The following is a 57,671-nucleotide window of genomic DNA, read 5'->3' as shown; positions in this document are numbered from 1 at the left end:
ACTTCGGCGCCGGACAACCGCTCGGCTTCCGCGACGACGCAACCGTGTTCGATCGTGCTCTGCGCACCGAGCGCACGCAGACCCGCCTGATGCATGTCGAGCGGACGAGAGCCGATGGCGTCACCGCCGGGCAGCGCGACGACGGCGCGATGGCGGCGAGCCATCAACGGGCCCAGGACGCACACCGATGCCCGGAACTGCTTCACCGCGTCGAAGTCTGCGTGGTAGTCGGGTTCGGCGGGAGTATCGATCGTCACGGTGTCACCCGAGATGTCGACCGTCGCGCCCAGCCCGCGCAGCACATCCGCCATCAACGGGACGTCGGCGATCTCCGGCGCATTCGTCAACACCGTGCGGCCCTGCGCCAACAGCGCCGCCGCCATCAACTTCAGAACGCTGTTCTTGGCTCCGCCGACGAACACGTCACCGACCAGACGTGCCCCACCTGAAACCACGTAACGATCACTCACCGGCACAGTGTATCGGCCAACAGGTAGGTTGCCTGGTATGGCAGTGCACCTCACACGCATCTACACACGGACCGGCGACGACGGGACCACCGGACTCTCCGACTTCTCCCGCGTCGCCAAGAACGACCTGCGCGTCATCGCGTACGCCGACTGCGACGAAGCGAACGCTGCGATCGGTCTGGCCCTGACCGTCGCAGGGGACGTCCCCGAGGACATCGGGGCCGTCTTGACCACAGTCCAGAACGATCTGTTCGACGCCGGAGCCGACCTGTCGACGCCCGTCGTCGACGATCCGCCCTATCCCCCGCTGCGAATCGAATCGTCGTACGTCGACGCGCTCGAAGCGTGGTGCGACCAGTTCGGCGAAGAACTCACGCCGCTCGACTCGTTCATCCTGCCGGGCGGCACACCGCTGTCGGCCTACCTGCATCAGGCACGCGTCGTCGTCCGCCGCGCCGAACGCGCCGCCTGGTCGGCGATCGACGCGCACCCCGACGACACGAGCATCCTCCCCGCGAAGTACCTGAATCGACTCTCGGATCTCTTGTTCATCCTCGGACGCATCGCCAACGTTCGTGCGGGCGATACCGACGTGAAGTGGGTTCCGGGCGGCGAACGCCAGCGCTGACCCGAGATCTATGCCGCGGGCCTGCGCCGAGCACGGCGCGGGGCGCGGGCCTCCAACCATGATTGGAATGCGGTCATCGCGGCGGGAGCCATCGCCAACTCGTAGGCGGGTTCCTGGCCGCGTCGTCCGACGGTGATCTCTGCGACGACCATGTCGGGATCCATGATCTCCGACTCCGTGCCGACCCGACTCCGACGCCCGGACACTTCGATACGCCGTCGGGACAGGGTCACCGACGGGCCGAGCCGCAACGACGACAGCCGAAAATACAGAATCGCGTCGTCTGTGTAGTGAATCGAACCGTGCCGCCACCCCTCGTCGGCGTCGGCGGGCAACGGACGCAACAGGACCGGCGTCCCGGCGAGGCGCACGAGCCGCAGTCGATAGACCAGCAATCCGGCAGCGATCAACCCGACGAGCAACAATCCACACACAATCCACGCCCACATCGGCATCGGGTCGACCTCCTCTCCGTTATCTACGAACGTACGCGAACAGCCGCCCTGCGGCGCAGGACGGCTGTTCGATCGTTCACTTTTGTACTTCTGGGGCCCGAGTCAGCTCACGGCTTCCACGGCGCGCACCCGGGACTTCGCGCGAAGGAACTCCTCGCTGCCCTCGGTCGCCGATTCGAGAACGGCTCGCTCGGCGGCGACGTCGATCTCGTCGGAGAACTGTGCGGACTCGGCGAGGACCGTGACCGTGTCAGCGGTGACGGACAGGAACCCGCCCTGCACCGCCATCGCCTTACGGGCGCCACCGGCCTCGGTCAGGACCACGCAGCCGCCAGCGGCGAGCTCGCCCAGCATCGGCTCGTGGTTGGCCATGATGCCGATCTGGCCGACGGTGGTCTGCGCGACCATGAGCGTCGCGTCCCCGGAGTAGAGCGCGGCGTCCGGTGCGACCACGTCGAGTCGGAAGGTCTTGTCAGCCATGTGCGACGACTACTTTCCGGCGATCTTCTTGGCAGCGGCCTCGACGTCGTCGAGTCCACCACAGCTGTTGAACGCCTGCTCCGGCAGGTGATCGAACTCGCCCTTGCACACGCGGTCGAACGCCTCGATGGTGTCGGCGAGCGACACCACCGAACCGACCTGCCCGGTGAACTTCTCGGCGACCAGGAAGTTCTGGCCGAGGAACTTCTGGATACGACGTGCACGCTGCACGGTGACCTTGTCCTCTTCGGAGAGCTCGTCCATACCGAGGATCGCGATGATGTCCTGCAGCTCCTTGTACTTCTGCAGGATGCGCTTGACCTCGTTGGCGACGCGGAAGTGCTCGTCGCCGACGATCGAGGCCTCGAGGATGCGCGAGGTCGAGGTCAGCGGGTCCACGGCCGGGTAGATACCCAGCTGCGAGATCGGACGCGAGAGCTCGGTCGTTGCATCCAGGTGCGCGAACGTCGTCGCGGGCGCCGGGTCGGTGTAGTCGTCGGCGGGAACGTAGATCGCCTGCAGCGAGGTGATCGAACGGCCCTTCGTCGACGTGATGCGCTCCTGCAGCTCGCCCATCTCGTCGGCCAGCGTCGGCTGGTAACCGACGGCGGACGGCATGCGGCCGAGCAGGGTCGAGACCTCGGAACCGGCCTGCGTGAAGCGGAAGATGTTGTCGATGAAGAGCAGCACGTCCTGGTGCTGCACGTCGCGGAAGTACTCGGCCATGGTGAGGGCCGAGAGAGCGACGCGCATACGCGTCCCGGGCGGCTCGTCCATCTGGCCGAACACCAGGGCGGTGTCCTGCAGAACGCCCATCTCCTCCATCTCGAGGTGGAGGTCGGTGCCTTCACGCGTACGCTCACCGACGCCTGCGAACACCGAGGTGCCGGAGAACTCGCGAGCGATACGGGTGATCATCTCCTGGATCAGAACGGTCTTGCCGACACCGGCACCACCGAACAGACCGATCTTGCCGCCCTTGACGTACGGGGTCAGCAGGTCGATGACCTTGATGCCGGTCTCGAGGATCTCCGTCTTGCCCTCGAGCTGGTCGAACGCAGGCGGCTTGCGGTGGATGCCCCACTGCTCGCCGTCACGGCCGGTGCCCGGCGCGTCCAGGCAGTCGCCCAACGCGTTGAAGACGTGGCCCTTGACGACGTCGCCGACGGGCACCGAGATCGGGCTCCCCGTGTCGACGACCTCCGCACCGCGGACCAGGCCGTCGGTCGGCTGCATCGAGACGGTACGCACCACGTTGTCGCCGAGGTGCTGTGCGACCTCGAGCGTCAACGTCTTGGCGACCGCCGCGAGGGTGACCTCCGCGTGGAGGGCGTTGTAGAGCTTGGGAATTGCGCCGCGGGGGAACTCAACGTCGACGACGGGGCCGATCACCCGGGCGACACGACCCGCGGTCGCCGAGGCGGCGCCCGTGGACGAGTCGGTGACTGCTGCAGTCATTGGTTACTTCACTTTCCTCGGTTGTCTTGTCGCGATCAGTTCGCCAGCGCCTCGACGCCGCCGACGATTTCGCTGATTTCCTGGGTGATCTGAGCCTGACGTGCGGCGTTAGCCTGTCGAGACAACGTCTTCTCGAGTTCGTTCGCGTTGTCGGTGGCCGCCTTCATAGCGGTTCGACGTGCTGCGCTCTCCGATGCCGCGGCATCGAGCAGAGCCGCGAAGATACGCGACGCGACGTACTTGGGAAGCAGTGCGTCGAGCAGTTCGTCGGCTTCCGGCTCGAACTCGACCTCGGGCCCGACCTGGTCGGCGCCGTCGGTGAGCATGTCCTCGCCCATGTCGAGGTGTTCCATCTCGAACTCGACGTCGATCGGCGCCATGCGGCGGACGACCGGCTTCTGCGTCAGCATCGACACGAAGCGCGTGTACACGATGTGCAACTCGTCGAAGCCCTCGACCTGTCCGTCACCGTCGCCGGGCAGCTGGCACTGCTCGCCCGAACCGGTCAGGAACGCATCCACCAGGTGGCGGACGGCCTCGGCGCTGTCGACGAACGCAGGCTGCTGCGAGAAGCCCGACCAGCTCGCCACGATCGGCCGCTCACGGAACGTGTAGTACCCGACGCCCTTACGGCCCATCACGTACACGACCGGCTCCTTGCCCTCGCTGCGCAGCAGCGAGAGGAGCTCTTCGGTCTCTTTGAGAACGTTCGAGTTGTAACCACCGCACTGACCGCTGTCGCTCGTGACGACGAGGACGGCGGCGCGCTTCGGGTTCTCGCGCTCGGTCAGCAACGGACTGTCGAGCGACGAGCTGGCGTTGGCCAGGGTGGTGACGACGCGCGTGATCTCCTCGGAGTAGGGACGGGCGGCTGCCACCCGTGCCTGCGCCTTGGTGATCCGCGACGTCGCGATCAGTTCCTGCGCCTTGGTGATCTTCTTGGTCGACTGGATCGATCGGATCCGCGAGCGCAGCTCCCGAATTGTGGCCATGGCTACTTCGTCTTCTTCGTCACTCGGATCGTCTCGGACTCGACGTCTTCGGCGGCCAGCGGATCAGCCGCGACCTCGACGACTCGCGAGCCGTCTGCGGCGATGAAGCCTGCCTTGAAGTTGTTCGTCGCGGTCGCGAGAGCGTCCTTGTCTTCCGCCGACAGCTTCTTGCCGCCTGCGATGTTGCTGTACACGCCCGAAGCCGTGTGGTGCAGATCGCCGAGCAGCTCCGACTCGAAGCGACGGATATCGGCCACCGGGACCGAGTCCATGAAGCCTTCGCCACAGAGGTAGAGCGACACGATCTGGTCTTCGACGGCGACCGGGCTGTACTGGTCCTGCTTGAGCAGCTCCACCCAGCGAGCGCCACGCTCCAGCTGCGCCTTCGACGCGGCGTCCAGGTCGGAGGCGAAGGCCGAGAAGGCCTCGAGCTCACGGAACTGGGCCAGCTCCAGACGCAGTGAACCGGAGACGTCCTTCAGCCCCTTCGTCTGGGCGGCGCCACCGACACGGGAGACGGAGATACCGACGTTGATGGCGGGACGGACACCCTTGTTGAAGAGGTCCGACTCCAGGAACACCTGGCCGTCGGTGATCGAGATGACGTTGGTCGGGATGAACGCCGAGACGTCGTTTGCCTTGGTCTCGATGATCGGCAGACCGGTCATCGAACCGGCTCCGAGCTCGTCGGACAGCTTGGCGCAACGCTCCAGCAGGCGCGAGTGCAAGTAGAAGACGTCACCCGGGTAGGCCTCACGCCCCGGCGGGCGACGCAGCAGCAGCGAGATCGCACGGTAGGCCTCGGCCTGCTTCGACAGGTCGTCGAACACGATCAGGACGTGCTTGCCCTGGTACATCCAGTGCTGGCCGAGAGCCGAGCCGGTGTACGGCGCCAGCCACTTGAAGCCTGCCGAGTCGGATGCGGGAGCCGCGACGATCGTCGTGAACTCCATCGCGCCGGCCTCTTCGAGCGCGGTCTTGACGCCTGCGATGGTCGAACCCTTCTGACCGACGGCGACGTAGATGCAGCGGACCTGCTTCTCCGGGTCGCCCGTCGCCCAGTTGTCCTTCTGGTTCAGGATGGCGTCGATGCAGACCGCGGTCTTGCCGGTCTTGCGGTCGCCGATGATCAGCTGACGCTGTCCCCGACCGATGGCGGTCATCGCGTCGATGGCCTTGATGCCGGTGGCGAGGGACTCCTCGACGGGCTGACGTTCGAGGACGGAGGCTGCCTGGAGCTCGAGGACGCGGTCGCCCTCGGCTTCGATGGCGCCGAGTCCGTCGATCGGTGCGCCGAGCGGATCGATGACGCGACCGAGGAACTTGTCGCCGACCGGAACCGACAGCACGTTGCCGGTGCGCTTGACTTCCTGGCCTTCTTCGATGTTCTCCGAGTCGCCGAGGATGACGGCGCCGACCTCGTCCAGGTCGAGGTTCAGTGCCACGCCGCGAATGCCGCCCTCGAACTCGAGGAGCTCGTTGGCCATCGCGCCGGGCAGACCGGACACGTGGGCGATGCCGTCACCGGTGTCGGCAACGGTGCCGACCTCTTCGCGGGTGGCCTGGCCGTCCACTTCCTGGGTGTAACTTGCGATCGCGCTCCGAATTTCATCGGAGGAGATGGTCAACTCCGCCATGTTCCTGCTCTTCCTGGCTATCTAAAAAGTGGTCTGTGGGAATCGGGTGTTACTTGGTCACCGCAAGCCGCGGCGCAGCGTTGCGATCTTGCCGGACAGGCTGCCGTCGATACGCTCGTCGCCCACGCGGACGACGACCCCACCGAGGAGTGCCGGATCGATGTCGATGTGCAGGGTGACCGGTGCGCCGTAGATGTCAGCCAACTTCGCCGACAGCGCGGTGCGCTGGTCAGCGGAGAGCTCGCCTGCGCTGGTCACGTACGCGACCTTACGTCCGTTGCTGGCCGCGGCGAGCTGCGAGAGCTCGTCGAGCGAGTCGCCGGGTGCCTGGTCGGTACGGCTGACCGCGAACTGGGCGAGCTTACTCGTGACGTCCGTGACCTTGCCGTCGATCAGCTTGCGCAGCAGACCGAAGTGATCGGCGGCGCTGCGGGTGCGGTCGGAGAGCGCCTGTTCGAGCGCTCCGTCTCCCTTGACGATGTGGGCGAGGCGGAAGAGTTCCTCCTCGACCGTGTCGATGCGGCCCGACTCCTTCGCCGCGAACAGCAGTGCCTCGCACCCGAGGGACTGCAGACCGTTCACGAGGTCGGCTTCGCTCGACCATTCGCGCGCCGCCGCCGAGGCGACCGCGCTCCGAGTGGTATCCGAGACCTTGCCCGAGAGCACCGACTCGGCGACCTTCGCACGCGAATCCGCAGCGGTGGCCGTGTCGGCCAGCGCGATGCGCAGCGAGCGATTGTCATTCACGGTGGCTGCCACCGAGAGCAGTTCATCGCCGACGGTCACCGCATCGGTGCCCGGCGCGGACGAACCGCGCAGGGCGGTCTCCAGCTCGATGCGAGCCCCCTCGAGGGCTTCACGGCTAGACGCTGCGTACATCTTTGTGCATTCCTTCTTCCGGCGGAGTCGTCAGTGCGTGGGTGCGAGGGGCAGGTCCTGCCCGCTCGCCCTCCACACCATCGTTCCAGCTGCCCTGGGATTACTTGGCGGTCTCGGCGTCGAGTTCAGCGAGGAACCGGTCGACGGTCCCGGCCTGCTTGACGTCGTCCGACAGCGACACACCGACCAGCTTCTCGGCCAGGTCGACCGACATCTTGCCGAGGTCGCCGCGCAGCTCGGAGACGACCTGCTGACGCTGGGCGTCGAGCTGGGTGTTTCCGTTGGCGATGATCCGGTCGCTCTCGGTCGTTGCCTGAGCCTTCATGTCCGCGATGATCTGGGTGCCCTGAGTGCGAGCCTCCTCGCGGATGCCTGCAGCCTCTTCACGAGCACCGGCGAGCTGCTCGCGGTAAGCCTTGAGCGATGCAGCGGCTTCGGCCTGTGCGGCCTCCGCACGCTCGATGCCACCCTCGATGGTCTCGCGACGCTCAGCGAGGACCTGCTTGTACTTCGGAATGACGTACTTCCAGAAGACGAACAGAACGACGGCGAAGGCGACCAGCGACCAGGTGATGTCGTACCACTGCGGCAGCAGCGGAATCGGCGGCTGATTGTCGCCGCCTTCCGCCGGCGATGCCTCAGCCAGAATCAGTTCGTTGATCATTGGTGTCGTCTCGCGATCAGAAGATGAAGCCGGCGACGATACCGATCAGCGCCAGAGCCTCGGAGAGGGCGATACCCAGGAACATGGTGGTACGGATCTGGCCGGCCAGCTCGGGCTGACGGGCGATGCCCTCGATGGCCTTACCGGCCACGATGCCAACGCCGATGCCGGGGCCGATGGCGGCGAGACCGTAGCCGATCGCGCCGAAGCCGCTGCCTTCGAGCGTGTTGTCTGCGGCGAGAGTCTGGGCGATGATGCTCATCTTGCGATTCCCTTTCTTGGTGGCTCCCCGCCCGGTCGGGCGAGTGAGTCAGTTCGTTGTCGGTTCCGGCTAACTGTTGCCGGTCCCGAAGTCGTATTCAGTTGGTCCCAGCGACTGCGCGTCAGTGCGAGTCGGCGTGGATCGACTGGTCGATGTAGACGGCGGTCAGCAGCGCGAAGATGTACGCCTGCAGGCCGATGACCAGGAGTTCGAAGAAGGTGAAGCCGATACCGGCGATGATGCCGCCGACACCCGCGAGGGTCCAGATCCCGCTCTTCTCGACGACGAAGAACTGCGTCGCGGAGAAGAACAGGACCAACATGATGTGGCCGGAGAGCATGTTGGCCATGAGACGCACTGTCAGCGTGAACGGCCGAAGGATGAACGTCGAGACGAACTCGATCGGGACCAGCAGGAAGTGCACCGGCAGCGGCACGCCCGGAAGGACGATGGACGATTTGATGAAGCCGAAGAAGCCGTATTTGGCGATGCCCACCCAGCAGTAGGTGATGTACGCGACCGCGGCCATCACCAGCGGCATGCCGATGCGCGCGTTACTGGAGATGTTGAGGAAGGGAATGATCGACGTCAGGTTCAAGAAGATCGTCGCGAAGAACATCGACGCGATGATCGCCAGGAATCGGCGACCGTTCTCCTTGCCGAGGATCTCCTCGGCGATGTTGATGCGGACCCAGTCGAGCATGCTCTCGGCGACGTTCTGTACGCCGGTCGGAACGATCTTCGGGCTGCGCATGGCGAAGAAGAAGCCCGCGGAGACCAGGACAGCTACGACGACTCGGATCAGCATGATGCGATCCATGCCCCACCACTCCGGGTTGGGCTGTTCTCCACCGAACAGCATCACGGGATAGAAGTCCCACAATGTCGGCGCGTGGAATTCGGCTGCGAGGGTGGCGCTCAGCGTTCTCTCCCGTTCTCGGGCCCACTGATCTCACGATCTGCGGGGTCCTACTGTCATTTGGCATCCGGTGACATCACCCATGGGCGCAGGTCACCCGAATCAGCCTGCGTGCAGCAGAGTAGCAAGATTCTGGTCCTACCAGCGAATCAGGGTTGCCGCGATCCGTCCGGCCGCGGAGCTACTATCGTCCGTAGTAGCTGGTCAGGGCAGCCTGGGTGATCATCGTCACAGATACTAGTCGGTTGTCTTCTCGGGATCGACGTAGACCTGACGCGTCTTCATGACGCCGAGCAGCTCGCCGCCCAGCACGAGGACGATCGCACCCAGCAGCATCGTGACCAACGCGGCTTTGTTGTAGAAGTCCATGTCTTTGATCAGAGCGGTCACCGCGATGAGGGCGACGACCTTCACGAGGTACGAACCCATCAGTGCGCCCATCACGACCGACGGCGACGCTTTCGAGGTGAACAGGATGGCGACGACGGTGATCAGGACGAACCCGCCGCCCATCCCCGCCCCCACCAGGACACCCCACAGTCCGGGAAGGCCTTGGTACGGCCACCAGACGAGCAGTCCGACGACCAGGAGGACGCCGAGACCACGGACCCCGTACTTCAGTCCGTTCCACAGCGGCGCGGCGGGATCCTCCCACTCGGCTTTGCGTTCGGACGCGTCCGACTCGTCGGGGACGCCGGCGTTCTCATCGTTCGTAGACACGCGATAAGGCTATCGAGGAGAGTGCGTTCAGAGCGAACTCGACCGAACCGCCTACCGGGAGATGTACCACCGGCGCAGTCGCGGGGCGAACGTGGCGACGAGGGCGAGCACGACGCCCACGGCGAAGATCGGCAGCACCACCGCAGGCGATACGAGCGTCGACGCCGCGACGGCGAACGCGAGGAGCCCGACCCAGAGGTAGATGACGAGTGCGACTCGTCGTTGCGTGTGACCGATCTCCAGCAACCGATGGTGCAGGTGCATCTTGTCCGGTGTGTAGAAACCGACGCCCGCGCGGGTGCGGCGGACGACAGCCATGATCATGTCGAGCATCGGAATGAACATCACGGCGGCCACCAGGATCAACGGCGACAACAACGTGAAGATGTCCGCGGGCCCGTACGCGCTGCGGGCGACGCGGCCCGACGCGCTCGTCGACGCGGCGGCCAGCAGCAGGCCGATGAGCATGGCGCCGGAGTCGCCCATGAAGATGCGGGCGGGCGAGAAGTTGTGGGGCAGGAACCCCAGGCACGCCCCGGCGAGCGCCGCGGTGATCAGCGCGGGCGGGTAGTAGCTGACGTCGCCGCCCTGATCCGCGAGCAGGCCGAGCGAGAACAGGCAGATGGCTGCGGCCGCGATGAGTCCGAGGCCCGCGGCGAGGCCGTCGAGGCCGTCGACGAAGTTCATCGCGTTGATCGTGGTCACGGTGATCGCGACGGTCAGCAGCCCGGCCTGCAGCGGGTCGAGTACGACGGTCCCGATGTCGCCGATCGGTACGTACAGCAGATACCAGGAGACGCCCATGATGACGAGAACGCCTGCGGCCGTCAGTTGGCCGACGAACTTGGTGAGGGCGTCGAGCCCCCACCGGTCGTCGATGATGCCGACCAGGACGATCACGAGTCCAGCGGTCAACACGGCGAGCATGTCGTGCGTGTACGCGAACCCCCTGTTCAATGCGGGCAGCTGCGCGGCCAGGCCGATCGCGCAGACGACCCCGATGAACATTCCGACACCGCCGAGCCGTGGCGTCGGGATCACGTGGACGTCGCGTTCGCGGGGAATGGCAACCGCGCCGGCCTTGACCGCGAATACGCGGACGAGCGAGGTGATGAAGTAGGTGACCCCGGCAGCGGTCAGGCCGACGAGAGCGAGTTCGCGCAGTGGAACACCCGCTCCCCCACTGCTGACGTCGAGAGCGAGTGGGATCACTCGGCTTCTCCCAGGTGCGCGACCGACGCGGCGACAGCGGCGTGCCGTCGTTCGTCGGCGGTCGACATCGCGTCCATCATGAGGTCGACGATCCGCGGCGCATCCGACGGCCTGATTCCGCCCGTCGTCACGGCGGCCGTGCCGAAACGGATCGCGGAGCCCTCGGACACCGGTGCGGGATCGAACGGAGTGATCGCCTTGTCGACGACGATTCCGGCCGCCGCGAGTCGGCGAGCGGCTTCGCGTCCGCTCACACCGAGCGAGCTGACGTCGACGACCCCGACATGAGTGTCGGTGCCGCCGCCGACCGGGTGCAGTCCGCGGTCGGCGAACCCGGCCGCCAAAGCTGCCGCGGTGTCGGCGACCGTGCGTGCGTACCGCCGGTAGTCGTCGGTCGACGATTCGGCGAACGCGACAGCCTTGCCTGCGATCGAGTTCATGGCCGGGGCGCCCTGCAGGAACGGGTACACCGCGCGCGAGAGGACTTCGGCGTGTTCGGCGCGCGCCAACAGGAGCCCGCCCCGGGGACCGCGCATCACCTTGTTCGTGGCGACGGAGACCACATCGGCATACGGGACCGGTGATTCGAGGATGCCGCCCGCGGCCAGACCGACCAGGTGGGCGCCGTCGACCCACAGGATGCATCCGGCCTCGTCGGCGATCGTCCGCATCGTGGCGAAGTCCCACGTCCGCGTGTAGGCGGTGCCGCCCGCGACCAGGATCCGCGGCCGATGGATGAGGGCGAGGTCGCGGACCTGGTCGTAATCGACCTGTTCGGTGTCTTCGCGCACCTCGTAGTTGAGGATGTTGAACCACCGGCCCGACCAGTTGGCGCGCGATCCGTGCGATTGGTGGCCGCCGTGCCGCAGACTCAACGAGAGCACCTGGTCACCGGGTTGCGCGAACGCGACGTACACAGCGAAGTTGGCGAGCGGCCACGACAACGGCTGCACGTTCACGTAGTCGGCGCCGAACAAAGCGTGCGCGCGCTCCACCGCGAGCCGCTCCACATCGTCGACCACTTCGGCTCCGCCGTGGTAGCGGTGGCCCGGATACCCCTCGGCGTATTTGTCGGCCAGCGTCGAACCGACGGCGGCGCGGACCGCGGGCGACGCGATCGTCTCCGCGGCCAACAATTGCAGACTCTGCTCGCGGCGTCGTTCCTCCCGCTCGATCAGCGCGCTGATCTGCGGGTCGACCGCGGCGAGCGGGCCGGTCACCGCGCCACCAGATCCGCCGGATCCATGTCGAGGACCTCACCGATCTCGGCGGCGGAGATCGCGCCTTCACGCAGGATACGTGGTACGTCGCCCGACAGGTCGACGATGGTCGACGGTACGGCCTTCGCCGCAGGACCGCCGTCGAGGTAGACCGACACACTGTCGCCGAGCTGCTCCTGAGCCTCGGCGACGGTCGTCGCAGGCGGGCGACCGGAGATGTTCGCGCTCGACAGCGCCATCGGCCCGACGTCACGGAGCACTTCGATGGCCACCGGGTGCAGTGGCATGCGCAGCATCACGGTGCCTTCCACGTCACCGAGGTCCCACGCCAACGACGGAGCCTGCTCGACGACGATGCTCAGCCCGCCCGGCCAGAACGCCTGGGTCAATTCGCGCGCCTGGACCGAGACCGACCGGACGAGACCGTCGATCGTGTTCCAGGAGCCGACGACGACGGGCACCGGCATGTCGCGGCCGCGGCCCTTCGCCTCCAACAGGGAGGCGACCGCCTCACTGTCGAAGGCGTCGCAGCCGATGCCGTACACGGTGTCCGTGGGGAGTACCACGAGCCGCCCGCCTCGAGCCGCACCGACGGCGGCGTTGCGGCCTGCCGACCGGCTGGCGGGATCACTGCAATCGAAGACGACGCTCACTGTTCCATCCTTGCACGGTCGAGGTCTGCTCCGGCTCCGGCGTCGCCGCTGGATCGGACTGCGGTCACGAATCTGGGGCGCCCGGCGAGATCGGCGTGCGCGACGATGTCCCGGAACCGCCCGTCGATGGTCAGCGCGTCGACGACCGCGGACGCGGTCTCGTCGTCGTGCTCGACGGCGAAGAGGCCGCCGGGCGTCAACGCGTCGGCGACGATCGGGGTCATCGCGTCGATGACGTCCATCCCGGTCGCACCGGAGAACACCGCTTCGGCCGGGTCGTGACGCACCTCGGCCGACACCGGCGACGCGACGGGCACGTACGGAGGGTTCGCGACGATCACATCGCATGTGCCGAGCACCTCGGCCATCGCTGTGGGATCGGTGACGTCGCCGGGCACCACGAGGACGTCACTGCCCGCGGCGTTACGCCGCAAGTACGCCAACGCCGCGACCGACTTCTCGACGGCGATCACCTCGGCGTTCGGGAGACGTCCGACGAGAGCCAGAGCGAGCGCCCCGCTCCCCGAGCACAGATCGACCACCCGAAGAGTCGCTCCTCCGCGCCGGCCGAGCTCTCCCCCACGCTGGCCGAGCCGGGTCGAGACCCACTCCACGATCAGCTCGGTCTCCGGCCGCGGCACAAAGACGCCGGGTCCGACGGCGAGTTCTCGCCCGTCGAACCATGCGCGGCCAGTGATGTGCTGCAACGGTTCTCGCGCTGCCCGCCGCGCCAGCGCCGCTTCGAAGCGCACGATGTCGTCGTCGCTCACCTCATCGACGAGGAGTAGTCGCCCCGGCTCGACGTCGAGTACGTAGGCCAGGAGTGCCGCCGCGTCATGGCTCGCCGAGAAGACTCCGGCGTCGTGCAGAGTCCGTGCGCCGTCTCGCCGCAGCGTGTCGGCAGTGGTCACTGTTGTAGTCGTGCCTGCTTGTCGGCGTCGACGAGTGCGCCGACGAGGGCGTCCATCTCACCGTTGAGGACGGCATCTAGGTTGTTGGCCTTGTAGCCGATGCGATGGTCGGTGATCCGGTTCTCCGGCCAGTTGTACGTGCGGATCCGCTCGGACCGGTCGACCGTGCGAATCTGCGCGGCCCGTCCTGCGGCGGCTTCGGCTGCGGCCTCCTCCTCGGCAGCGGCTTGCAGCCGAGCCGCGAGGACCTGCATGGCCCGCGCCTTGTTCTGCAGTTGGGATCGCTCGTTCTGGCAGGTCACGACGATACCGGTCGGGAGGTGGGTCAGTCGGACGGCGGAGTCGGTCGTGTTCACGCCCTGCCCGCCCTTGCCGGAGCTTCGGTAGACGTCGACACGAAGATCGGACTCGTCGATGTGAATCTGCTCCACCTCGTCCGGCTCCGGATACACCAGGACTCCGGCCGCCGAGGTGTGGATGCGGCCTTGCGACTCGGTGACCGGCACCCGCTGCACGCGGTGGACGCCGCCTTCGAACTTGAGCTTGGACCACACGCCGTCACGCACCGAGTCGCGCGCCTTGATGGCGAGCGTGGCCTCCTTGTAGCCCCCGAGATCGGATTCGGTGACACCGAGGACAGTCGTCTTCCAGCCTTGCCGCTCACAGTATTTGAGGTACATCCGGACCAGGTCGGAGGCGAAGAGCGCCGACTCCTCGCCGCCCGCACCCGACTTCACCTCCAGCACCACGTCGTCGGAGTCGTGCGGATCCCGCGGGGCCAGCAGATCGGTGAGGAGCGCGTCGAGCTCGGCCTCGCTCGCTTCCAGCGCCGGGATCTCCTCGGCGAACTCCGGTTCGACTTCGGCGAGTTCCCGGGCCGCGGCCAGGTCGTCGCGGACCGCGGCGAGCTTGGTGTGGGCGGCCATCACGGGTGCCAGCTCAGCGAACCGCTTACCGACGCGGCGGGCCTCGGCCGGATCGTCGTGCAACGCGGGATCGGACAACTGCTGCTCGAGTCCTGCGTGCTCGGCGAGGATGTCGTCGATCGCGGACGGTCCGTGCGTGCTCACCTGTAGGTCACTCCCCATCTTGATTCTGGCGCCTGGCTGCGGGAACTCTGCTGCGGGAACTCTGCTGCGGCGAATCCTGCTGCGGCGAATTCTGCTGCGGCGAATTCTGCTGCGGGAAAACGAACGACGCCCGACCTGAGATCACGGACGATCTCGAGCCGGGCGTCGTAGGCGAGCTACTTGGCGCGCTTGCCGTAACGCTTCTCGAAGCGAGCCACACGACCACCGGTGTCGAGGATCTTCTGCTTGCCGGTGTAGAACGGGTGGCACTGCGAGCAGACTTCCACGGAGATGTGGCCGCCCTTGGCGGTGCTGCGCGTGGTGAACTCGTTGCCGCAACCGCAGTTGACGACGGTCACCTCGTAATCGGGGTGGATACCCTGCTTCATTCTCGTCCCTTTCGAATGTGGTCGCCGGGTCACCGGGCGAAATGCTTCGGTGTGAACCGGAACCGGACTGACCGATCGATTATTCCATAGCCGCTCCGCTCGCGGCGAATCCGTGTACTCGACGCCGGGTTTCCCCGCCTGAGTTTGGCGGGCCTAACCTAGAGATCATGACCGAAGCCACCTCCACCAATCAGAAGTCTCGTGCGGCCAAGCGCCCCCGCTGGTCACGCCGCAACCCGTTCCCGGCGACGGTCGTCGAGAACGCGTTGCTGACCGCGCCGGGCAGCACCAAGGAGGTCCGGCACCTCGTCCTCGACATCGAGGGATCGGGGCTGGAGTATCTGCCGGGCGACGCGGTGAACGTGACCCCGGCCAACGAGCCCGCGCTCGTCGCGGCCCTCATCGAGCGGCTCGGGGTGCCCGCTGACACCGTCATCGCCGACCGCAAGGGCGAGCGCTCTCTCGCGCAGGCGTTGACGCACGGTTTCGAGATCACGTCGGTGTCACCGTATCTGCTCGACCATCTCGCCAACGCTCGCGGACACGCCGAGGTCGCCGCCCTGCTCGCGGGCGAGCGCGCCGAACTCGAGGCGTGGGCGCGTGGCCGTGACGTCCTCGACCTGTTGAATCTCGACGACGGATGGCACCCGACGCCGGAGGCGTTCCTCGCCGAGTTGAAGCCGCTGACCGCGCGCACCTATTCGATCTCGTCGTCCCCCTCCGTGCACGGAGGAACTCTGCACCTGACTCCGGCCACCGTTCGCCACTACGCGACCGCTGAGTGGGGCGACGGCCGCGACCGACACGGCGCCGCGTCGGCGTTCCTCGCAGACCGCGTGGAGCCCGGCGATACCGTCGGCATCTATGTGACGCCCAACAAGTCGTTCCGTCTCCCGGAACCCGACACCGACATCATCATGATCGGGCCGGGCACCGGTGTCGCACCGTTCCGCGCCTTCGTGCACGAGCGTGCGGGCAGCGACGGGTCGGGCCGCAACTGGCTGTTCCACGGCGCCCGCCACCGTGATCAGGACTTTCTCTACCGCGACGAACTTCTCGGCCTGCACGCCGACGGCAGCCTCGACCGGCTCGACGTCGCGTTCTCGCGCGAACAGGAGACCAAGCAGTACGTGAGCCATCTGATGGGCGGCCACGGCCAAGAGTTGTACACGTGGCTGCGCGACGGCGCCGTCGTCTACGTGTGCGGTGACGCCGACCGCATGGCTGGCGACGTGGAAGACGCGCTTGCCGCCATCATCGCCGAATACGGCGACCACGACGAGGAGTCCGCGCGCGCATTCCTCGAACGTCTCCGCGCCGAAGGCCGCTACCTCCGCGACGTCTACTAGCAGAAGTTTCGCGCCCAGGGCAGGAATGCTCGCGCCCAGGGCAGAAGTATGTGCTCAGGTGTGGGGCCTGAGCGTAATCGTGCTGCCCTGGGCGTGAACTACGTTCCTAGTCCCCGTTCACGACGCCGGGAGCGTTCTTACTCACCTGCATCAGGAACTCGACGTTGCTGCGCGACTTCTTGAGCTGCGAGACGAGCAGGTCGATCGCGGCCTGCGAATCGAGGCCAGACAGCAGGCGACGCAGCTTGTGCACGATCGCGAACTCGTCGGGCGACAGCAGGAGCTCGTCTTTGCGCGTGCTCGACAAGTTGACGTCGACGGCCGGGAACACACGACGCTCGGAGATCTTGCGATCGAGTTTGAGCTCGGCGTTGCCGGTGCCCTTGAACTCTTCGAAGATCACGGTGTCACCGGTCGAGCCGGTCTCCACCAGGGCCGAAGCGATGATGGTCAGCGAGCCGCCGTTCTCGATGTTGCGGGCCGCGCCGAGGAAGCGCTTCGGCGGGTACAGCGCCGTCGAGTCGACACCACCGGACAGGATGCGGCCGGAGGCCGGCGACGCGTTGTTGTACGCGCGGCCCAGGCGGGTGATCGAGTCGAGGAGCACGACCACGTCCTGGCCGCCTTCCACGAGGCGCTTCGCGCGCTCGATGGCGAGTTCGGCGACGCTGGTGTGATCTGACGGCGGACGGTCGAAGGTCGACGCGATGACCTCGCCCTTCACCGACCGCTGCATGTCGGTGACCTCTTCCGGACGCTCGTCGACGAGCACCACCATGAGGTGGCATTCCGGGTTGTTGGTCGAGATCGCGTTCGCGATGTCCTGCAGGATGGTCGTCTTGCCCGCCTTCGGCGGGGAGACGATCAAGGCGCGCTGGCCTTTGCCGATCGGCATGATCAGGTCGATCACGCGCGTCGACAGCCGGTCCGGCGTCGTCTCCAGACGCAGCCGCTGGTTCGGGTAGAGCGGAGTCAGTTTGTTGAAGTCAGGACGGTTCCGCGCGGATTCGACGTCGGCACCGTTCACGGTGTCCAAACGAACGAGCGGGTTGAACTTCTGGCGCTGGTTTCCCTGGCCCTGGCTCTCGCCCTCGCGCGGCACCTTGACAGCACCGGTGATGGCGTCGCCGCGACGCAAGCCGTTGCGGCGCACCAGATTCATCGAGACATAGACATCGTTCGAGCCCGCGAGATAGCCCGACGTGCGGACGAACGCGTAGTTGTCGAGGACGTCGAGAATGCCTGCGACCGGGACGACGGTGTCGCCCTCGTTGACCTGCGGCTCACCCCCGCCGTCGCCGCCGCGGTCACGTCCACGACGGCGCTCTCGGAATCGACGCCCGCGGCGACGACCGTCGCCGTCACCGTCGTCGTCGTTGTTGTTCTGGTTGTTGCGGCCACCCTGGTTGTTGTTGCCACCCTGGTTCTGATTACCGCGCTGGTTGCGGTCGCCCTGCGACTTGTCGCCGGCATTCTTCTCGCCCGACTGCTTGTCGCCGGACTGCTTCTCGCCCTGCTCGCCCTGCTTCGACTCGCCCTGGCGCTGGCCGCCCTGGTTGTTCTGGCCACCCTGGTTGTTCTGTCCGCCCTGGTTACCGCCGCGATCGCGGTCGCCGCGGTTGCGGTTGCGGTTACGGTCGCGGTTGCCGCGCGGCTGGTCGCCCGCGTTGTCGCTCTCCGACTTCCCGCCGCCCTGAGCCTCGTCGGCCCTCGTACCCTGATCAGCCCTCGTACCCTGATCAGTGTTCGAACCCTGATCGGTTTTCTGAGCACTGTCTGTCGTCGGGGCCGCGTTGTCCGCCTCGCGCTTCGGGGCCTCGCGCTTCGGTGCGTCGCGCTTCGGGACATCGCGCTTCGGGGCCTCGAGGTCGGCGGTCTTCGCGGCCACCGCTGCCTCGGTCGGAGCAGCCTTGGCCTTGGCCGCCGGAGCGTTGCGGGGTCCCCCACCCTGTTGGTGGGTCCTGATCACGTCGATCAGATCGCCCTTACGCATGCCCGACGTGCCCTTGATGCCCAACTCACCAGCGAGCGAGCGGAGTTCGGGCAGCAGCATCGCCGACAACCCGGTCCGAGCGCGCTTGGGAGTCTGCAGGTCCGTTTCGGTCACGGAATTCCTTTCGTTCCCCGACACCAGAGGCCGGGGCGTCCGCTCATCAGCGAGCGGGGAGCATGTCATCTCATCACTTCGCCGGTGGCGACCGATGTTGGAAGAAGTCCTTAGCGGCCGGAAGAATAAAGGCACTAGATCGTGACCTTCACGGCGGAGCGACTATAGCGTACCACCGGGTAACCCGACTGGCACGGAACCCTGCTACCGAATCACTTCCACGCCGCCCGCGATCGGCAGCGCCACCATCTCGAATCCGAACTCGGTGGCCAGTCGAGCCTCGTCGTCACCGAGGTCGACGGTGCCGATGACCAGCACCGATGGCCCTGCACCGGAGACAGTCGCTGCGTGTCCGCGCTCCCGCAGAGCCTGCATCAGGCCGTTCGTGGCAGGCATCGCTTCGGCGCGGTACGGCTGGTGCAGACGATCGAGCGTCGCGTCCACCAGACACGTCGGGTCGCTCGTCAACGCGACGACCCCGAGCGCCGAACGGCTGACGTTGAACACGGCGTCCGTGCGCGGGACGGCATCGGGCAGCAGACCGCGCGTATGCGCCGTCGACGACTGCGTCTGCGGGATGAACGACGTCGCACGGATGTCCGCGTGCAGATCGAGTCGACGCGCGAAGTATTCGCTGCCCCCGCGCGTCCACGTGACGACTCCGGCCCCGAGGACCGATGCCGCCGCGTTGTCGGGGTGTCCTTCGAACTCGCTGGAGAGCTGTACCAGTTCGCTCTCGGTGAGCGCGGGACGCCTGCCGTCTGCGGCGACCAACGCTGACGCCGCCGCGAGACCGCCGACCACCGCGGCCGCCGACGATCCGAGACCGCGCGAATGCGGGATGGCGTTGACGCACGCCAACGCGATGCCGGGTGCTGCGACGCCTGCGAACTCGAGACCGCGGACCACAGCGCGCGCGACGAGGTGACGCTCGTCGGTCGGCACCTCACCCGCCGACTCACCGTCGACGGCCACGACGACGCCCGCCGCCGCGACCGTCACCTGGATCTCGTCGTACAGGCCGAGAGCCAGTCCGAGGCAGTCGAAGCCGGGTCCGAGGTTGGCGCTCGACCCCGGCACCCGCACACGCACGGTGGTGCCCTCGGCGAGAACGATCTCGGCGTCCGGCGCTCCGAGCGATGACGCAGTACTCACAGCGTTACTCATGCCCGTCAGCTGACGCCCAGTGCGCGTGCGACCGCGACCGGATCGACGGGGATCGCATCGACCGCAGGTAGATCGAGCAGCGCGGTGTCGGGGTCCTTCAGCCCGTTGCCCGTCACCGTGCACACGACGGTCGAACCGGCTTCGACCCAGCCCTCCTCGTGAGCAGCGAGCAGACCGGCGACGCTGGCCGCCGACGCGGGCTCGACGAAGACGCCTTCCCTGCCCGCGACCAGTCGGTACGCCTCGAGGATCTTCTCGTCCGTCGCGGCTCGGAACTGTCCGTTCGACTCGTCCTTGGCGGTGACGGCCTGATTCCAACTCGCGGGCGAGCCGATGCGGATCGCCGTCGCGATGGTCTCCGGGTCGGAGACCGGCGCGCCGGTGACCAGAGGCGCCGCGCCTGCGGCCTGCACGCCGAGCATGCGCGGAAGTGCGTCGATGATGCCGTCCGCGTAGTACTCGCTGTAGCCCTTCCAGTACGCGGTGATGTTGCCTGCGTTACCGACGGGGAGCGCGTGGACGTCAGGGGCTTTGCCGAGGACGTCGACGATCTCGAACGACGCGGTCTTCTGACCTTCGATGCGGGCCGGGTTCACCGAATTCACGAGTTCGATCTCGGTGAACTCCGCGGTCACCTTGCGAGCCAGTTCGAGACAGTCGTCGAAGTTGCCCTGCACCTGGATGACCTGCGCTCCGTGCATGACCGCCTGAGCGAGCTTGCCCATCGCGATCTTGCCTTCGGGGATCAGGACCGCACAGGTCATGCCTGCGCGTGTGGCATAGGCGGCCGCCGACGCCGACGTGTTGCCCGTCGACGCGCACAGCACGGCCTTCTTGCCGTTGTTCACGGCGGTCGTCACGGCCATCGTCATGCCGCGATCCTTGAACGACCCCGTCGGGTTGAGGCCTTCGACCTTCAGGTACACGTCGCAGCCGGTGAGCTCGGACAGCACAGGCGCGGCCACCAGCGGCGTCGCGCCTTCGTGAAGCGTGACGACCTTCCAGCCGTCCTCCACGGGCAGGCGGTCGCGGTAGGCCTCGATGAGGCCGGGCCAACCGTGGTGAACGGGTCGGTAGGCGGAGTCAGTCATTGGTTCCCTCCAGTCGGAGCACACTGGACACCTTGATGACGGAGTCCATCTTCTCGATAGCGGCGACGGTCTCCGACTGGTCGCGGTCGGAGGCACGATGGGTCACGACGATCAGCCGCGCGGACTCGCCCGCGCCCTCCTGCCGGACGGCGGCGATCGATACCGAGCGCTTGGCGAACTCGGCGGCGACCTGTTCGAGGACGCCCGCCTTGTCGGCGACGTTCATCGAGACGTAGTAGCGGGTCTGGACGTCGTCGATCGGCGCGATCGGCAGCGACGCGTACGTCGACTCCAACGGTCCGCGGCCGCCGTTGACCCGGTTTCGGGCGGCCATGACGAGGTCGCCGAGGACAGCGGACGCGGTCGGCGCACCACCTGCACCCTGCCCGTAGAACATCAGGCGTCCCGCATCCTCGGCTTCCACGACGACGGCGTTGAACGCGCCGTTGACGGTGGCGAGCGGATGCTCGAACGGGATGAGAGCCGGGTAGACGCGCGCCGAGATCTTCTCGACGCCGTCGGCCTCGATACGCTCGCAGATCGACAGCAGTTTCACCGTGCAGTCGAACTTCTTGGCAGCGGCGAGGTCGTCTGCGGTGATCGCGCTGATCCCCTCGCAGTAGACGTCGTTCGCGGTGACTCGCGAGTGGAACGCAATCGACGCCAGGATCGCGGCCTTCGCTGCCGCGTCATGGCCTTCGACGTCTGCCGTCGGGTCGGCTTCGGCATAGCCCAGACGCACGGCTTCGGCGAGGACGTCCTCGTAAGCGGCGCCGGTCTCATCCATCTCCGAGAGGATGTAGTTGGTCGTACCGTTGACGATGCCCGCCACGCGGTTCACCGAATCGCCTGCCAACGACTGAGTGAGCGGCCGGATCACCGGGATCGCGCCCGCGACGGCGGCTTCGAAGTAGAGGTCGACGTTGCTGGCGGCAGCGGCCTCGGAGAGCTCACCCGAATGCACAGCCATCAACGCCTTGTTGGCGGTGATCACCGACTTTCCGGACTGCAATGCAGTACGGATCAGCGTGCGCGGCGGTTCGATGCCGCCGATCAGTTCCACGACCACATCAATGTCGTCGCGGGTCACGAGCGACTCGGCGTCGTCGGTGAGGACCGCCGAGTCGACGGCTCCGCGCGGACGTGCCAGATCGCGGACGGCGACCCCGCGCAACTCGACGGGCGCGCCGACCCGCGCCTGCAGGTCAGCGGCCTTGTCGTTGAGGTTGCGAACGACCTCGGTTCCGACGTTGCCCATCCCGAGGACGGCGACACCGATCGGGCGACGTGACGTAGCGGCCATCAGGGCTGGACCTCCAAGCTCAAGAAATCTTCCACGGTCTCGCGACGCAGCATGAGCCGCGACGCGCCGTCGTGCACGGCGGCGACCGCAGCACGCGGCGCCATGTTGTACCGGCTCGACATTGAATAGCAGTATGCACCGGTCGCGCCGACCACGAGCAGGTCGCCCGGCATCAGATCGACGGGGAGCCAGCAGTCACGGACGACGATGTCACCAGACTCGCAGTGTTTGCCTACCACACGACACACGACGGCTTGCGCGTTGGACACCCGGTTGGCGAGCCGGACGTCGTATTCGGCGTCGTACAGGACGGTGCGGATGTTGTCGCTCATGCCACCGTCGACCGAGACGTAGCGGCGCGTGGCCGCACCGTCGAGCTGGACGTCCTTAATGGTGCCCACACGATAGACGGTGACCCCTGCGGGACCGGCGATGGCGCGGCCCGGCTCGACGGCGATCGACGGCATCGGGAGCCCCAGTCGTTCCGATTCGCGGCGCACGATCTCCACGAGCGACGCGGCGAGGTCGGCGACCGGCGGCGGATCCTCCGACGGGATGTACGAGATGCCGAGGCCGCCACCGAGGTCGAGGACCTCGATCTGCTTGGTCTTCTCGACGCCGAACTCGGCGACGACGTCTGCGAGCAGCCCAAGGACGCGATGCGCGGCGAGTTCGAAGCCGTCGATCTCGAAGATCTGCGAGCCGATATGGCTGTGCAGACCGACCAGACGCAGATTGTCGGACGCGAACACCTCCCGGATCGCGTTCATAGCGATGCCGCCGGCCAACGCGAACCCGAACTTCTGGTCCTCGTGCGCGGTCGAGATGAACTCGTGGGTGTGCGCTTCGACACCCGGCGTCACACGGATCAAAACGTCGGCGACCATTCCACGGGCACCGGCCAGGCGGTCGAGCCGTTCGATCTCGAACATCGAGTCGACGACGATGTGTCCGATCCGCGATTCGAGCGCGTAATCGAGTTCGGCCTCGCTCTTGTTGTTGCCGTGCATCGCGATCCGCTCGGCCGGGAAGTCCGCGCGCAGCGCGATCGCGAGTTCACCCCCGGTGCACACGTCCAGCGACAGCCCTTCGGACTGCACCCACCGTGCGACTTCGAGCGAGAGGAATGCCTTCGACGCGTAGTGCACGCGACCGTGCGGTCCGAACGCCGCCTGCATGTCGGCGCAGCGGGACCGGAAGTCGTTCTCGTCGTACACGAACAACGGGGTGCCGTAGGTGTCGGCGAGTTCGTCGACGGCGATGCCGCCGATCGTGACCGCCCCGTCGTCGGTGCGCCCGGCGCCGCGCGGGTACACCTTGGTCGGAATCTCCGCTAGCTCGGCGGGTGAGTTGGGGCGTTCGGCCAGGTGCGGCGCGGCGAGGATGTCGGCGTGGCGGGGGCCTGCGGGATGTGCCATCACATACGCTCCGGGGCGCTCACGCCCACCAGGTCGAGGCCGTTGGCGAGTACTTGACGGGTCGCCGCGCACAGCGCCAGACGCGCCCGGTGGACGTCGGTCGCCTCCTCGTCGCCCTGCGGGAGGACGCGACACCGCGAGTAGAAGCGGTGGTAGGCGCCCGCGAGGGACTCCAGATATCTCGACACGCGGTGGGGCTCGCGGAGGGTGGCCGCGGTCGCGACCACGTCCGAGAAGTCGCCGATGGTGCGGATCAGGTCGCCTTCGGACTCGTCGTCGAGCAGTTCGAGGTGGTCGGTGGACGGTGCAAGTCCCAATTCGACGGCGCTGCGCGCGAGCGCCGACAGTCGGGCGTGCGCGTACTGGACGTAGTACACCGGGTTGTCGGACGACTGCTTGCGCAACAGGTCGAGGTCGATGTCGATGTTGACGTCGATCGACGACCGGATCAGCGCGTACCGCGCCGCATCGACGCCGACGGCCTCGACGAGGTCGTCGAGTGTGATGACTGTGCCGGCCCGCTTGCTCATGCGCACCGGCTTGCCGTCCTTGACGAGGTTCACCATCTGGCCGATGAGGACCTCGACCGAGTCGGGATCGTAGCCGAGTGCGGCGGCCGCGGCCTTGAGCCGGACGACGTATCCGTGGTGGTCGGCGCCCAACATGTAGATCAGGTGATTGGCGCCGCGATCGTGTTTGTCCTTGAGGTAGGCGATGTCACCCGCGATGTAGGCGGCGTTGCCGTCGCTCTTGAGGACCACCCGGTCCTTGTCGTCGCCGTAGTTGGTGGACCGCAGCCACCACGCACCGTCGGCCTCGTACAGGTTGTCGCTGTCCTTGAGCTGGGCGATCGCCTCGTCGACGAGGCCGCGGTCGAACATCGAGTTCTCGTGCGTGTAGACGTCGAACACGGTTCCGAAGTCGGCGAGCGTCCGCTTGATGTGTCCGAACATCGACTCGACGCCGTCGGCGCGGAACGTTTCGAGCCTGTCGTCTTCGGCGAGGTCGAGAACACCGGGATTGTCGGCGACGACGGTGGCCGCGATCTCCTTGATGTACTCGCCCGCGTATCCGTCTTCGGGCGCCTGCTGCTCGAGGGCCGCTGCCAGCAGGGACCGTGCGAACCGGTTGATCTGTTCGCCGTGATCGTTGAAGTAGTACTCGCGGGTGACCGTCGCACCACGCGCAGAGAGGACACGACCGAGCGCGTCTCCGACTGCGGCCCACCGGGTTCCACCGAGGTGAATGGGGCCAGTCGGGTTGGCCGACACGAATTCGAGGTTGACGTTCAGCGCGCTCAGTTCGTCGCCGCGCCCGTACGCGTCACGCTCGGCGAGGACCGTGGCGACGGTCTGGTTCTGTGCGGCCGCGGCCAGACGCAGGTTGACGAACCCTGGTCCTGCGATCTCGGCCGATTCGATGCCTGCGTCCGCGGCGAACTCCTCGGCGAGCCACGTCGCCAGTTCGCGCGGATTGACCCCGGCCTTCTTGCCGAGTTGGAGTGCGATGTTCGTGGCGTAGTCACCGTGTTCGGGACTGCGCGGACGCTCGACGACCACCGTGTCGGGAATCAGGTCGACGTCCAGGTCATGGGCTTGGAAGACCTTCTGGGTCGCAGCGCGAAGCAGAGCGGCGAGTTCGGTGGGAGTCACGGTGGTTTAGTCTATCCGGCCGCCACCGCTGCTGGTCGAGCGGAGTCGAGACCCCTTACGGTTGCTCTATGACCTCCGTCGTCGTTGTCGGCAGCATCAACCTCGATGTGGTCGTCTCATGTGAGCGCTTCCCTCGCCCCGGCGACACTGTGCCCGGATCGGCGGTCTCCTATGGTCAAGGCGGTAAGGGTGCCAATCAGGCCCGCGCGGCAGCGCGGGCGGGTGCCTCGGCGACGTTCATCGGGGCGGTCGGCGACGACGATGCGGCGGATCGGGTGATGTCCGCACTGTCGAACGACGTGCACGTCCGAGCGTCTCGGGCCCCGGGGCAGACGGGTGTCGCGCTCGTCACCGTCGATACCCACGGCGAGAACACGATCGTTGTCGTTCCGGGCGCGAACTCGCTCCTCACGCTGTCGGACGAGGACCGCCGTGTGATCTCCGCCTCCGACGTCCTGCTGGTGCAGTTGGAAGTCCCGGTCCCGGTGGTGCTCGACGCGGCCCGCGCCGCACAGCAGGCCGGTACGACGGCGATGTTGAATCCGTCGCCGGTGATCGATCTCCCGGCCGATCTGTGGCCGCTGATCGACGTCGCGGTGGTGAACCGGGCCGAGGCACACGCCCTCCGCTCGCCGCTGGACGGTGTCGGGACCGTCGTCACCACCGTGGGAGCCGACGGCGCGGAACTGCGCGGTCCCGACGGACTCGTCCGAGCCGACGGGATCGCCGTCGCCGTCGCCGACACCACCGGTGCGGGCGACGCGTTCGCCGGGATGCTCGCCGCCTCATGGCATCTCCCGCCCGCCGAGCGACTGGCTCGCGCCAACGCCGCGGGTGCGCTGGCGACGACGATCAGCGGTGCCGCGTCGGCGCCGACCGCCGCCGACGTCGACGCTTTCCTGCGAACGACGCACCGCTGAACTGACCTGCCGGGATCGTCCCTGACCTGCCGGGATTCGTCACCGTCCGGACGGACTCAGCAGCCGAGAGCGGTCGCCAATTCGCCGATCCCGCGCACGTTGAACACGTCGGACCCACTCGGCTCGGCAGCCTTCGCCTCCGGCCCCCACTCGCGGGGCCGTTCCACGTAGGCGGTCTGCAACCCGAAGCCACGAGCAGCGGCGAGATCGGTGGCATGGGTGGCGACCATCATCACTTCGTGCGGCTGCACCTGCAGGAGTTCGACCAGGCCGAGGTAAGTCTCGCGCGCCGGTTTGTAGTGTCTCCACAGATCGGAGCCGCCGATCACGTCCCACGGCAGGTCGGACGTCTTCGCCATCTCGTTGAGGAGCGCCACGTTCCCGTTGCTCAACGCGCAGATCGTGTACTTCTGCTTCAGTCGCCGCAACCCTTCCGAGGCGTCTGGCCACGCCGGGATCACGTGCCACGCGTGCACCGCCTCGTCGAGCTGCCGGTCGGTCGCGACGACGTCGTACTCCCGCGCCAGGAGGTCGGTCAGCGTCTCGCGTTGCAGGTCGTCGAGCAACGTCCACGGGCGACTGCCTGCCTCTACCTCGGCCATCGCAGGCGGGTACCGGCGTCGCCACGCGCGCGCCAGTGCGGACGGGTCCAGGTCGGGGAAGACGTTCGCCAGCACTCTCGTGACGCCGGTATGCCAGTCAGTGACCGTCCCGAACGTGTCGAAGGCGAGAACCTTGACCGGTCCCGCGCTCACAGCACTCCGAGCACGACGAGGATCACGCCGATCGCAGGCGGTACGAGTTGGGTGAGCGCTGCCTGGGTCTTCGACCGGTCCGACAGCATCAGGACGAGCCCAGCCGCAGCCATGCTGCCCGCACCGGCGAGAACGAGCGTCGCACCGACTCCGTCCTGCCCGACAGCCACGAGCACGATTCCGACAGCGATCGAGATCGCAAGGAACAGGTTGTAGAAGCCCTGGTTGAACGCGAGGGGTTTGGTCACCTCCGCCTCCGCCTCGGTGGTATCGAATACGGACCGCGCCTTCGGCGTGGTCCAGACGATCGACTCCAGATAGAAGATGAACACATGGATGGCGGCCGCCACTGCCGCGAAGACCAGGCCTGCGATGAGCATGCGAAGAGTGTAAGCGCACTCGGCTCACCCAAAGTGACACCGCTCAGCGCGGACAACCTCCTGTACGGACATGCCCGGCCATACCGGTGTCACTTTCGCGAGTACTCCGATGCCTCCCGAATCTGTTCGGCGGTCGGCGTGACGCCGGTGTACAACTCGAACTGGGCTGCGGCCTGTCCGGCGATCACCGCGTCGCCGCTGATCACCTCGGCGCCACGCGCCCGCATCGCTTGCACGAGCGGAGTGGTCGGCGGCATCGCGACCACGTCCAGCGCGCCTACTGCGGCGTCGACGACCTCCCGAGCGAACGGCAGCTCGGACTCCGCCGCGCCGACCGCCATGCCGATCGGCGTCGCGTTCACGAGAATGGCAGGCCGGACGCCGCCGAGCTCGGCGACATGGGCGAACCCGTACTTGTCGGCGAGTGCGCGGCCGGTCTCGGCATTGCGCGCCACGACGGTGACGTCGGTGAACGCAGTGTCGCGCAGTGCCGCGACGACGGCCTTCGCCATTCCTCCGCTGCCCGCGACGGCGACGGCCGCGTCACGGTCGAACGACGACGCCGCGAGCAAGTCGGCGACCGCCTGGTAGTCGGTGTTGTACGCACGGAGGACGCCGTCGTCGTTGACGATCGTGTTGACCGATTCGATCGCCGCCGCCGACTGTTCCATGACGTCGACGAGGTCGATCACCGTCTCCTTGTACGGCATCGACACCGCCGCACCACGGATCGGCAGGCCGCGGAGGCCCTGCACCGCGGCCGCGATGTCGGCGGGCGCGAACGCCTTATAGACGTAGTTCAGCCCGAGAAGGTTGTAGAGGTAGTTGTGAAACCGGGTCCCGATGTTCGAGGGTCGCGCCGCCAGAGAGATGCAGAGGACGGTGTCGCGGTCGAGGGTTCGAGCGTGCGGTGCGGTCATGGTGTCGAGGGTAAAGGTGCTGGCGCGAATCACACGTTCAGTCGCCCCAACTTCTCCGGATTCCGGATCGTGTATACGGCGGTGACCTGCTCGCCGACGACTTCGACGCACGTGACGTTGTCGACGACGCCGTCGATGGACACGATGACGGCGGGCATCGAGTTGACGACAGTCGCCCGGAACCCGAGTTCGCCGAGCTGTGTCCCCTTGGCGAAGAGGCCGGCGATCATGCGTGCGACGTGATCGGCGCCCTCCACCGGTCGACGTGCCGCCGAGACGACGCCGCCGCCGTCGCCGAGGTAGACCACGCCCGGGGCGAGGACATCCATCAGCCCCTGGATGTCGCCGGTCACCGCGCTCATCAAGAAGCGTTCGGCAACGGACTGTGCTTGCGGCGGATCAGCGACCGCCGCGGATCGTCTAGCCCGCACGTGGTTTCGAGCCCGATGCGCCACCTGGCGGACCGCACTCTCGGACTTGTCGACGGCCGTCGCAATCTCGCGGTAGTCGAAGTCGAACACCTCGCGAAGCACGAAGACGGCCCGCTCCGTCGGCGTGAGCGATTCCAACACGAGGAGCATCGCAGTGGTGACGGCTTCGCCCGTGAGTACATGGTCGAGTCCGTCATTGACGGGCTCTTCCAACGGCTCGGGCAACCAGGGGCCCACATAGTCTTCACGGCGTCGCCCCGCCGAGCGTGCCGCGTTCAACGCCTGGCGGGTGACGATCCGAGCGAGGTAGGCGCGCGGATTCTCGATCGTCTCGTGGTCGACGTCGCGCCACCGGATCCAGCTCTCGGACACCGCGTCCTCAGCGTCGGCGATCGATCCGAGGATCTCATAGGCGATCGAGAACAACAGCGCCCGGTGGGTCACGAAGTCGTCAGGCGCGTCGTGCTGCCCGGTCACTTCGGCCCGGGGAACGACGCCGCTCGTCCGGTGCGCGCAGACCAGAGTGCGCCTCGGCAGACTCGTTCCTTGAAGTACGCGGCGGGTCGGCCGCCGAACCAGATTCGGGTCGGGACGTCGTTACGGTGTGCGCCTTGGATGACGCCGTTCGAGCGGCCCAGCGACACATTCTGTCCGACGAACGACATCGAGAACGGCTTGCCTGTCCTGCCCGTCAGATCCCGTACGAGGTTGTCGGCGGCGGCCGCGCCCTGCGGGAGGGCCGCCTGGCAGCTCAACCGCGCGCCGGGGACGGCTGCGCTGTCGCCGACCGCGTACACGTTCGGGTTGCTGGTGCTGCGCAAGCAGGCGTCGACGGCGACCCGGCCTGCCGCGTCGGTCGCGAGTCCGCTGCGCGCGGCGAGACCATCGGCCTGGCCCGCGACAGCCCACAGGGTCAGGGCGGCTGGCTCTTCGGGCGTCCACTCGCCGGTGACGACGTCGACTCCGAGATCGCGCAGCACGTCGAGGACGCGCCTGCGGGCGCGGCTGCTGAGCGATGCGCCGAACTCGTCGCTGACGATACGAACAGTCAGGTCGGGCCGTTCGGTGACGACCTCGGACGCGGCCTCCAGTCCGGTGAGTCCTCCGCCGACGACGGTCACCGTCGCCCCAGCGTCGAGCTCGACCAATTTCGCGTGGGCCGCGCGCGCCGCGTCGAGACCACCGACCGCGTACGTGCCCTCGGGCGCGTGATTAGAGCTACCGACCGCGTAGACGAGCTTGTCGTACTCGAGCGATTGGGCGTCCGCCATGGTGAGGACACCATCGCCGACCTTCTCGATCGCTGCGATGCGCAGTTCGATCCGGTCGTCGAGGACCTCCCGCAGCGACCGCGTCGCGGTGCCGCTGCCCGCGATCAACTCGTGCAGGCGGACACGTTCGACGAACTCCGAGCTCGGGTTCACGACGGTGATCTGCGCATCGGTTAGCTTGCGCGCCAAACGGTTCGCCGCAACGGTTCCCGCGTATCCGGCTCCTGCAACCACGATCTTCACTGTGTCCTCCTGACCTTTGTCCATCCTTGCATTCATAGGACACCGGCCGGGGGCGGCTTGTGACAGACGGATTCGAGCGCCCGCCGTGGCGATTCGTCGCCGGGCTTCGCGGAGCGACGTCCACGCGCGGGGGGATCGCCGCACCAGTTCGGGGCATTCGACCGCGGCGGCGTCGCCGCCGAGTTCGACGTTCCAGCCCAGTTCGAGGTCACGTCGATGACTTATCCGAACACAGATGCGACGCGTGGCCTCGGCCGCTGATGGATCACGTCGACTGAAGTCCACGTCCGCCAGCGTCATGGGGACGACCACCGGACAGTCGGCCTCCCGGCAGACCTGGAACGCGCGCAAACCGACACCGCTCAGTGGCGGCATCTCCGTGGCGAGGTCGCAGGCGCTCAGCGGTGTTGGTTTGCGAGAAGCCGACGGACGGTGAGCGACGATATGGCGACACCTGTTTACGCATAGGGTCTACCCACTTCGTTCGCTCAACCAGCGGAAAGGAAGTTCGCTCGACTAGCACGATCGAGCGGAACGCAATGGGCACATCGTCCCGAGTACCGGAGTAAAACCGCTCTGACCTGTGATTTCGTTGTGCCCCCCGTAGGATTCGAACCTACGGTCAACTGTCTGGTCGATTCGGTTTCTACCTGCGTGTTCTGTCCATCGTTGCAGGTAGTTGAATGATAGCCGATGTGCCATAATTGGCCTAGAACGGACACGTTGTGCCAGTCCACTGGCACACAACTGGCACGGGGAGCGGCATGGCAAAGCGACGATTCGGCAACGTCCGGCAACTCAAACACGGCTCCGGCCGGTGGCAGGCCCGTTACCTTGGCCCCGATATGCGCGAGCACCGAGGGCCGCGTACGTGGAAATCAGAGGATGACGCGATCGGTTGGCTGCGCTCCGAGGAACGTCTCATCGAACTGGACATGTGGCGGGCACCCGAGGAACGTGAGGGGGCCGAGCAGGCTCGCGCAATGTCGGTCGCTGAGTACTCGGCACGGTGGATCGAACAACGAAGCCTTAAGCCGTCCACCCGGTCGCAGTACAGCAGCTATCACCGGAACCACATAGCCGACAGTCGTCTCGGCGCTATGCTCGTCGGCACGGTCGAACTCGCCGACGTGCGCGGCTGGTACGCCGAGTTGCAAGCGAATCTGCCGAGCATGTCAGACGGCACTACACGTAATGCGCGCGTGTACGCGTACCTGCGGACAGTTCTCGCGTCGGCGGTCGATGACAAGCTGCTAGTCGAGAATCCGTGCCGTATCCGTGGCGCAGGCGCTACTAAACGTCAGCGGGCTATCGACGTGCCGACCCCAGCCGAGGTCACCCGCCTGTCGGCAGCCATGCCCGAACGTCTCGCGCTGCTCCCCCTCATCGCTGCGTGGTGTGCGCTTCGTCGTGGTGAGCTACTTGGCTTGCGCCGCTGCGATATTGCCAGTGACGGCAGCACGATCACTGTTCGCCAGGCGGTCACGTTCGTGGACCGTGAAGCCGTGGTCGGATCGCCCAAGAACGACAGGCAGCGCACGGTCACTGTGCCCCCGCATATCCGCGAGTTGATTACCGAGCATGTGCGTGTTCACGCGTCACCTGGTCGACAGGGCCTGTTGTTCGCTCGGCGGCCGGGAGGCAGTGACGTGCTCACCGATGGTCAGCTACGGCATTACTGGGAGTCGGCCCGTAAGGCTGTCGGAGTCGAGCACCTACGGATTCATGGGCTGCGCCATGCTGGGAGCGTGTGGGCTGCGTCGGCGGGCGCTACGGTGCCTGAGTTGCAGCAGCGTCTAGGGCACGAGTCGTCGGCCGCTGCGCTGCGGTACATGCACGCGGCTAACGGCGCTGATGCTGCTATCGCGGACAGACTGAGCGCGATCGCCGAAGGCCTGTAACCGGCCCCGGCAGACGGCCACGAACGTTTCATTCACTGCACCGTCCACCCCGGTCCCAAATCGGCTATTATTGGTCCCAGCGGGAGAGTTGTCACCGCATCCACTATGCCGCCGACCGTGGTCGCCTCATCGCGCACTGTCTGAGCACGCTAATCGCTGAGTCCGATGACGCTGACTTATGAATGAATGTCTTTCGCCGCGAGTATGGGTACAGTTATCCCCATCGGGATGATTGTGTCCACCACAGGAAGATTCGGCGTAACGACGTCGCCGGTGAGTGAGCGTGACAGCGCCGCCACTCTAAAGCCACCGCTATTAGTTCTGCCATAACCCATATCCGAGGCTAAGCCTCACACCACCCAAGAAAGGCCGATGACGCACCCGCGTCGTCGGCCTTTTTCGTGTCCCCAGAAAGGCCACCAAACATGTCACTTCCCCGCGTCTATTCGATCGCCGAGCTAGCCGAGGCAGCCGGTTGTAGCACTAAAACCGTGCGCCGCCGAATCTCGGACGGCACCCTGCCCGCATTCAAGATCGGCGGGCGCTCTATCCGAATCCGCGAGGCCGACGCGCTATCGCTACTCGACCCGAACGCCTGACCAAACCCACGACCCCGGCTAGCCGGGAGGACGGCACTACCTATGCCTAATTCAATCAGACGGCGCATTGCTGCTGCGCAGCGTCTCACACCCATCGCGTGTCCACGCTGCGACGCCTGGTTGCGTGATCCACTCGGGCATATCTGCCCTGACCGAATCCTGTACCCAACCGTCACAGACTGCGGATGCGCAGAAGCGGACCAGGGCATCCACCGTAACGAGACCTGCCAGCTACTCGGCACGATGACGCCGAGGTTCGGGTGGCTGTGATGAACGCAGACTATTCCGAACTGTTCAACGGCATCGAATCGTGGTTCGCGCGATTCATCTCCGTTCCAGACGAGGCAGATCTATCGCTACTCACACTGTGGACCGTGCACACGCACCTAGCGGAAGAGTGCTACACGTCGCCACGGCTGCTCATTGATTCGACTATGCCGGGTAGCGGGAAAACAACGGTACTCGACCACCTCTCGAGGCTCGCCCACCACCCAGTTCAGGCCGCATCCCTGTCATCGCCTGCCTTACTGACGCGTCTACTCGACAAAGGCGTACGCACCATTCTGATCGACGAGGCCGACAGAAGCTTAGCTCCCGACAAACAAGGTGTCGGTGACCTCATCGCGGTCCTGAATAGCGGATACAGGCGGGGCGCGAGCCGACCCGTACTCGTCCCCGGCGAAGGCGGCACGTGGATCGATAAGGAAATGTCTACGTTTGCGCCCGTGGCAATGGCGGGCAACTCACCGAAGATTCCAGAGGACACCCGATCTAGGTGCATTCGCGTACTGCTAATGCCCGACTTGGAAGGTGTCGCGGAAGACTCAGACTGGGAGCTGCTCGAAGACGAGGCCGGTCTACTACGTGATCAGATCGTCGACTTCGCCGACTCTGTGCGCGACGACATTCGCGGTATGGCTGTCGACCTCCCAGACGGGTGCATGGGGCGCAGCAAGGAAAGGTGGAGACCGTTGAAGCGGGTAGCTGTAGCAGCAGGCGGCCACTGGCCGAACATTGCTGACGAACTGATCCAGCGGAACATGGCCGAGGACGAGGCGTACCGCGACGCTGGCCTAGTCGCCGACCCGCCCGGCATGGTGCTGCTACGTGACCTGAGCGCCGTGTGGCCCGACGGTGAACCGTTCGTGACGACTGACTCCCTCGTCTCCCAGTTGATCGCACACAACCCGCAATATTGGGGGGCTGCCTCCGCCTATGGTCGATCGCTCACCGCTAAGCGGCTCGCTTCGCTCGTCGCACAGGCATCGAAGGTGACCAGCATTCGCCCAGGTGGGAGGGGAAAACGAGGGTATAGCGCGGCCCATCTGACCCCGATCTGGCTGCGTCTCGGGATACCTCTCTACGGAAGTGGTGCACCCGGTTAACGCTGAGCATCCGGTGCATTTGTGCGCCAGGTGCACAGGGTTAACCGGGTGCACCACATACGTAGAGAGGTACCAGCCCACCCGGTACCCGACCACCAATTAGGAGCAAAACAATGTCAATCACGCTCGGCCGCACACGCTTTCGCACCCCGGCCACAGCCACCAAAACAAACGATCGCAGACACCCGATCTGCGTCCGACTCGGCGGCGGAATGAGTTGGTATCTGAGCACGACCGACGCTATCGACCTCGCAAACCAAATCGCCGACGCAGTCGAGGCACAACCGACACACGCAGAACAGAACGGGACCACCGAATGACCTACAGCAGCAAAGACGTTCACCGCGTCACGCAAACCGCAGACCTGAACTCACGCGACTTCGTGCCGCTTGGCTTCGTCGCCAATGACGGCACCTACCGCTTCCCAGACGGCACACGCCTGCCCGCGTCGGGAGGTATCACCTACCCCGACGGCCGACACGTCAACGGGACGGCACAAGTCATCGTCGGCCGCGACGGGCGGCTCAACATCGGCGGTTACCTCCGCGACGCATCCGACCCGGCAGCGGACGAGGCGAACGGCCGTCACCACGTAGACGGCGCGCTGCAGGACGAATACGACTCAACCCAGAACAGGACCAAAGCATGAGCAAGCTGACCGACCACACCCGACAGACGCTCGACGTTATCGCGGCCCACAGCGACGCACTGCGTGCGATCGATACCGACGACAACGTGAGTGAGTCGTGGCGTGAAAAGCTACGCGTCGACGCGCTCGACGCGCACCGTCGAGAACTCGACGACGCCCGAACACGCGCCCGATCGATCCACTCAGACCAGACGTGGGCAGCGCACGGCCTGCGCCCGCAACTCGACGCCGACAGTCCGGCCGCGCTGATCCGCAGCGAGCAAGCGTGGAACAACGTCGTGCGCCCACTTCTCGACACAGGCGTGTCCCTCTCCGAAGCGCTCGCGGGGGCCGGTGTCGACGCCGCGCTAGGTGCCGAACGATTCGCTGCGGTCCACGTTGCGATCACACTGCCAGACCGCAGTATCGACACTGCACGCTCGATCGTCGCTGAGTCAGTCGGTGCCGCGTTCGTCGCTGCAGAGGCCGACCCCGCTAAGGCAGCGGTCCTACAGGATGCGCTCGACGCCGACGCCCAACTCGCCACGTTCGACTACGCGGTCGATCGCGCCGAGGCAGGCGACACACTGGCCGCCGCGCTGGCCGCTCACGCGCCCACAGACGGCACGGACGCACCCGAATAGCTAGACGGGCCGCGCAGTGCGTGTGGGACGTCCCAGACGGCTCCGCGCGTGCGCGCAAGACGAGCAGGCCCGTACCAATCTGGTGCGGGGCCTGCTTCCGCGTCTGGCTCGTCCGCTCCCCCAACGCCCTTTGCCCTGCCCGTCACGCTCCTGACTCCACCTATTCAGTGGGAGCGGCGCATAAAGTTCAGGTCATGACCGAATTGACGCCGACAGACCTGGCCGCTGGCGCGAACACCCCGTTGGCGCGCGCCGCAGTGTCCGTGACCCTAGCCCCCGTCGGTACCGCCTCATCGCCCGACGTTCAGGCACTGCTGATCGGTTCCTCCGGCCGAGTCCGGGGTGATTTCGACTTCGTGTTCTACAACGCCCCCCGCCACCGGTCCGGGACCGTGCAGATCAGCACCTCGGAGCGAATCGCAACCGTAGCGGTTGACCTCCCACGAATCGAAGATGACGTTGAACGCATCGTCATTTGCCAGTCGTTCGACCACCCCGTGGAGTCAGCGGGGACCCGATTCCTAGCGACCGGTATCCAGAACGACCGAGAGGTTCTACGATTCGGCGGTGAGTTCGCCATCGGACTTTCTGCCCTTATGGTCGGCGAGTTCTATCGTCGCGCTGGCGGCTGGAAGTTCCGCGCCATTGGACAGGGCTGGTCCTCTGGTCTAGCAGGGTTGGCAGGTGAGTTCGGCGTCGCTGTTGACGCGGACGACTCTCCCGCTCTGGAACTGGCGAACGGTGCCCCGACCGCGAGCACCGTGCCCTCGACTGTGTCTCAACCTGCCCCTGCGTCATACCGCAGTGACGTGAAGGCCGATTGGTACCGCGATCCTCGCGACCCCACTCTGATTCGGTGGTGGGACTCCCGAGCCTGGACGGAACACGCTCGCCCCGTCCATACCGTTCCCGGGACGTGCCCGCGGTGTGGACAGCGCTTACGAAAGCGCCTCTTCGCCCGCGATCTGCCCTCGTGTCGACACTGTGAGCCTCAGATCAGACACTTCATGAATGAGTGGACTCATAGCCTCGCTCGGGTCTTGGCCGACCACGGCGCGAACAGCGATCAGTGGCACCAGATGTGGGATCGGCTCCGCTTCGAGCAAGTGCCCGAAAGGCTCGGACAAGAGGCGGCGTCGGCGGTCGGCCTTTCATTTCTCGAACGGTATGTCACGTTCGCGTTCGCGGACGGCGAGATCGAGGAGAACGAACTCGCCGACTTCTACCAGCATCGACGCGAGTTGAGCCTGCCGCCCAGTAGCCAACTAACGGCCCTGCAGCACCGCATCGAACGAGGCCGCGAGATCACCAAGGTAATGGAAGGCGACTTGCCGCACGTCAATCCGGCTGACATTCATCTTGATTCGAGTGAAATCTTGTACCTCGACCTGCATGCCACTCAGATCCGAATACTCGCTCGCGGACCCAAGATGTCGCCGGGTCGACTCCTCGTTTCGAACAAGAACATTCGGTTCATCGGCGCGGCTGGCGAGCAACTCAACTGGAACAAGGTCGTCAGGGTTCATGTCGAGCACTCGCAGGTCGTAATCTCCAGCACGACTACACGCGGCAGCAGCATGTACCAAGTTCATGATGCGCCCTACGTGGGCGCAGTCGTCGAGGGCGCGCTACGTGTGGCAAAACGAAGGGTACTTATCCCCGGCAAGCGTGATTCCCGGTCGATCAGTCCCCATGTCAGGTCCGCCGTGTACCAGCGGTGTGGGGGGAAGTGCGTCGAGTGCGGCAGCGCGGAATACCTCGAATTCGACCACATCCTCCCACTCAGCCTTGGCGGCGCAACCAGCGAGGCGAATCTACAATTGCTTTGTCGCGCATGCAATCTCCGCAAGGGAAATCGCATCTAGTTGCCGTTACTAGGAACCAGGTCTTGGAGATTCGTTCGGGACGCGGCACTCAGCAGCTGACAGTGAAGGGGTCATGCCACACCGGAGCGGCCGCAATCTTTGACCGTGATATCTGGCACACAACTGGCACAGCACATGGGGTGCATTTTAGAAAACACACTCTGACCTGCTGTTATAACTGTGCCCCCCGTAGGATTCGAACCTACGACCTTCTGCTCCGGAGGCAGACGCTCTATCCCCTGAGCTAGGGGGGCGGATCAAGCGAAAGCAACATTAGCGCACCGTGGTTCGTGTACCCAACACCGGGGCGCGGCGCACGTGTCAGACAGCGACCAGCGTGGCGTCGTCGACGCCGCGATATCGATCGGGGGTGCAGGTCAGGACGATGATCTGTGAGCTGGGCCCAGCCGTGCCGATCACCGTCGACATCGACGCGAGGCGCTTCGGATCGGTGTAGCCGAGCGCATCGTCGAGGATCACCGGGACACCGTCGGCCTCGTCGACGAGCGACGCGCACGCCAGCCTCGCGAGGAGCCCGAGCTGTTCGCGAGCACCGCCGGACAGCGCCGCGACATCGACGGTGACGCCGTCGAGGGTCCGCGACGCGATCTGGAAATCGTCGCCGACGGAGAACCGCACGCCGTCGCCGAACACCGGTGCGGCGAGCTCTTCGAGGCGACGCGCGAACGGGTCGATGTAGCGGGACCGCGACTCAGACCGCTTGCGCTGCAACGTCTCATGAAGCACGCGCGCGCCCTCGGCGCGCTCGCTGACGCGCTGGACGGTGGTCTGGGCCGCCTCGTTCTCGGCGACGGCGTCCGACAGCTCGTCGAGACGGCCGTCGTTGCGGCACACCTCGATTCGCGTGGACAGTTCCGCCTGCAGCTTCCGCTGCTGTGCCAGGCGTGCACGGGTGCGGTCGAGCGCGGCCTCCGCCTCGTCGTATTTCGCTCGGACCCCGGCCGCGTCGACGCGGGCCGCCTCGCCCGCTGTCTTCGCCTCGGCCTCCATCGCCTGAGTCAATTCCGCTTCGGCTGCGATGACGGCTGCCGCCAATGCGTCGTCGGACGCATCGGCTTCGGCTGCCGCGATCTGCTGCCGAAGCGAGGCAGCCGCGACCCGGGCGTTCTCACCGGACGTCTCCCACGCTTGCGCGCGACTGCGCTCCTCCCGCTCACGATGGACCTCGGCGTCCCACCCGCGCTGAGCCTGCGCCGCAGCCGCTGCGAGCTCCCGCTCCTTGGCGCGCAGCGCCGCGACATCCTCGGCGCCCTCCACGGGCGCGGGATCGCTGTCGGGGATTCGCGCCGCGATCTCGGCGCGGATCGTCGTGAGACCGTCGGCGTCGCGCCCCGACAGTTCACGCTGCAGCCGCCGCTCGGCTTCGGCTGCCGCCCGCACCAGCTCGGTCCGGCGGGCCGCGGCGGCCGCCACGTCCGCGAGCCCGTCCACGCCGCACCGCGCGACGAGCTCGTCTCCGAGCGCGGTGAGCCGGGCCAGATCGTCGGCGAGCACTTGGGCGTTCGCGCCCGGAACCACTCGGACACGCACCGACGACGACTCGATCGTCGTCGACGCGGTGATCCGCAACGTCTGTTCACCGTCGACAGCGGCGCCGTCGACGTCGACGTCGCCGGCGAGCGGGGTCACGACGACTGTCGCCGCCCCCGACTCGAGCCGCGCGGTGGCGGCAGCGATGTCTCGATCGATCTCGGTTGCGCGCGCGGCGTCGTCCGCGGTCGCGTGCACCTCTGCGGCGGCACGACGCGCCTCGTCGATTTCGCTGCGCATCCGCGCCACCTCGGCGATCGTGGCGTCGAGCTCCGTCAGACGACGCCGGTCCACCGCGACGCGCTCCGCCGTCTCGGCGTATTCGATCCACGCGCGCACATCGTCGAGATCGCGCTGGGCGGCGACGATTCGTTCGGCCACCGACGCGGCCTTCTCGCCGGCAGCGGCAGCCGCACCGCGCGCGGCCTGCACCGCCGTGCTCGTCGACGCGATCTCCGACTCGAAATGGCCGAGCCGCGAGCGCACGTCTGCCCGCTCGCGCACCGCCGACCGCGCGGCCTGCACACTCAGCTCGTGGCGAGCGACGACGGCCTTCGCCGCGGTGAGCCGGTCGCTCACCGCGTCGGCTTCGGCGACCTGTGCGGCGAGCGTCGACACCTCCACCCGCTGGCGCGACTCCTCGCTCATCGCGTCGTCGATCGCTTGCACCACGCCGGGAAGACCGTCGGCGGCCTCCTGCACCGATGCGAGGAGGCGCTCACGTTCGGCGACCGCGGCCGCCGCGGTCGCCGCCGCCTTCTGCGCCTGCAACAACTCACCACTGGCGCGCCCCTGCGCCTGGGTGAAGTACCGCAGATACTCCTTGGTCACCGCGGCCACGAGGTCTTGCGACTGCGCGCTGTCGGCGCCTGCGTCGTCGACCTCGCCCGCCGCACGATCCAGCGCCCGCGACAACGCGGAACTGTCCGTGAGGTCACCCAGCTCCGGGTCGGACGACTGCAGCAGCCGAAGCGCCCGGTACAGCGTGCTGTCGAGGGACGCACCGAGAATCTGCTCGACCCGTTCGTGTGCGGGACGGCCGGTGAGTTGCTCGGGCGCGGGTTCGACGATCGTCAACGCCGTCTCCGGCGATCTGTTGAATCGCTTGAAGTACTCGAAACGATAAGGGCCGCAACTGATCTCGGCGAACACCTCACTGCCGACGTCGCGACCGGACGGCTGGACCGCGCGCACCTGCGACTTCGAGCTGTTCGCTCGCGTCGTCAACAGGAGGTCGAGTGCTTCGACCATCGACGATTTACCTGCCTCGTTCTCGCCTTCGATGACCGTGACGCCACTGTCGGCGAACACGATCTCACGCTCAGCGATCCCGCGGAAGTCCGCAACGCGCAGCCGGTGGAGCCTCACCGGGTGCTCCCGGCGAGACGGTAGAGCAGTGACAGCGCCGACCGAGCCGCCGCCGCATCGTCGTCTCCGGTACCCGCACGCTCCTGGAGTTCTTCCGCGGCCTGCGCCGCGTACCCCTGCAGGTCGAGCCCGTCGAGATCAGCAGCGTCCGAGACAACCGTCAGATCATGTCTGCGGTCCCAGGTCTTGACCGCCGCGAAACGGTCGGACGCCTCCTCGAGCAGACGGTCGAGGGCGACGTTCTCCGACACGGTCAACGTCCCGACCAACGCGAGCTGCACCACGGTACGCGGTTTGTCGGTCAGCGCGGCCAAGCGCGCGCGCAGCCGTTCCACGTCGGCAGCACCGTCCATGTCCTGGGTGAGCGTGTGGAACGACCACTGCCCCACCTTGTGCCTGCGGACGTCCACCGACGACGCCGCGCCACGCCGCAGCGTCACCTCCAGCACATGCCCGGGCTCGGTCTCGACGTTGTCGAACGCCGTCACCTCGGGCGCACCTGAATACCAGACACGCCCCGACTCGCCGACCGACGTCACCGAGTGCCGGTCGCCGAGCGCGACGTAGTCGACGAGTTGATCGGCCGTCGCCGCGTCGAGACCTGCACTACGCACGATCGACGGATCGGGATTCGGACTCAATGAATCCATCCCACCGTGGCCGACGACGATTCGGATGTCGTCGGAGTGCGGCAGATCGCCGAGTTGGTCGGCGATCAGATCCGACGTCGGATGCTTCGAATGCCACGGAGCAGCGACGATGCTGACACCGTCGCGCACGCGGACGACGCCGGGCTGGTCGAGGACGCGGACGTTGTCCGGGCACGCGTCGACGAACGCCGCCGACCGGTAGACGCTGGTCGCGTCGAGCGGGTCGTGATTGCCCGGCAACAGGTACACCGGCACCGGATAGTCGCCCAGCGCGTCGAGGGTCCGTCGGATGATCCGGGTGGACACTCGCGGGTCGTCGAACACGTCGCCGCACACCACGACGAACTCGGCGCCGGTCTCCGCCGCGACCTCACCGATCCGCACGACAGCGGCGTCGCGCGCCGCCGCATACGTGTGCTGCGCCTCGCCGGTCAGGAACCGTCGCGTCATGCCCAGCTGCCAGTCGGCCGTGTGCAGGAAGGTGATCTCGGGGTCGGTCGACGGCGCAGGCGGCGCCTCGGGCGCAAGAGGCTGGGGCGCAACGGGTCGCGGTGCAACGGGCGCGGCGGGAGCGTCCGGCACATCGAACAGCGACAGTGGCTCCATCTCGAACAACGGCTCGGTCATCGTGACCCCCTTCCCACACCTGGAATCGAACTCGCACCGATACTACGATCCGGGTCCGACAAACTCGGTCCCGGCACGCGGAGGCGAGAGACCTCGACGAGAAGCTCCGGCGGATTCCGCTCCGGAAACGAACAGAAGCCTCGACCCGCGCGCAGCGGCGCTATTCGGCGCGCTGGTGAGACGGACGCTTGAGGAAGAGGGCGCAGAGGAAGCCGATGAAGAGGAGGGCGGCGCCGAGGTAGATCGCCTGGCCCATCGAGTCGGCGAAGCCGTCACGCGCGATGTCGGGGATCTGCGAACTGTCGCTGTGGTCGAAGTCTGCGCCGGGCAGGTTCGCCGCGAGTCGCGACGTCATGAGCGCACCGATCGCGGACGCACCGATCACCGAACCGACCACGCGCGTCGTGTTGTAGACGCCAGCACCGGCTCCGGCCTGATGCCACGGCAGGTCTCGGGTCGCGGTCGCGGCCAACGGCGCCCAGATGCCTGCGCTGGAGACACCCATCAAGATCGTCGGCAACAGCAGGAGCCACACCGGTGTCTCGGGAGTCATGATGACGCCGAGCCAGAACATGGCGACCGCGTAACCGAGCAGACCCGACGCGACGATCACGGTGGGGTGGACACGGTCGAGGACACGACCGACGACCGGTGCGAGGGCACCTGTCATCACGGCCATCGGCACCATCACCAATGCCGACCGAGTCGGCGACATCCCGCCGACCAGCTGCAGGTAGAACATGATCGGAATCATCGAACCCGACACGGCGAAGCCGACCGTCGCGATACCGACGTTGCTCAACGTGAAGTTCCGGTTGCGGAACAGGCTGAGCGGGACCAGCGGTTCGCCGCGCATCGTGGACTGCCAGACGACGAACAGCGCGAGGAACACGAGACCGCCCGCGACCAGCGCCCAGATCCACCCGGCCCAGTCGTAGCTCTCCCCCTCCTGGATGCCGAACACCACAGCAGTCAGACCGACCGCGGACAGTGCGACACCGATCCAGTCGAACTTGTGGTCGTGGGTCTCCACGTTCGGGACCAGCGTCTGCGCGAGAACCAAGCCGACGACGCCGACCGGCAGGTTGACGAAGAAGATCCACTCCCACCCGAGCCCGTCGGTCAGGATGCCTCCGAGGAGTGGACCGACGGCGGTCGCGACACCGGCGACGGTGCCCCAGACGCCCATCGCGGCGCCACGCCGTTCCGGCGGGAAGATGCGCGTGATCAACGCCATCGTCTGAGGGGTGATGAGCGCGGCGCCGACGCCCTGCAGACCGCGGGCGGCGATCAATTCGCCGATCGACCCCGACAGGCCACACCACAGGCTCGCGAGGGTGAACACCACCAGGCCGGCCTGGTACACCTTCTTCGGACCGATCTTGTCGCCGAGGCGGCCGGTGATCAGGAGCGGCACCGCGTACGTCAAGAGGTAGGCGCTCGTCACCCAGACGATGCCCGTGACGCTCGCGTCGAGCGACGCTTTGATCTGCGGCTGCGCGACGGCGACGATCGTCATGTCGACGAGGATCATGAAGAACCCGACACACAACGCGAACAACGCCTGCCAGGGTTTGTCGGAGACCGGCTTGAATGTCGATCCACTCACAACTGACATATCCGGCGACCCCTGCCTGGCGACTTCGAACGGCTGTCTGGCGACTGTGAACGACGTGAACCTTAACACCGTTCACCGACCGGAACGCTGTGTCGCGCACCACCAAACGCGCTGGTCGACGCGCGCTTTCGCGGCCGGGAATAATGGAGGACGCAAACCGTTGCACCGAGGTGGTTCCCACGAGCCGCCGGTGCTGTACGCACCGATCGGGAGAGAACCGATCGGGAGAGGACGGAGACACGCGTGTTCGGATCGAAGAAGTCCACACAGCTCGATACTCAGACCAGCCTCCCGGCGGACGTCGCATCGCAGACGTCCGGCCGCTCCTCTGGGCTGGTCATCACGACGCTCGTCGACAGGGCGCAGCGTCTGCAACAGCCCGCGGTGGCCCGCTACGTCGCGAACATTCGACGGCGGCATCCGGACGAGTCGCCCGAGCAGATCATCCGACGGCTCGAACGGCACTACCTGACCACGGTCACCGCATCCGGCGGCGCGGTCGGCGCCGCGGCCGCCGTTCCGGGCGTCGGTACCGTCACCGCACTCGGCGCGATGTCCGCCGAGACCGTCTTCTTCATCGAGGCGTCGGCGCTCCTGGCACTCGCGATCGCCGACGTCCACGGCATCGCGCCGACCCAGCACGATCGTCGTCGCGCACTCGTCCTCGCCGTCGCACTGGGCGAGGAGGGCGTCGGAATCATCGGCAAGACACTGGGCAAGAGCAACAAGAACGCGATCGCACAGCTCGGCGTGCCCGGCATCCCGGGCGCGAACCTGGCGACCATCAACAAGGCTCTCACCAACCGGTTCGTCAAGAAGTTCACGATCGGCAAGGCTCCCGTCATGTTCGGCAAGGTACTGCCGGGCGGCATCGGCGCGGTGATCGGCGGCGTCGGCAACCGAGCACTCGGCACGGCGGTCATCCGCAACGCGCGCAACGCGTTCGGACAACCGCCCAGGCGGTGGCTCACCGTCATCGACGGCGCCGTCGACGGGACTGTCATCGCCCCGATCGAAGGGGTCAACTGAACCGGCGCGGCTGGATAGCCAGCCTCGTCGCACAGTGCTTCGCCCGCCGGTCGGTGGCGATCGCAACGATCGTCACAACGCTGGGCGCAGTCGCCGTCGACTTGATCGCACCACTTCTGGTGCGCGCAGCCGTCGACCTCGCGACCGGCGAACCGACCGCGCCGGACGTCACGCTGACCGTCATCGTGAGCGCTCTGGTCGTGGCGGCATTCCTTCGTTACGCCTGCCAGTTCGGGCGGCGCATGAGCGCGGGCGCGCTCGCCGTCTCGGTACAGGATCGCCTCCGCCGCAACCTCCTCGACACTCTTCTGCACCTCGACGGCCGCTCACGCGACGAGATCCGCACCGGTCAGATCGTGTCCCGCTCGATCTCCGATCTCCAGATCGTGCAGGGCTTGCTGGCGATGTCCCCGCTGGCGCTCGGTGGTGCCGTACAAGCCGTCCTGGCCTTCGGGGTGATGGCGTGGTTGTCACCGCTGCTGACTGCGGTCGCGGTCGCCGTCGTCCCCCTCCTCGCGCTGCTCGTCTACGCGAGCAGACGTCGGCTCTTCGCCGCCACCTGGTCCGCGCAACAGGCCGCAGCCGACGTCGCAGGCCACGTCGAAGAGACCGTCACCGGAGTCCGCGTCGTGAAAGGCTTCGGGCAGGAGGACCGCGTCACCGACCGGCTGGCCGCGCTGAGCGCCCGCCTCTTCCGCGAGAAGCTGCGCACGGCCAAACTCAGCGCGTTCTTCACTCCGACGATGACGTCGATCCCGCAACTCGGGATGGTCCTGGTGATCGGACTCGGCGGCTGGCTCACCCTGCGCGGGACCATCACCGCAGGTACCTTCCTCGCGTTCTCCACCTACCTCGCGACAATGACCGGTCTGGCGCGCGTGCTCACCAACCTCGTCGTGAACGCGCAGCTCGCCAAGGCGTCGGTCACCCGTGTCTACGACGTGATTTCACATCCGCGCGATACGGCGTTCGAGTCGGCCGTGACCGCACCCGACGGGCCGCTCGGCATCGACTTCGACGACGTCGGATTCGCCTACGACGACACGCCCGTCCTCGACGGCCTCGACCTCTCGATCGCGCCAGGTGAATGCGTCGCCGTCATCGGCGGCCCCGGATCGGGCAAGTCGACGCTCGCCCACCTGCTCGCGGGCGTGTACCGGCCGTCCACCGGGTCGGTGTCGCTAACCGGCGCATCGGGCCGGGCCGAGATCGGCGACCTACACCCCGATGCCCTCGCCGACGCTCTCGCCGTAGTGGACGACGAACCGTTCCTCTATTCGGACACCATCGCCGCCAACATCGCCCTCGGGCCCGAACCGGAGTCGCCCGCCGACCGGCAGGCTGTCGAATCCGCGGCGCGCGCCGCTGCAGCCGACTTCGCCACCGCCCTCGACAACGGCTTCGACTCGACAGTCGGCGAACGCGGCCTCACCCTGTCCGGCGGCCAGCGTCAACGCGTCGCGCTGGCCCGCGCCCTCCACGCCGACACCCGCGTCCTGGTCCTCGACGACGCGACGTCCGCCGTCGACGCGCTCACCGAGTCACGGATTCTGCGCCGTCTGCGCGACGACGGCGCCACCATGCTCGTGCTCGCGCACCGATCGTCGACGCTCACGATCGCGGACCGGGTCGCGGTCCTGCAGGACGGGCGCATCACCGACATCGGCACCGCCGACGAACTGGCGGCGCGCAGCACCGAGTTCAACCGGTTGATGTCCCCCGCGGGCCCCGAGGCCGCCCCGCACCTCGAATTGGACCGGCAGCTCGCCCTGTCGGTCGACCAGCTGTGGCCCGGTGGAGCCGTCCCGGCGTCCGGCGGCCGCCGCGTCGGCGAACCGCCGGTCTCCGCCGCGGTCGGACGGCGTTCCGCGGGCGGCCCGATGTCGGGGGCGCTCGGGGCGATGCCCGCCACCCCCGAGATCGAAGCGGCCGTCGCGGCACTTCCGCCTGCCGACGAGTCCCCGCACGTCGACGAGGCCGCCGCGCGAGCCGAACGCCCGACGTTCGGACTCGCACAGATCCTTCGGCCGGTCCGCGTACTGCTGATCGCGTTGATCGGCACGATCGCCGTCGACACCCTCGTCGGCCTCGCCTTCCCGTCCATCGCACGACACGTGCTCGACGCCGACAGCACCGACGTCATCATCACGGCGACCGGTGTCGGCATCGCTCTCGTCGCGCTCGCGTGGGTCGCCGGACGGATCAACACAATCGTCGCCGCCCGCGCGGGCGAACGCGTCCTCTACTCGCTACGCATCCGCAGTTACGCGCACCTGCAGCGGCTGGGTCTCGACTACTACGAGCGCGAACTGTCCGGCCGCATCATGACGCGTATGACGACGGACGTCGATGCCCTGTCGGGATTTCTGCAGACCGGCCTGTCGTCCGCGGTCGTCGCTCTCCTCACCCTGGTCGGGGTCCTCGCCGCCCTGGTGATCACCGACTGGGAGGTGGCGCTCGCAATCCTCCCGATCTTCCCGGTGCTGGCGGTGGCCACCGTCTGGTTCCGGCGCGTCTCGTCGGCCGCGTACACCCGCACCAGAGAACTCGTCTCCGCGGTGAACGCCGACTTCCAGGAGAACATCGCAGGATTGTCGACCACGCGCGGTTACCACCACATCCCGGTGGCGGTCGCCGCATTCGGCGAGCGATCGCAGGCCTGGTACCGCGCCCGGATGGCCTCGCAGCGGGCCGTCGCCTCGTACTTCCCGTTCATCCAGTTCTGTGCCGACCTCGCGACCGCGGTCGCCGTCGGCGTGGGCGCCCACCAGATCGCATCCGGACAACTGCAGCCGGGCACGCTCGTCGCGTTCGTCCTCTACCTGGCGATGCTGTTCGGCCCGGTGCAGCAATTGACGACGGTGTTCGACAGCTACCAGCAGGCCGCGGTCGGGTTGCGTCGAATCCGCGATCTGCTCACCACGAAGACATCGATCGTCGCCGCCGACAATGCACAGGCGGACGCCGACACGCGCACCGGGTTCGACGGCGCGGTAGCGCTCGAGCACGTCGGTTTCCGCTACCGCGGCGCCGCCGACGATGCACTCGCCGACATCGACCTCCAGGTGCCGCCGGGCAGCTCGCTCGCACTCGTCGGTGCGACCGGTGCAGGCAAGTCGACGATTGTGAAACTCCTCGCCCGCTTCTACGACCCGACGTCCGGGCACGTCCGCATGGACGGCCGCGACTTGCGCGAGATCCCACTCGCCCGGTATCGCTCGCGTCTGGGTGTGGTCCCGCAGGAGCCCCACCTGTTCGCAGGCGACGTCGCCGACAACATCGCGTTCGGTCAGCCGGATGCGAGCCGCGAGCAGATCGCCGACGCTGCGCGGCGAGTCGGCGCCGCGACGATGATCGCGGCCCTGCCCGGCGGCATGGCGCACACCGTGTCCGAACGCGGGCGCAGCCTGTCTTCCGGTCAACGCCAGCTCATCGCGTTGGCGCGCGCCGAACTCGTCGAACCCGATCTGATCCTCCTCGACGAGGCGACGGCCACGCTCGATCAGGCCACTGAAGCCCAGGTCCTCGCGGCAGGCGACGCCCTTGCGAGACGGCGGACCAGCGTCATCGTCGCCCACCGGCTCGGCACCGCTTCGCGTGCCGACGCGATCGCCGTCGTCGACGCCGGCCGGATCGTCGAATACGGGGATCACGACAGCCTGTACGAGGCGAACGGACCGTATCGCCGCCTCTGGGATGCGGGCCTGTCAGCAGACGCCGACCCGGCCGAACCTATGATCTCAAGCACATGAGAGTGACCTGCCCCTCCATCCTCACCTGAACGCGGCGACGAACGACACAGCCGCGTAGTCTGGTTAATTGGCTGGCGTTTGCGACCACAAGCCGCACTCGATCAGCCAGGTGACACGACAAAGCACTGGGTGAATTGAGGCGAGACAACGCTGTGAGCAGTTCGATTTCTGAGTCCGACTACGGACAGAACGAATGGCTGGTCGAGGAAATGTACCAGCGGTTCAAGACCGATCCCTCCTCTGTGGATCCGAGCTGGCATGAAGTACTGAAAAACTACAGTCCGACCAACGGCAGCGCGCCGGCATCACCCCCGGCCGCGTCCGCAGCCACCCCCGCGGCACCGGCGACCGCAGCGCCCGGCACCCCGATCGTCGCCCCCAAGCAGGCCGTCACGCTCGACACCGAACCCTCGCGCACTCCGTCGCCGACCTCGGCTCGGACGACGACCGAGGCCGCAGCCACCAAGGCCGCGTCGGGCACCAGCCGGTCGACTGCCGCCGCGAAATCTCAGAGCGAGCCGGCCGAAGACGAAGCGAAGGTCTTGCGCGGCCCGTCCGCCGCGATCGTCCGCAACATGACGTCGTCGTTGGAGATCCCGACCGCGACGAGCGTGCGCGCGATCCCCGCGAAGGCGATGATCGACAACCGAATCGTCGTCAACAACCATCTGGCCCGCACCCGCGGCGGCAAGATCAGCTTCACCCACATTCTCGGCTACGCGATCGTCCAGGCGGTCAAGGCGTTCCCGAACATGAACCGACACTTCGGCGTCATCGACGGCAAGCCGAACGTGATCACGCCCGCGCACACGAACCTCGGTCTAGCGATCGACCTGCCGGGCAAGAACGGTGCCCGCACGCTCGTCGTCGCCGCGATCAAGAACTGCGACACCCTCGACTTCGCCGGCTTCGTCGCCGCATACGAGGACATCGTCCGCCGTGCACGCGACGGCAAGCTCGGCGCCGCAGACTTCGCAGGCGTCACGATCTCGCTGACCAACCCTGGCACCATCGGCACCGTGCACTCGGTGCCGCGTCTGATGCCGAGCCAGGGCGCGATCATCGGTGCGGGCGCGATGGAGTACCCGGCCGAGTTCCAGGGCGCAAGCGACGAGCAGCTCGCCGAGATGGGCATCGGCAAGCTGATGACCCTGACCTCGACGTACGATCACCGGATCATCCAGGGCGCGGAGTCGGGCGACTTCCTGCGCACCATCCACAACCTGCTGCTCGACGACGCGTTCTACGACGAGATCTTCACGTCGATGCACGTCCCGTACGAGCCCATCCGCTGGCGTCGCGACCTGCCCGCGGGCATCGTCGACAAGAACACGCGCGTCCTCGAGCTGATCGCCGCCTACCGCAGTCGCGGTCACCTCATGGCCGACACCGATCCGCTCGCGATGGACTCCGACGCTCGCGCGTCCCACCCCGACCTGGACGTCCTCAACTACAACCTGACCCTGTGGGATCTCGACCGCACGTTCACCGTCGGCGGCTTCCACGGCCAGGACAAGATGAAGTTGCGCGACGTCCTGTCGGTGCTGCGTGACGCCTACTGCCGTCACATCGGCGTCGAGTACACGCACATCCTCGATCCCGAGCAGCAGCGCTGGATGCAGGAACGCGTCGAGATCAAGCACGTCAAGCCGCCGGTCGCCGAGCAGAAGTACATTCTGAGCAAGCTCAACGCCGCTGAGGCCTTCGAGACGTTCCTGGCCACCAAGTACGTCGGTCAGAAGCGCTTCTCGCTGGAAGGCGCCGAGACTGTCATCCCGATGATGGACTCGGTCATCGACCGGTCCGCCGACCACAACGTGCAGGAAGTCGTCATCGGCATGCCGCACCGCGGCCGCCTCAACGTCCTCGCCAACATCGTCGGCAAGCCGTACTCGAAGATCTTCACCGAGTTCGAGGGCAACCTCGGCCAGGCCCAGACCCACGGTTCCGGCGACGTCAAGTACCACTTGGGCGCCGAGGGCACCTACTACCAGATGTTCGGCGACAACGAGATCAACGTCTCGCTGACCGCGAACCCGAGCCACCTCGAAGCAGTCGACCCGGTTCTGGAAGGCATCGTCCGCGCCAAGCAGGATCTGCTCGACGAGTCGCAGCAGTTCAAGATCCTCCCGCTCATGCTGCACGGCGACGCCGCGTTCGCCGGCCAGGGCGTGGTGGCCGAGACGCTCAACATGTCGATGCTGAACGGCTACCGCACCGGCGGCACCATCCACATCGTCGTCAACAACCAGGTCGGTTTCACCACCGCCCCCGAGTACTCGCGGTCGACGCAGTACTGCACCGACGTCGCCAAGATGATCGGCGCACCCGTGCTGCACGTCAACGGTGACGACCCGGAAGCCTGCGTGTGGGCCGCCAAGCTCGCCGTCGACTACCGCGAGGCGTTCAACCGCGACGTCGTCATCGACCTCGTCTGCTACCGCCGCCGCGGCCACAACGAGGGCGACGACCCGTCGATGACCCAGCCGGCCATGTACGACGTGATCGACAACATTCGCAGCGTCCGCAAGAGCTACACCGAAGCTCTGATCGGCCGTGGTGACATCTCCACCAAGGAGGCCGAGGATGCGCTGCGCGACTACCAGGGCCAGCTGGAGCGCGTGTTCGTCGAAGTCAAGGAGCTTGATCGGTTCACGCCGGAGGCTTCGCCCTCCGTCGAGGGCGAGCAGACGCTCCGCACCAAGCTCGTCACCGCCGTTCCTCAGAACCGCCTGCAGGAGATCGGGGACGCGTTCGTCAACCTGCCGGACGGCTTCGCCGCCCACCAGCGCGTCAAGCCGGTCATCAAGCGTCGCCGCGAGATGACGACCAAGGGCGACGTCGACTGGTCGTTCGCCGAGCTGATGGCGTTCGGTTCGCTCGTCCAGGAGGGGACCACTGTCCGCCTGTCGGGCCAGGACTCACGCCGCGGCACGTTCACGCAGCGCCACTCGGTGCTCATCGACCGGGACAACGGCTCGGAGTACACGCCGCTGAATCACCTGGGCGACGACGCGACCGGCCGTTTCCTCGTGTACGACTCACCGCTGTCGGAGTTCGCGGTCCTCGGCTTCGAGTACGGCTACGCCGTCGCGAACCCGGACGCGCTCGTCCTGTGGGAGGCGCAGTTCGGCGACTTCGTCAACGGTGCGCAGTCGATCATCGACGAGTTCATCAGTTCGGGCGAGGCCAAGTGGGGTCAGCGCAGCGACGTCGTCCTGCTGCTGCCGCACGGCCACGAGGGCCAGGGGCCCGACCACACGTCGGGCCGTATCGAGCGTTTCCTGCAGCTGTGCGCCGAGGGTTCGATGACTGTCGCACTTCCGTCGACGCCCGCGAGCTACTTCCACCTGCTGCGTCGCCACGTCCACGACGGCATCAGCCGTCCATTGGTGGTGTTCACGCCGAAGTCGATGCTGCGCAACAAGGCAGTGGTCTCCCCGATCGAGGACTTCACCGAGGGCAAGTTCCAGTCGGTCATCGACGACCCGCATTTCGCGAAGGACGGCGCCGACCGCGCAGCTGTCAAGCGGGTCCTGCTGGTAAGCGGCAAGTTGTACTACGAGTTGGCCGCGCAGCGGGAGAAGGGTGGCCGAGACGACGTCGCGATCGTCCGCGTCGAGCAGCTGTACCCGGTCCCGCACCACCGTCTGGCGCGCACACTGGAGCAGTACCCGAATGCGACCGACTTCGCGTGGGTCCAGGAAGAGCCCGCCAACCAGGGTCCGTGGCCGTTCCTCGGCCTGTGGCTGCCTGAACTGGTCCCCGCTCTGCGAAATCTTCGTCGCATCTCGCGTCGCCCGATGTCCGCGCCGTCGTCGGGCATGAGCAAGGTGCACGCCGTCGAGCAGGCGGAGATCGTCGACGCCGCGTTCGAGTAGGCCGATACCCGAGAAGAGCCCGGGCTCTCCGCGATGCGGAGGGGCCGGGCTCTTTCGTATCGGGCCTGTTTCGTATCGGGCCTGTTTCGTATCGGTCGGGCTACCCGGCAGCCTCGCCCACGAGACCGGCGAGCAGCGGGAGTGCCGCGACGAGGATCGCAATGAGTTGTTCCCGGGTCACGGCGGGGTCGGCGAGCCAGCGGACAAGAGTCTCCTCGACGAACGCGATCCAGCCCGCCACGGCGAGCTCGATCGCAGGCGACCGCTCGATGCCCAGTTCGGGCGCCCGCTTGAGGATGCGTTCGGACATGGCCGCGCGCGTGCTGTCGGCGACGTCGCGGATCTCCGGATCCGCGCTCGTCGCGCCGCGTATGACACCGATGAAGCCCCGCCCGTTGTCGGAGACGTAGTCGACGTAGGCGGCGACCGAGGAGCGCAGCACCTCCAGGACATCGGTGATGTCCTCGCGCGGCATGGTCCGATCGAGCATGATCTGCGCCTGTTCACGGACCACCTGCAGATGGAAGTCGGCCTTCGACTCGAAGTAGTGGAAGATCAGGCCCTTCGACACACCCGCCGCCTCGGCCACGGATTCGATGGTGATCGACTCCAATGGCTGCTCCCCCGCCATCGCGACGCCGAGATCGATGAGCTGGCGACGCCTCGCATCCGGGCTCATGCGCGTTCTCGATGACGTCATGGCTCCACCCTAGGCCACTATTGACCTTCGTTCAATTGGCTATTGACTCACATTCAACAACGTCTTATCGTGGAGACCATGACAACGCATGATGTAGAGATCGTGATCATTGGCGCCGGGTTCTCCGGTCTGGGTGCGGCCATCAAGCTCGCCCAGTCAGGACACGACGACTACCTCCTCCTCGATCGCGGCAGCGACTTCGGCGGCACGTGGCGGGACAACGTGTACCCGGGCGCTGCGTGCGATGTACCGTCGCACCTGTACTCGTACTCGTTCGCACAGAACCCCGACTGGAGCCGGTCGTACTCCCACCAACCGGAGATCCACCGCTACATCAACGCCGTGGCCGACGAGCACCGCATCGCCGACCGGACCTGGTTCGGCACCGACGTCACCGACGTGGACTGGAACGACGACGAATCCCGCTGGACCGTGCGGGCCGAGCGGAACGGCGAGACCGTCACCGTCCGCGCGGGCATCGTCGTCGGCGGCATCGGCCCCCTGTGCGAGCCGAACCTGCCCGACATCAAGGGCATCGACCGATTCGGCGGCACCATCGTGCACACCGCGCGCTGGGACACCGACTACGACTTCGCGGGTAAGCGCGTCGCCGTCATCGGCACTGGCGCGTCCGCCATCCAGGTGGTGCCCGAGCTCGGCAAGACCGTCGGTCACATGGACGTCTACCAGCGCACCGCACCGTGGATCATCCCGCGTAACGAGCGCCCCTACTTGAGCGTCGAGAACTGGGCGTTCAAGCACGTGCCCGGTCTGCAGAACCTGATCCGCGGCACCATCTACACCGCGAACGAGAGCGTCGCCGCGGGCATGACGTTCGCGCCGAAGGCCCTCAAGCCCGTCGAGGCGATCTGCCGCGCCAACATCTTCCGCGGCATCCGGAACCCGGAGCTCCGCAAGGCCGTGACCCCGACGTTCGCCGTCGGATGCAAACGCATTCTGAAGTCGAACGAGTGGTACCCGACGCTCGACCGACCGAACGTCGATCTGGTGACCGACGGCATCGCCGAGGTCACCGAGACCGGCGTCGTCACCGCGGACGGCACCGCGCGCGACGTCGACGTGATCGTGGTGGCGACCGGCTTCCACGTCACCGACTCCCCCGCGTTCGAGTCGATCCGCGGCGTCGGCGGCAAGAGCCTGGCACAGGTCTGGGCTGCCGACGGCATGCAGGCCTACAAGGGCTCGTTCGTCCATGGCTTCCCGAACCTGATGCTGTTGGTCGGACCGTCGACGGGCCTCGGTCACACGTCGATGGTGTACATGATCGAGTCGCAGCTGAACTATCTCGTCGACTACATCCGCAAGACGCGCGAGGCCGGGATCGGGCGCACCGAGGTCAAACTCGAAGCACAGGACCGATACAACGACGAACTGCAGCACTCGCTGCGCAACAGCGTCTGGGAGACCGGCGGCTGCGCGTCCTGGTACAAGGACGCGAACGGCAAGATCACCTCGTTGTGGCCGGGCTTCACGTTCACCTTCCGCAACAAGACACGTGCGTTCGACGTCGCGGCGTACGACGTGACGCCCCGCGTCGAGTCCAGCGACTTGACCCCGGCAGCAGGCGCCTGAGCCTCGCGCACGGACGCCGCCGAAATCCACCACATCTGAACAGAAGGACACTCGTGAAAGACTTCCGCAACAAGGTCATCGTCATCACCGGCGCAGGCTCGGGCATGGGCCGCGACCTGGCCGTTCAGCTCGGTCGTCGCGGCGCCAAGCTCGCCATCTCGGACATGAACCCGGACGGCCTCGCCGAAACCGAGCGTCTGGTGAAAGAGACTGGCGCGCAGGTTCATTCACAGATCCTGAACGTCGCCGAGCGGGAAGCATTCCTCGAGTACGCCGACACCGTCGCCGCCCACTACGGCACCGTGAACGCCATCTTCAACAATGCGGGGATCGCGCACCACGGCGAAGTGGAGCACACCGAGTTCAAAGACATCGAGCGTGTGATGGACGTCGACTACTGGGGTGTCGTCAACGGAACCAAGGCGTTCCTGCCGTACATCATCGCGTCGGGCGACGGTCACATCGTGAACACGTCGTCGCTGTTCGGCCTCCTCGCCGAGCCCGGTCAGGCCGCCTACAATTCGGCGAAGTTCGCCGTCCGCGGATTCACCGAGGCCCTCAACCAGGAGATGATCATCGCGAAGCACCCGGTCAAGGTGACCTGTGTGCACCCCGGTGGCATCAAGACCGCGATCGCGCGCAACGCGACCACCTCGGGCGACCACGACCAGAAGGCCACCGCGGCTCTGTTCGATAAGTACTTGGCGAACACCAGCTCGGAGAAGGCCGCCGAGATCATCATCAAGGCTGTCGAGCGCAACCAGGCCCGCGTCCTCGTCGGCGCCGACGCGAAATTCCTCGACCTGTCGGTGCGTCTGGTCGCGTCGAAGTACCAGGGCATCAGCGCGAACGTCACCGGCTGGGCGCTGAACAAGTTCGGGAAGTAGAGCGGAAGGATTAGGCCCCGTGTGTCGACAGCCATTGCCCGGCGACGACACGCGGATCGGAGCCCTCGCGGACCTCGCGCACCATCTGCGCGAGGTCCGCTGTGGTCAGTTCACCCGCGACGCGGCTGAGGGCCTTGAGCTGAGGCTTCTCCAGGTGCCCGCTCGCGTACACCGGAACGAGTTGCTGGGCGATCGGCGCGCCGTCGGACTTGAGGGTCTGGACGTCGGTCAGATCCGGCACCGAGGCGGCGTCGAGCGCCGTCGTCAGACCGAGGACACCGCCGGCGCGGACCGTGGTCACCAGTTCATCGGCCGTCTCGACCGTCTCCACCGGGCCGTGGTGGCAGACGGCGACCGCGTCCAGTACCGACACGGGCGGCGTCTTCGTGACGACCAGCGGCAGGCCCGCGGGGAACTTGCCACAGTCGGCGAGCGATTCGACGTCCGCGCCTTCGATCGCCTTCTGTGGCGCGAGGATCTGCCACCGGTCCGAGACGAGCGCCGGATCGCCGACCGACACGTTCTGCGGCAGCGACCGGTTGACGTCGGCGAGTACGTCCTCGGCGGTCACTGCCTTCGGTGCAGGGGTCAACTGCACCAACAGGTCGCCGGTGAACGCCGGGTACAACCCCAGATCCCCCGAAGCGACCTGCTCGAGCAGGTCCGGCTGCGCTGCCGGGTCGGCGGTGCTGCGCACGTCGATGCCGGTCCGCGCCAACGCGCCCGCGTACACCGCCGCCGCGGTCCGCGACGCGGCGGACCCGTCGTGCCCGACGGTCAGCGCCGTGTCCTCATCGTTGCCGCACGCGGTGAGGGAGACGGCGCCGATGACCGCCGCCGCGACTGCCGCCGTGATTCGTTGTTGAATGCCCATCAGATGCAACCGTAGTCGACGCGGCCGGTCACGCCGTCGCGGCGAACCCGATGGCCGCCGTCCCACCAACGACAGGAACACCGGCACCTGGCCGGGCGGATCCATGATGACGCTGATCGCGGCCGCGGTGTAGACGGAGAGTTCAACCGGCACTGCCGAGTGTAAGTGGCGGCCTACAGCGAGCGCTCACATCGGTAAGATCATCACAATGCCTTCCATTCCGCGCATGTTGCAGCCGGGAAACCGTGGATCAGGACGCGCTCCGGCCGACCCGCCGACGCCTCCTGTACCGTCGGCACGCGCCGTCGTCGACTGCGGCGTCTACGTCGACGGCGTTCGTAGCCAGGGGACGCAGGACTTCCGGCGGTCGCTCGCGCAGGTCCGTGAGAGCGGCGAAGGCTTCGTCTGGCTCGGGCTGCACCAGCCCGACGAACGGCAGATGAACGACGTCGCCGAGGCGTTCGGGCTGCACCCGCTGATGGTCGAGGACGCGGTGCACGCGCATCAGCGACCGAAGCTCGAACTGTACGACGACACCGTGTTCCTCGTTCTGCGGACGATCAGTTATGTCGACCACGATTCACTCGAAGTGGCCAACGACATCGTCGAGACCGGCGAGATCATGGTTCTCGCGGGCCGGGACTTCGTGATCACGGTCCGACACGGCGACCACACCCACCTCGCGGGTGTGCGCCAACGTCTCGAGCACATGACGGACCATCTCAAACTCGGGCCGTCGGCCGTCGTGCACGCCGTCGCCGACCGCGTCGTCGACAGCTATCTTGCCGTCGTCTCCGAGATGGAGTCCGATGTGGACGAGATCGAGGAGCGTGTGTTCTCCACGAGGAACAACGACGTCGACATCGACGTCGTCTATCTGTTCAAACGCGAAGTCCTCGAACTGCAGCGCGCCGTCTACCCGCTCGGGATGCCGTTGGCTCGGCTGTCCGGCAACAAGTCGACGTCGGACATGTCCCCGGTCCGATTCGACAGTCCCGTCACGTCGCCGGACGCCAAGGAGATCCGCCGTCACTTCCGCGATGTCGCCGATCACCTGACGCAGGCGACGGACCTGATCGCCGAATACGACGAGCGCCTGACGACGTTGCTCAACGCCGCGTCGACGAAGGTGTCGATCCAGCAGAACACCGACATGCGCAAGATCTCGTCGTGGGCGGCCATCGCCGCCGTCCCCACCGCGATCGCCGGCATCTACGGCATGAACTTCGATCACATGCCCGAACTGCACTGGCCCTACAGTTATCCGGTCCTGTTGACTCTCATGGTCTGCGTCTGCTTCACCCTGTGGCGAACCCTCCGCAGAAACCACTGGCTCTGACCCGGTCGTACCGGTCGCGCTATCCGTCTCGGCTGGCAGCGCGAGTCGTTTCGGTCAGCTCGGGTTGACAGCGGATCTCGTCGGGTCGGCGATGTCGACGCCTGCTTCGACCCAGGCGTCGCGCAGCGCGGCTGCGCCTTTCAACCGGACCCATGCGGCCTCGTTCGCGGTGACCGGAACGGCGCGCAGGAAGTGGACCGGCTCGGCGGGTTCGTCGAGCGGCAGGTCGGCGATCTCCGCGTCGGCGGTCAAGAGGAACGCCGAGCAGATCGCGCCAACCCACAGCGGTTCCTGCAGGTCGACGAGCGAGTCCTCGGCAAGGACGAGGCCTTCCACGGCGGGAGCGGCGGCCAGCGTCGCCAACGACTTGTGCAGGCCGGGAAGCGGTGAGACCGCCCGCATCCGCACGATCGCTTCGGCGCGCGGCCCGCGGACCGGGTCGGGCGCCAGATCGTTCGGGTCGTGCATCGGATGGCGGGCACAGCCGACGGTCGCGAACACCACCTCGTCGCCGTCGACGAATCGAAGCACATCGACGGGCTCCACACCGAGGAAGGTCACCGACGCGCGCTGCGGCTGCGAGCCGACGACACCCGCCACATGCTTGACCACCCGATCGGTGATCGATCCTGAAGTTGAACTCACCCGACCAGTCAAGCACGGCGCCGCGATGCGGTGGGGTCCGGTCGACTCAGCGCAGGGTGGAACCGCTCGCAGTGTCGAACACGTGCAGACGGGCCGTGTTCAGCGCGAG

50 protein-coding genes and 1 tRNA gene (2 of these 51 running past the window's edge) are annotated in these 57,671 nt (G+C 66.7%); 15 read left to right on the top strand and 36 right to left on the bottom strand.

The genetic code is table 11. The annotated features are described in order from the left end of the window. Positions 1-470, bottom strand: the 5' end (the start) of a protein-coding gene (murA, locus tag L5G28_RS17170; RefSeq protein ID WP_237002575.1) for a UDP-N-acetylglucosamine 1-carboxyvinyltransferase. It extends 787 nt beyond the left edge of the window; 470 of the gene's 1,257 nt are visible here — the first part of the coding sequence; it begins with the start codon at positions 468-470; the stop codon falls past the left edge of the window. A 37-nt stretch (positions 471-507) separates the two neighbouring features. Here murA and L5G28_RS17165 point away from each other — a divergent pair, with 37 nt between their 5' ends. Then, positions 508-1,098, top strand: coding sequence for a cob(I)yrinic acid a,c-diamide adenosyltransferase (locus tag L5G28_RS17165; RefSeq protein ID WP_237002574.1), 591 nt, complete (start codon positions 508-510; stop codon positions 1,096-1,098). 8 nt (positions 1,099-1,106) lie between these two features. On the opposite strand, the gene L5G28_RS17160 is transcribed toward L5G28_RS17165, so the two are convergent. From L5G28_RS17160 to rpmE, 16 genes are all read right to left on the bottom strand, one after another. Further along, complete coding sequence (locus L5G28_RS17160; protein WP_236999411.1) at positions 1,107-1,553, bottom strand: DUF2550 domain-containing protein; 447 nt, start codon at positions 1,551-1,553, stop codon at positions 1,107-1,109. 102 nt (positions 1,554-1,655) lie between these two features. Continuing rightward, a complete protein-coding gene (locus tag L5G28_RS17155; protein WP_236999412.1) occupies positions 1,656-2,033 on the bottom strand; it encodes a F0F1 ATP synthase subunit epsilon in 378 nt (125 codons plus the stop codon). 9 nt (positions 2,034-2,042) lie between these two features. Then, entirely contained in the window at positions 2,043-3,491 is a 1,449-nt protein-coding gene (gene atpD, locus L5G28_RS17150; protein ID WP_236999413.1) for a F0F1 ATP synthase subunit beta, read from the bottom strand. Between the two features lie 35 nt (positions 3,492-3,526). Next, positions 3,527-4,483, bottom strand: coding sequence for a F0F1 ATP synthase subunit gamma (locus L5G28_RS17145; protein ID WP_237002573.1), 957 nt, complete (start codon positions 4,481-4,483; stop codon positions 3,527-3,529). A 2-nt stretch (positions 4,484-4,485) separates the two neighbouring features. Beyond that, positions 4,486-6,120 (bottom strand): F0F1 ATP synthase subunit alpha, encoded by a 1,635-nt coding sequence (gene atpA, locus L5G28_RS17140; protein ID WP_237002572.1) that lies wholly within the window; start codon positions 6,118-6,120, stop codon positions 4,486-4,488. A gap of 57 nt (positions 6,121-6,177) precedes the next feature. After that, complete coding sequence (locus tag L5G28_RS17135) at positions 6,178-6,999, bottom strand: F0F1 ATP synthase subunit delta (RefSeq protein ID WP_236999416.1); 822 nt, start codon at positions 6,997-6,999, stop codon at positions 6,178-6,180. Between the two features lie 100 nt (positions 7,000-7,099). Then, the gene (locus L5G28_RS17130; protein ID WP_237002571.1) at positions 7,100-7,663 is read right to left on the bottom strand and encodes a F0F1 ATP synthase subunit B; all 564 of its coding nucleotides are present in this window, start codon (positions 7,661-7,663) and stop codon (positions 7,100-7,102) included. A gap of 16 nt (positions 7,664-7,679) precedes the next feature. Further along, on the bottom strand, positions 7,680-7,925 hold the full coding sequence (locus L5G28_RS17125) for an ATP synthase F0 subunit C (RefSeq protein ID WP_237002570.1): 246 nt from the start codon (positions 7,923-7,925) through the stop codon (positions 7,680-7,682). A 121-nt stretch (positions 7,926-8,046) separates the two neighbouring features. After that, the gene (atpB, locus tag L5G28_RS17120; protein ID WP_237002569.1) at positions 8,047-8,787 is read right to left on the bottom strand and encodes a F0F1 ATP synthase subunit A; all 741 of its coding nucleotides are present in this window, start codon (positions 8,785-8,787) and stop codon (positions 8,047-8,049) included. 294 nt (positions 8,788-9,081) lie between these two features. Then, entirely contained in the window at positions 9,082-9,564 is a 483-nt protein-coding gene (locus L5G28_RS17115) for a Cg1360 family ATP-synthase-associated protein (RefSeq protein WP_237002568.1), read from the bottom strand. A gap of 51 nt (positions 9,565-9,615) precedes the next feature. Next, the gene (locus L5G28_RS17110; RefSeq protein ID WP_237002567.1) at positions 9,616-10,776 is read right to left on the bottom strand and encodes an MraY family glycosyltransferase; all 1,161 of its coding nucleotides are present in this window, start codon (positions 10,774-10,776) and stop codon (positions 9,616-9,618) included. Beyond that, positions 10,773-11,996 (bottom strand): serine hydroxymethyltransferase, encoded by a 1,224-nt coding sequence (glyA, locus tag L5G28_RS17105; protein WP_237002566.1) that lies wholly within the window; start codon positions 11,994-11,996, stop codon positions 10,773-10,775. Before glyA ends, L5G28_RS17110 begins: the two co-directional genes overlap by 4 nt. Beyond that, complete coding sequence (locus tag L5G28_RS17100) at positions 11,993-12,649, bottom strand: L-threonylcarbamoyladenylate synthase (RefSeq protein WP_237002565.1); 657 nt, start codon at positions 12,647-12,649, stop codon at positions 11,993-11,995. The genes glyA and L5G28_RS17100 overlap by 4 nt, the downstream gene beginning before the upstream one ends. Further along, the gene (prmC, locus tag L5G28_RS17095) at positions 12,646-13,560 is read right to left on the bottom strand and encodes a peptide chain release factor N(5)-glutamine methyltransferase (RefSeq protein ID WP_237002564.1); all 915 of its coding nucleotides are present in this window, start codon (positions 13,558-13,560) and stop codon (positions 12,646-12,648) included. Before prmC ends, L5G28_RS17100 begins: the two co-directional genes overlap by 4 nt. Then, on the bottom strand, positions 13,557-14,630 hold the full coding sequence (gene prfA, locus L5G28_RS17090; RefSeq protein WP_236999424.1) for a peptide chain release factor 1: 1,074 nt from the start codon (positions 14,628-14,630) through the stop codon (positions 13,557-13,559). The genes prmC and prfA overlap by 4 nt, the downstream gene beginning before the upstream one ends. 176 nt (positions 14,631-14,806) lie before the next feature. Then, complete coding sequence (gene rpmE / locus L5G28_RS17085; protein ID WP_237002563.1) at positions 14,807-15,019, bottom strand: 50S ribosomal protein L31; 213 nt, start codon at positions 15,017-15,019, stop codon at positions 14,807-14,809. 167 nt (positions 15,020-15,186) lie between these two features. On the opposite strand from rpmE, the gene L5G28_RS17080 reads away from it, so the two are divergent. Next, positions 15,187-16,368 carry a diflavin oxidoreductase gene (locus L5G28_RS17080; RefSeq protein WP_237002562.1) on the top strand — a complete coding sequence of 394 codons (1,182 nt, stop codon included), beginning with the start codon at positions 15,187-15,189 and terminating at the stop codon, positions 16,366-16,368. A 106-nt stretch (positions 16,369-16,474) separates the two neighbouring features. On the opposite strand, the gene rho is transcribed toward L5G28_RS17080, so the two are convergent. From rho to argS, 6 genes are all read right to left on the bottom strand, one after another. Further along, positions 16,475-18,421: a transcription termination factor Rho gene (gene rho, locus L5G28_RS17075; RefSeq protein WP_237002602.1), complete on the bottom strand. Its 1,947-nt coding sequence runs from the start codon at positions 18,419-18,421 to the stop codon at positions 16,475-16,477. Positions 18,422-18,679: 258 nt separating this feature from the next. Next, positions 18,680-19,642, bottom strand: a complete 963-nt coding sequence (gene thrB / locus L5G28_RS17070) for a homoserine kinase (protein WP_237002561.1) — start codon at positions 19,640-19,642, stop codon at positions 18,680-18,682. Between the two features lie 5 nt (positions 19,643-19,647). Beyond that, positions 19,648-20,733, bottom strand: coding sequence for a threonine synthase (gene thrC / locus L5G28_RS17065; protein WP_237002560.1), 1,086 nt, complete (start codon positions 20,731-20,733; stop codon positions 19,648-19,650). Further along, positions 20,726-22,036 (bottom strand): homoserine dehydrogenase, encoded by a 1,311-nt coding sequence (locus L5G28_RS17060; protein WP_236999429.1) that lies wholly within the window; start codon positions 22,034-22,036, stop codon positions 20,726-20,728. Before L5G28_RS17060 ends, thrC begins: the two co-directional genes overlap by 8 nt. Next, on the bottom strand, positions 22,036-23,457 hold the full coding sequence (lysA, locus tag L5G28_RS17055) for a diaminopimelate decarboxylase (RefSeq protein WP_237002559.1): 1,422 nt from the start codon (positions 23,455-23,457) through the stop codon (positions 22,036-22,038). The genes L5G28_RS17060 and lysA overlap by 1 nt, the downstream gene beginning before the upstream one ends. Beyond that, positions 23,454-25,106: an arginine--tRNA ligase gene (gene argS / locus L5G28_RS17050; protein ID WP_237002558.1), complete on the bottom strand. Its 1,653-nt coding sequence runs from the start codon at positions 25,104-25,106 to the stop codon at positions 23,454-23,456. The genes lysA and argS overlap by 4 nt, the downstream gene beginning before the upstream one ends. A gap of 68 nt (positions 25,107-25,174) precedes the next feature. On the opposite strand from argS, the gene L5G28_RS17045 reads away from it, so the two are divergent. After that, positions 25,175-26,026, top strand: coding sequence for a PfkB family carbohydrate kinase (locus L5G28_RS17045; protein WP_237002557.1), 852 nt, complete (start codon positions 25,175-25,177; stop codon positions 26,024-26,026). Positions 26,027-26,082: 56 nt separating this feature from the next. Here L5G28_RS17045 and L5G28_RS17040 read toward each other — a convergent pair whose 3' ends face one another. From L5G28_RS17040 to L5G28_RS17020, 5 genes are all read right to left on the bottom strand, one after another. Continuing rightward, on the bottom strand, positions 26,083-26,781 hold the full coding sequence (locus tag L5G28_RS17040) for a haloacid dehalogenase type II (RefSeq protein ID WP_236999433.1): 699 nt from the start codon (positions 26,779-26,781) through the stop codon (positions 26,083-26,085). Next, positions 26,778-27,161, bottom strand: a complete 384-nt coding sequence (locus L5G28_RS17035; protein WP_236999434.1) for a DUF1304 domain-containing protein — start codon at positions 27,159-27,161, stop codon at positions 26,778-26,780. The genes L5G28_RS17040 and L5G28_RS17035 overlap by 4 nt, the downstream gene beginning before the upstream one ends. Positions 27,162-27,250: 89 nt before the next feature. Then, complete coding sequence (locus L5G28_RS17030; RefSeq protein ID WP_236999435.1) at positions 27,251-28,081, bottom strand: shikimate 5-dehydrogenase; 831 nt, start codon at positions 28,079-28,081, stop codon at positions 27,251-27,253. 29 nt (positions 28,082-28,110) lie between these two features. Continuing rightward, complete coding sequence (locus L5G28_RS17025; protein ID WP_237002556.1) at positions 28,111-28,989, bottom strand: RNA polymerase sigma-70 factor; 879 nt, start codon at positions 28,987-28,989, stop codon at positions 28,111-28,113. Further along, complete coding sequence (locus L5G28_RS17020) at positions 28,986-30,026, bottom strand: NAD(P)/FAD-dependent oxidoreductase (RefSeq protein WP_237002555.1); 1,041 nt, start codon at positions 30,024-30,026, stop codon at positions 28,986-28,988. The genes L5G28_RS17025 and L5G28_RS17020 overlap by 4 nt, the downstream gene beginning before the upstream one ends. Positions 30,027-30,790: 764 nt before the next feature. Between L5G28_RS17020 and L5G28_RS17015 the strand changes: the two genes are divergently transcribed. The 6 genes from L5G28_RS17015 (at position 30,791) to L5G28_RS16990 (ending at position 37,048) form a co-directional block, all read left to right on the top strand. Further along, positions 30,791-31,927, top strand: coding sequence for a tyrosine-type recombinase/integrase (locus tag L5G28_RS17015; protein WP_237002554.1), 1,137 nt, complete (start codon positions 30,791-30,793; stop codon positions 31,925-31,927). A 425-nt stretch (positions 31,928-32,352) separates the two neighbouring features. Continuing rightward, the gene (locus L5G28_RS17010) at positions 32,353-32,526 is read left to right on the top strand and encodes a helix-turn-helix transcriptional regulator (protein ID WP_237002553.1); all 174 of its coding nucleotides are present in this window, start codon (positions 32,353-32,355) and stop codon (positions 32,524-32,526) included. 269 nt (positions 32,527-32,795) lie between these two features. Further along, entirely contained in the window at positions 32,796-33,911 is a 1,116-nt protein-coding gene (locus tag L5G28_RS17005; RefSeq protein ID WP_237002552.1) for a DUF3631 domain-containing protein, read from the top strand. Positions 33,912-34,227: 316 nt separating this feature from the next. After that, positions 34,228-34,560: a hypothetical protein gene (locus L5G28_RS17000; protein ID WP_237002551.1), complete on the top strand. Its 333-nt coding sequence runs from the start codon at positions 34,228-34,230 to the stop codon at positions 34,558-34,560. Continuing rightward, on the top strand, positions 34,557-35,183 hold the full coding sequence (locus tag L5G28_RS16995) for a hypothetical protein (RefSeq protein WP_237002550.1): 627 nt from the start codon (positions 34,557-34,559) through the stop codon (positions 35,181-35,183). Before L5G28_RS17000 ends, L5G28_RS16995 begins: the two co-directional genes overlap by 4 nt. Positions 35,184-35,377: 194 nt before the next feature. Continuing rightward, positions 35,378-37,048, top strand: coding sequence for a TerD family protein (locus tag L5G28_RS16990; protein WP_237002549.1), 1,671 nt, complete (start codon positions 35,378-35,380; stop codon positions 37,046-37,048). 181 nt (positions 37,049-37,229) lie between these two features. Here the strand turns inward: L5G28_RS16990 and L5G28_RS16985 are convergent. The 4 genes from L5G28_RS16985 to L5G28_RS16970 form a co-directional block, all read right to left on the bottom strand. Further along, positions 37,230-37,302, bottom strand: a tRNA-Arg gene (locus tag L5G28_RS16985). A 67-nt stretch (positions 37,303-37,369) separates the two neighbouring features. Then, positions 37,370-39,967: an AAA family ATPase gene (locus L5G28_RS16980; protein ID WP_237002548.1), complete on the bottom strand. Its 2,598-nt coding sequence runs from the start codon at positions 39,965-39,967 to the stop codon at positions 37,370-37,372. Then, positions 39,964-41,244: a metallophosphoesterase family protein gene (locus tag L5G28_RS16975; RefSeq protein WP_237002547.1), complete on the bottom strand. Its 1,281-nt coding sequence runs from the start codon at positions 41,242-41,244 to the stop codon at positions 39,964-39,966. The genes L5G28_RS16980 and L5G28_RS16975 overlap by 4 nt, the downstream gene beginning before the upstream one ends. A 160-nt stretch (positions 41,245-41,404) precedes the next feature. Continuing rightward, positions 41,405-42,862: a DHA2 family efflux MFS transporter permease subunit gene (locus L5G28_RS16970; protein WP_237002546.1), complete on the bottom strand. Its 1,458-nt coding sequence runs from the start codon at positions 42,860-42,862 to the stop codon at positions 41,405-41,407. Positions 42,863-43,105: 243 nt separating this feature from the next. Here L5G28_RS16970 and L5G28_RS16965 point away from each other — a divergent pair, with 243 nt between their 5' ends. From L5G28_RS16965 to L5G28_RS16955, 3 genes are all read left to right on the top strand, one after another. After that, positions 43,106-43,891: a hypothetical protein gene (locus L5G28_RS16965; RefSeq protein WP_237002545.1), complete on the top strand. Its 786-nt coding sequence runs from the start codon at positions 43,106-43,108 to the stop codon at positions 43,889-43,891. 53 nt (positions 43,892-43,944) lie between these two features. Further along, on the top strand, positions 43,945-47,643 hold the full coding sequence (locus tag L5G28_RS16960) for an ABC transporter ATP-binding protein (RefSeq protein ID WP_308191989.1): 3,699 nt from the start codon (positions 43,945-43,947) through the stop codon (positions 47,641-47,643). Positions 47,644-47,795: 152 nt separating this feature from the next. Further along, the gene (locus tag L5G28_RS16955; RefSeq protein WP_237002544.1) at positions 47,796-51,524 is read left to right on the top strand and encodes a multifunctional oxoglutarate decarboxylase/oxoglutarate dehydrogenase thiamine pyrophosphate-binding subunit/dihydrolipoyllysine-residue succinyltransferase subunit; all 3,729 of its coding nucleotides are present in this window, start codon (positions 47,796-47,798) and stop codon (positions 51,522-51,524) included. 100 nt (positions 51,525-51,624) lie between these two features. Here the strand turns inward: L5G28_RS16955 and L5G28_RS16950 are convergent, their stop codons facing one another. Then, positions 51,625-52,224 (bottom strand): TetR/AcrR family transcriptional regulator, encoded by a 600-nt coding sequence (locus L5G28_RS16950; RefSeq protein ID WP_237002543.1) that lies wholly within the window; start codon positions 52,222-52,224, stop codon positions 51,625-51,627. Between the two features lie 78 nt (positions 52,225-52,302). Here L5G28_RS16950 and L5G28_RS16945 point away from each other — a divergent pair, with 78 nt between their 5' ends. Continuing rightward, positions 52,303-53,817, top strand: a complete 1,515-nt coding sequence (locus L5G28_RS16945) for a flavin-containing monooxygenase (protein ID WP_237002542.1) — start codon at positions 52,303-52,305, stop codon at positions 53,815-53,817. 53 nt (positions 53,818-53,870) lie between these two features. Beyond that, positions 53,871-54,704: an SDR family NAD(P)-dependent oxidoreductase gene (locus L5G28_RS16940; RefSeq protein ID WP_237002541.1), complete on the top strand. Its 834-nt coding sequence runs from the start codon at positions 53,871-53,873 to the stop codon at positions 54,702-54,704. A gap of 10 nt (positions 54,705-54,714) precedes the next feature. Here the strand turns inward: L5G28_RS16940 and L5G28_RS16935 are convergent, their stop codons facing one another. Then, positions 54,715-55,731 carry a glycine betaine ABC transporter substrate-binding protein gene (locus L5G28_RS16935; RefSeq protein ID WP_237002540.1) on the bottom strand — a complete coding sequence of 339 codons (1,017 nt, stop codon included), beginning with the start codon at positions 55,729-55,731 and terminating at the stop codon, positions 54,715-54,717. A gap of 55 nt (positions 55,732-55,786) precedes the next feature. On the opposite strand from L5G28_RS16935, the gene L5G28_RS16930 reads away from it, so the two are divergent. Next, positions 55,787-56,917 (top strand): magnesium and cobalt transport protein CorA, encoded by a 1,131-nt coding sequence (locus L5G28_RS16930; RefSeq protein WP_237002539.1) that lies wholly within the window; start codon positions 55,787-55,789, stop codon positions 56,915-56,917. A gap of 54 nt (positions 56,918-56,971) precedes the next feature. On the opposite strand, the gene L5G28_RS16925 is transcribed toward L5G28_RS16930, so the two are convergent. Together L5G28_RS16925 and L5G28_RS16920 are read right to left on the bottom strand one after the other, a co-directional pair. Continuing rightward, a complete protein-coding gene (locus L5G28_RS16925; protein ID WP_236999449.1) occupies positions 56,972-57,562 on the bottom strand; it encodes a suppressor of fused domain protein in 591 nt (196 codons plus the stop codon). A 46-nt stretch (positions 57,563-57,608) separates the two neighbouring features. Next, on the bottom strand, positions 57,609-57,671 hold the 3' portion of the coding sequence (locus L5G28_RS16920) for an ABC transporter ATP-binding protein (RefSeq protein ID WP_236999450.1). Its footprint extends 1,107 nt past the window's final position; only the last 63 of its 1,170 coding nucleotides appear in the window; its start codon lies off the right edge, out of view — the gene reads right to left on this strand; its stop codon occupies positions 57,609-57,611.

Origin of the sequence: Gordonia liuliyuniae, from assembly GCF_021739025.1 — a bacterium.
In the GTDB taxonomy this organism is placed as follows: domain Bacteria; phylum Actinomycetota; class Actinomycetes; order Mycobacteriales; family Mycobacteriaceae; genus Gordonia; species Gordonia liuliyuniae.
The sequence above is the reverse complement of the archived record's forward strand: the minus strand, read 5'-3'. Positions and strand labels throughout refer to the sequence as shown.

Excerpts from the sequence above, each read along its gene's own strand:
- L5G28_RS17060 (WP_236999429.1), bottom strand. The coding sequence starts at position 22,036 with ATGGCCGCTACGTCACGTCGCCCGATCGGTGTCGCCGTCCTCGGGATG.
- L5G28_RS17035 (WP_236999434.1), bottom strand. The coding sequence starts at position 27,161 with ATGCTCATCGCAGGCCTGGTCTTCGCGGCAGTGGCGGCCGCCATCCAT.
- thrB (WP_237002561.1), bottom strand. The coding sequence starts at position 19,642 with ATGAGTAACGCTGTGAGTACTGCGTCATCGCTCGGAGCGCCGGACGCC.
- L5G28_RS17030 (WP_236999435.1), bottom strand. The coding sequence starts at position 28,081 with ATGACCGCACCGCACGCTCGAACCCTCGACCGCGACACCGTCCTCTGC.
- L5G28_RS17160 (WP_236999411.1), bottom strand. The coding sequence starts at position 1,553 with ATGCCGATGTGGGCGTGGATTGTGTGTGGATTGTTGCTCGTCGGGTTG.
- L5G28_RS16945 (WP_237002542.1), top strand. The coding sequence starts at position 52,303 with ATGACAACGCATGATGTAGAGATCGTGATCATTGGCGCCGGGTTCTCC.
- L5G28_RS16950 (WP_237002543.1), bottom strand. The coding sequence starts at position 52,224 with ATGACGTCATCGAGAACGCGCATGAGCCCGGATGCGAGGCGTCGCCAG.
- L5G28_RS17000 (WP_237002551.1), top strand. The coding sequence starts at position 34,228 with ATGACCTACAGCAGCAAAGACGTTCACCGCGTCACGCAAACCGCAGAC.
- L5G28_RS17010 (WP_237002553.1), top strand. The coding sequence starts at position 32,353 with ATGTCACTTCCCCGCGTCTATTCGATCGCCGAGCTAGCCGAGGCAGCC.
- L5G28_RS17125 (WP_237002570.1), bottom strand. The coding sequence starts at position 7,925 with ATGAGCATCATCGCCCAGACTCTCGCCGCAGACAACACGCTCGAAGGC.
- L5G28_RS17130 (WP_237002571.1), bottom strand. The coding sequence starts at position 7,663 with ATGATCAACGAACTGATTCTGGCTGAGGCATCGCCGGCGGAAGGCGGC.
- rho (WP_237002602.1), bottom strand. The coding sequence starts at position 18,421 with ATGCTGCTGCCCGAACTCCGCTCGCTCGCTGGTGAGTTGGGCATCAAG.
- thrC (WP_237002560.1), bottom strand. The coding sequence starts at position 20,733 with ATGACTGACTCCGCCTACCGACCCGTTCACCACGGTTGGCCCGGCCTC.
- L5G28_RS17080 (WP_237002562.1), top strand. The coding sequence starts at position 15,187 with ATGACCGAAGCCACCTCCACCAATCAGAAGTCTCGTGCGGCCAAGCGC.
- L5G28_RS17135 (WP_236999416.1), bottom strand. The coding sequence starts at position 6,999 with ATGTACGCAGCGTCTAGCCGTGAAGCCCTCGAGGGGGCTCGCATCGAG.
- L5G28_RS17005 (WP_237002552.1), top strand. The coding sequence starts at position 32,796 with ATGAACGCAGACTATTCCGAACTGTTCAACGGCATCGAATCGTGGTTC.
- L5G28_RS17165 (WP_237002574.1), top strand. The coding sequence starts at position 508 with ATGGCAGTGCACCTCACACGCATCTACACACGGACCGGCGACGACGGG.
- L5G28_RS17045 (WP_237002557.1), top strand. The coding sequence starts at position 25,175 with ATGACCTCCGTCGTCGTTGTCGGCAGCATCAACCTCGATGTGGTCGTC.
- atpB (WP_237002569.1), bottom strand. The coding sequence starts at position 8,787 with ATGCTGTTCGGTGGAGAACAGCCCAACCCGGAGTGGTGGGGCATGGAT.
- L5G28_RS16990 (WP_237002549.1), top strand. The coding sequence starts at position 35,378 with ATGACCGAATTGACGCCGACAGACCTGGCCGCTGGCGCGAACACCCCG.
- L5G28_RS16970 (WP_237002546.1), bottom strand. The coding sequence starts at position 42,862 with ATGTCAGTTGTGAGTGGATCGACATTCAAGCCGGTCTCCGACAAACCC.
- L5G28_RS16995 (WP_237002550.1), top strand. The coding sequence starts at position 34,557 with ATGAGCAAGCTGACCGACCACACCCGACAGACGCTCGACGTTATCGCG.
- atpA (WP_237002572.1), bottom strand. The coding sequence starts at position 6,120 with ATGGCGGAGTTGACCATCTCCTCCGATGAAATTCGGAGCGCGATCGCA.
- L5G28_RS17015 (WP_237002554.1), top strand. The coding sequence starts at position 30,791 with ATGGCAAAGCGACGATTCGGCAACGTCCGGCAACTCAAACACGGCTCC.
- L5G28_RS17145 (WP_237002573.1), bottom strand. The coding sequence starts at position 4,483 with ATGGCCACAATTCGGGAGCTGCGCTCGCGGATCCGATCGATCCAGTCG.
- atpD (WP_236999413.1), bottom strand. The coding sequence starts at position 3,491 with ATGACTGCAGCAGTCACCGACTCGTCCACGGGCGCCGCCTCGGCGACC.
- L5G28_RS16975 (WP_237002547.1), bottom strand. The coding sequence starts at position 41,244 with ATGACCGAGCCGTTGTTCGAGATGGAGCCACTGTCGCTGTTCGATGTG.
- rpmE (WP_237002563.1), bottom strand. The coding sequence starts at position 15,019 with ATGAAGCAGGGTATCCACCCCGATTACGAGGTGACCGTCGTCAACTGC.
- L5G28_RS17155 (WP_236999412.1), bottom strand. The coding sequence starts at position 2,033 with ATGGCTGACAAGACCTTCCGACTCGACGTGGTCGCACCGGACGCCGCG.
- L5G28_RS16930 (WP_237002539.1), top strand. The coding sequence starts at position 55,787 with ATGCCTTCCATTCCGCGCATGTTGCAGCCGGGAAACCGTGGATCAGGA.